Annotated in this window: 44 protein-coding genes and 2 tRNA genes (2 of these 46 cut by a window edge); 24 read left to right on the top strand and 22 right to left on the bottom strand. The window is 70.9% G+C overall.

Features of this window, described 5'->3' with window-relative positions:
* The 5 genes from IE262_RS09710 to IE262_RS09690 form a co-directional block, all read right to left on the bottom strand.
* Positions 1-1,230: the 5' portion of a hypothetical protein gene (locus IE262_RS09710; protein ID WP_134041750.1), read on the bottom strand. The gene continues 108 nt to the left of window position 1, outside the view; the window shows 1,230 of its 1,338 coding nt (coding positions 1-1,230); it begins with the start codon at positions 1,228-1,230; the stop codon falls past the left edge of the window.
* 219 nt (positions 1,231-1,449) lie between these two features.
* Complete coding sequence (locus IE262_RS09705; protein ID WP_229877175.1) at positions 1,450-2,478, bottom strand: glutamate ABC transporter substrate-binding protein; 1,029 nt, start codon at positions 2,476-2,478, stop codon at positions 1,450-1,452.
* 29 nt (positions 2,479-2,507) lie between these two features.
* On the bottom strand, positions 2,508-3,947 hold the full coding sequence (locus tag IE262_RS09700; protein WP_189872737.1) for a GlnX family signal transduction membrane protein: 1,440 nt from the start codon (positions 3,945-3,947) through the stop codon (positions 2,508-2,510).
* A gap of 260 nt (positions 3,948-4,207) precedes the next feature.
* Complete coding sequence (locus IE262_RS09695) at positions 4,208-4,897, bottom strand: scabin-related ADP-ribosyltransferase (protein WP_189872735.1); 690 nt, start codon at positions 4,895-4,897, stop codon at positions 4,208-4,210.
* Between the two features lie 280 nt (positions 4,898-5,177).
* Positions 5,178-5,714 (bottom strand): HNH endonuclease, encoded by a 537-nt coding sequence (locus IE262_RS09690; RefSeq protein WP_030237121.1) that lies wholly within the window; start codon positions 5,712-5,714, stop codon positions 5,178-5,180.
* Positions 5,715-6,099: 385 nt separating this feature from the next.
* Here IE262_RS09690 and IE262_RS09685 point away from each other — a divergent pair, with 385 nt between their 5' ends.
* A complete protein-coding gene (locus IE262_RS09685; RefSeq protein WP_229877174.1) occupies positions 6,100-7,164 on the top strand; it encodes a mechanosensitive ion channel family protein in 1,065 nt (354 codons plus the stop codon).
* 222 nt (positions 7,165-7,386) lie between these two features.
* Here IE262_RS09685 and IE262_RS09680 read toward each other — a convergent pair whose 3' ends face one another.
* The 3 genes from IE262_RS09680 to IE262_RS09670 are packed head-to-tail and all read right to left on the bottom strand — an operon-like array spanning position 7,387 to position 9,976.
* Positions 7,387-8,742 (bottom strand): FtsX-like permease family protein, encoded by a 1,356-nt coding sequence (locus tag IE262_RS09680; protein WP_189872929.1) that lies wholly within the window; start codon positions 8,740-8,742, stop codon positions 7,387-7,389.
* A 5-nt stretch (positions 8,743-8,747) separates the two neighbouring features.
* A complete protein-coding gene (locus IE262_RS09675; protein WP_134041740.1) occupies positions 8,748-9,446 on the bottom strand; it encodes an ABC transporter ATP-binding protein in 699 nt (232 codons plus the stop codon).
* Positions 9,443-9,976, bottom strand: a complete 534-nt coding sequence (locus tag IE262_RS09670) for a PadR family transcriptional regulator (protein WP_134041738.1) — start codon at positions 9,974-9,976, stop codon at positions 9,443-9,445. Before IE262_RS09670 ends, IE262_RS09675 begins: the two co-directional genes overlap by 4 nt.
* A gap of 231 nt (positions 9,977-10,207) precedes the next feature.
* On the opposite strand from IE262_RS09670, the gene IE262_RS09665 reads away from it, so the two are divergent.
* The 4 genes from IE262_RS09665 to IE262_RS09650 all read left to right on the top strand — a co-directional run bounded on the left by IE262_RS09665 (position 10,208) and on the right by IE262_RS09650 (position 14,702).
* Complete coding sequence (locus tag IE262_RS09665; RefSeq protein WP_134041736.1) at positions 10,208-10,453, top strand: hypothetical protein; 246 nt, start codon at positions 10,208-10,210, stop codon at positions 10,451-10,453.
* A gap of 174 nt (positions 10,454-10,627) precedes the next feature.
* Positions 10,628-12,682 (top strand): 4-alpha-glucanotransferase, encoded by a 2,055-nt coding sequence (malQ, locus tag IE262_RS09660; protein ID WP_229877173.1) that lies wholly within the window; start codon positions 10,628-10,630, stop codon positions 12,680-12,682.
* A 78-nt stretch (positions 12,683-12,760) separates the two neighbouring features.
* Entirely contained in the window at positions 12,761-13,042 is a 282-nt protein-coding gene (locus IE262_RS09655) for a hypothetical protein (protein WP_134041732.1), read from the top strand.
* A gap of 157 nt (positions 13,043-13,199) precedes the next feature.
* The gene (locus tag IE262_RS09650) at positions 13,200-14,702 is read left to right on the top strand and encodes an FAD-dependent monooxygenase (protein WP_229877172.1); all 1,503 of its coding nucleotides are present in this window, start codon (positions 13,200-13,202) and stop codon (positions 14,700-14,702) included.
* A 55-nt stretch (positions 14,703-14,757) separates the two neighbouring features.
* Here the strand turns inward: IE262_RS09650 and pepN (IE262_RS09645) are convergent, their stop codons facing one another.
* Positions 14,758-17,346, bottom strand: a complete 2,589-nt coding sequence (gene pepN, locus IE262_RS09645; protein ID WP_189872728.1) for an aminopeptidase N — start codon at positions 17,344-17,346, stop codon at positions 14,758-14,760.
* 113 nt (positions 17,347-17,459) lie between these two features.
* On the opposite strand from pepN (IE262_RS09645), the gene IE262_RS09640 reads away from it, so the two are divergent.
* A complete protein-coding gene (locus IE262_RS09640) occupies positions 17,460-17,951 on the top strand; it encodes a DUF1203 domain-containing protein (RefSeq protein WP_189872726.1) in 492 nt (163 codons plus the stop codon).
* Positions 17,952-18,032: 81 nt separating this feature from the next.
* Here the strand turns inward: IE262_RS09640 and IE262_RS09635 are convergent, their stop codons facing one another.
* On the bottom strand, positions 18,033-19,064 hold the full coding sequence (locus IE262_RS09635; RefSeq protein ID WP_189872724.1) for an aspartate-semialdehyde dehydrogenase: 1,032 nt from the start codon (positions 19,062-19,064) through the stop codon (positions 18,033-18,035).
* Positions 19,065-19,457: 393 nt separating this feature from the next.
* Between IE262_RS09635 and IE262_RS09630 the strand changes: the two genes are divergently transcribed.
* Entirely contained in the window at positions 19,458-20,039 is a 582-nt protein-coding gene (locus IE262_RS09630) for an RNA polymerase sigma factor (RefSeq protein ID WP_373305002.1), read from the top strand.
* 1 nt (position 20,040) lies between these two features.
* Positions 20,041-20,982 carry a hypothetical protein gene (locus tag IE262_RS09625; protein ID WP_229877171.1) on the top strand — a complete coding sequence of 314 codons (942 nt, stop codon included), beginning with the start codon at positions 20,041-20,043 and terminating at the stop codon, positions 20,980-20,982.
* Positions 20,983-21,044: 62 nt separating this feature from the next.
* On the opposite strand, the gene IE262_RS09620 is transcribed toward IE262_RS09625, so the two are convergent.
* Positions 21,045-24,365: a S8 family serine peptidase gene (locus IE262_RS09620; protein WP_189872722.1), complete on the bottom strand. Its 3,321-nt coding sequence runs from the start codon at positions 24,363-24,365 to the stop codon at positions 21,045-21,047.
* Positions 24,366-24,597: 232 nt separating this feature from the next.
* Between IE262_RS09620 and IE262_RS09615 the strand changes: the two genes are divergently transcribed.
* The 3 genes from IE262_RS09615 (at position 24,598) to IE262_RS09605 (ending at position 28,334) form a co-directional block, all read left to right on the top strand.
* Positions 24,598-25,071 (top strand): NUDIX hydrolase, encoded by a 474-nt coding sequence (locus tag IE262_RS09615; protein WP_134041718.1) that lies wholly within the window; start codon positions 24,598-24,600, stop codon positions 25,069-25,071.
* Positions 25,072-25,333: 262 nt separating this feature from the next.
* On the top strand, positions 25,334-27,097 hold the full coding sequence (locus IE262_RS09610; RefSeq protein WP_189872720.1) for a TIGR03767 family metallophosphoesterase: 1,764 nt from the start codon (positions 25,334-25,336) through the stop codon (positions 27,095-27,097).
* A 94-nt stretch (positions 27,098-27,191) separates the two neighbouring features.
* Positions 27,192-28,334, top strand: coding sequence for a serine hydrolase domain-containing protein (locus IE262_RS09605; RefSeq protein WP_189872718.1), 1,143 nt, complete (start codon positions 27,192-27,194; stop codon positions 28,332-28,334).
* 28 nt (positions 28,335-28,362) lie between these two features.
* On the opposite strand, the gene IE262_RS09600 is transcribed toward IE262_RS09605, so the two are convergent.
* From IE262_RS09600 to pepN (IE262_RS09585), 4 genes are all read right to left on the bottom strand, one after another.
* Positions 28,363-29,388, bottom strand: coding sequence for a PP2C family protein-serine/threonine phosphatase (locus IE262_RS09600; RefSeq protein ID WP_134041834.1), 1,026 nt, complete (start codon positions 29,386-29,388; stop codon positions 28,363-28,365).
* A gap of 250 nt (positions 29,389-29,638) precedes the next feature.
* The gene (locus tag IE262_RS09595; RefSeq protein ID WP_134041712.1) at positions 29,639-30,400 is read right to left on the bottom strand and encodes an IclR family transcriptional regulator; all 762 of its coding nucleotides are present in this window, start codon (positions 30,398-30,400) and stop codon (positions 29,639-29,641) included.
* Between the two features lie 148 nt (positions 30,401-30,548).
* On the bottom strand, positions 30,549-31,589 hold the full coding sequence (locus IE262_RS09590; protein ID WP_134041710.1) for a PDDEXK family nuclease: 1,041 nt from the start codon (positions 31,587-31,589) through the stop codon (positions 30,549-30,551).
* 221 nt (positions 31,590-31,810) lie between these two features.
* Positions 31,811-34,387, bottom strand: a complete 2,577-nt coding sequence (gene pepN, locus IE262_RS09585; RefSeq protein ID WP_189872714.1) for an aminopeptidase N — start codon at positions 34,385-34,387, stop codon at positions 31,811-31,813.
* Between the two features lie 180 nt (positions 34,388-34,567).
* On the opposite strand from pepN (IE262_RS09585), the gene IE262_RS09580 reads away from it, so the two are divergent.
* On the top strand, positions 34,568-35,242 hold the full coding sequence (locus IE262_RS09580) for a mycothiol-dependent nitroreductase Rv2466c family protein (RefSeq protein WP_189872712.1): 675 nt from the start codon (positions 34,568-34,570) through the stop codon (positions 35,240-35,242).
* 72 nt (positions 35,243-35,314) lie between these two features.
* On the opposite strand, the gene IE262_RS09575 is transcribed toward IE262_RS09580, so the two are convergent.
* Entirely contained in the window at positions 35,315-36,709 is a 1,395-nt protein-coding gene (locus tag IE262_RS09575; RefSeq protein WP_189872709.1) for an amino acid permease, read from the bottom strand.
* A gap of 354 nt (positions 36,710-37,063) precedes the next feature.
* On the opposite strand from IE262_RS09575, the gene IE262_RS09570 reads away from it, so the two are divergent.
* On the top strand, positions 37,064-37,657 hold the full coding sequence (locus tag IE262_RS09570) for a biotin transporter BioY (protein WP_189872707.1): 594 nt from the start codon (positions 37,064-37,066) through the stop codon (positions 37,655-37,657).
* Positions 37,658-37,979: 322 nt separating this feature from the next.
* Here IE262_RS09570 and IE262_RS09565 read toward each other — a convergent pair whose 3' ends face one another.
* Entirely contained in the window at positions 37,980-39,395 is a 1,416-nt protein-coding gene (locus tag IE262_RS09565) for an amino acid permease (RefSeq protein ID WP_134041699.1), read from the bottom strand.
* A 128-nt stretch (positions 39,396-39,523) separates the two neighbouring features.
* On the opposite strand from IE262_RS09565, the gene IE262_RS09560 reads away from it, so the two are divergent.
* The gene (locus IE262_RS09560; protein WP_189872705.1) at positions 39,524-40,009 is read left to right on the top strand and encodes a ribose-5-phosphate isomerase; all 486 of its coding nucleotides are present in this window, start codon (positions 39,524-39,526) and stop codon (positions 40,007-40,009) included.
* Between the two features lie 259 nt (positions 40,010-40,268).
* On the top strand, positions 40,269-41,087 hold the full coding sequence (locus IE262_RS09555) for an Fpg/Nei family DNA glycosylase (protein ID WP_189872703.1): 819 nt from the start codon (positions 40,269-40,271) through the stop codon (positions 41,085-41,087).
* A 97-nt stretch (positions 41,088-41,184) separates the two neighbouring features.
* Here IE262_RS09555 and IE262_RS09550 read toward each other — a convergent pair whose 3' ends face one another.
* Positions 41,185-42,414 (bottom strand): GNAT family N-acetyltransferase, encoded by a 1,230-nt coding sequence (locus IE262_RS09550; protein ID WP_189872700.1) that lies wholly within the window; start codon positions 42,412-42,414, stop codon positions 41,185-41,187.
* 189 nt (positions 42,415-42,603) lie between these two features.
* Between IE262_RS09550 and IE262_RS09545 the strand changes: the two genes are divergently transcribed.
* Entirely contained in the window at positions 42,604-43,776 is a 1,173-nt protein-coding gene (locus IE262_RS09545; protein WP_134040513.1) for a PP2C family protein-serine/threonine phosphatase, read from the top strand.
* 321 nt (positions 43,777-44,097) lie between these two features.
* Here the strand turns inward: IE262_RS09545 and IE262_RS09540 are convergent, their stop codons facing one another.
* Together IE262_RS09540 and IE262_RS09535 are read right to left on the bottom strand one after the other, a co-directional pair.
* Positions 44,098-45,264 carry a cation:proton antiporter gene (locus IE262_RS09540; protein WP_189872698.1) on the bottom strand — a complete coding sequence of 389 codons (1,167 nt, stop codon included), beginning with the start codon at positions 45,262-45,264 and terminating at the stop codon, positions 44,098-44,100.
* Positions 45,265-45,506: 242 nt separating this feature from the next.
* Positions 45,507-46,736, bottom strand: a complete 1,230-nt coding sequence (locus IE262_RS09535) for an acyltransferase family protein (RefSeq protein ID WP_229877170.1) — start codon at positions 46,734-46,736, stop codon at positions 45,507-45,509.
* A gap of 569 nt (positions 46,737-47,305) precedes the next feature.
* Here IE262_RS09535 and IE262_RS09530 point away from each other — a divergent pair.
* A complete protein-coding gene (locus IE262_RS09530) occupies positions 47,306-47,500 on the top strand; it encodes a hypothetical protein (protein WP_134040510.1) in 195 nt (64 codons plus the stop codon).
* A gap of 184 nt (positions 47,501-47,684) precedes the next feature.
* On the opposite strand, the gene IE262_RS09525 is transcribed toward IE262_RS09530, so the two are convergent.
* A tRNA-Gly gene (locus IE262_RS09525) sits at positions 47,685-47,758 on the bottom strand.
* 165 nt (positions 47,759-47,923) lie between these two features.
* Between IE262_RS09525 and IE262_RS09520 the strand changes: the two genes are divergently transcribed.
* The 5 genes from IE262_RS09520 to clpX all read left to right on the top strand — a co-directional run bounded on the left by IE262_RS09520 (position 47,924) and on the right by clpX (position 53,506).
* Positions 47,924-48,000 (top strand) — tRNA-Pro (locus IE262_RS09520).
* A 212-nt stretch (positions 48,001-48,212) separates the two neighbouring features.
* Positions 48,213-49,607: a trigger factor gene (gene tig / locus IE262_RS09515; protein ID WP_189872694.1), complete on the top strand. Its 1,395-nt coding sequence runs from the start codon at positions 48,213-48,215 to the stop codon at positions 49,605-49,607.
* 764 nt (positions 49,608-50,371) lie between these two features.
* Complete coding sequence (locus IE262_RS09510; protein WP_166681758.1) at positions 50,372-50,992, top strand: ATP-dependent Clp protease proteolytic subunit; 621 nt, start codon at positions 50,372-50,374, stop codon at positions 50,990-50,992.
* A 373-nt stretch (positions 50,993-51,365) separates the two neighbouring features.
* Positions 51,366-52,046 (top strand): ATP-dependent Clp protease proteolytic subunit, encoded by a 681-nt coding sequence (locus IE262_RS09505; protein WP_134040507.1) that lies wholly within the window; start codon positions 51,366-51,368, stop codon positions 52,044-52,046.
* A gap of 173 nt (positions 52,047-52,219) precedes the next feature.
* Positions 52,220-53,506 carry an ATP-dependent Clp protease ATP-binding subunit ClpX gene (gene clpX, locus IE262_RS09500; protein ID WP_131570807.1) on the top strand — a complete coding sequence of 429 codons (1,287 nt, stop codon included), beginning with the start codon at positions 52,220-52,222 and terminating at the stop codon, positions 53,504-53,506.
* A 127-nt stretch (positions 53,507-53,633) separates the two neighbouring features.
* Here the strand turns inward: clpX and IE262_RS09495 are convergent, their stop codons facing one another.
* Complete coding sequence (locus IE262_RS09495) at positions 53,634-54,659, bottom strand: hypothetical protein (protein ID WP_189872692.1); 1,026 nt, start codon at positions 54,657-54,659, stop codon at positions 53,634-53,636.
* Positions 54,660-54,794: 135 nt separating this feature from the next.
* Here IE262_RS09495 and IE262_RS09490 point away from each other — a divergent pair, with 135 nt between their 5' ends.
* Together IE262_RS09490 and folC are read left to right on the top strand one after the other, a co-directional pair.
* Complete coding sequence (locus tag IE262_RS09490) at positions 54,795-57,419, top strand: valine--tRNA ligase (RefSeq protein ID WP_189872690.1); 2,625 nt, start codon at positions 54,795-54,797, stop codon at positions 57,417-57,419.
* 139 nt (positions 57,420-57,558) lie between these two features.
* Positions 57,559-57,671, top strand: the beginning of a protein-coding gene (gene folC / locus IE262_RS09485) for a bifunctional tetrahydrofolate synthase/dihydrofolate synthase (protein ID WP_134040504.1). It continues 1,408 nt past the right edge of the window; only the first 113 of its 1,521 coding nucleotides appear in the window; its start codon is at positions 57,559-57,561; its stop codon lies beyond the right edge, outside the window.

Below are 57,671 nucleotides of genomic sequence, written 5' to 3'. Positions count from 1 at the left end.
TTCGGCGACCCGCAGGTCGCAGGGCGCGCTCCACAGCATGCGGCGGGCCGCGTCGTACCGCTCGATGAGGAAGGGGTCCTCCGCGAGGCCGTGCCGGGCGACCTTCGCCTTGTACGCGTCGAGGCGGCCGCGCAGTTCGGCGCGGACCGCCAGGGGAGCGGTCACCGCGGTCAACGACTCCCGGGCCCGCAGCAGTTCGTCCTCCGCCTTCCGCTCCAGGGACTCCAGGAGCGGGGAGAGGCGGTGCCACTGGGCGTGCCTGCGGTACTCGGCGGCCAGGGCGAGCTGCTCCTGCAGCACGGTCGGCGGGCCGCTGACCACGGGCACCTCCGTCGCGGCGATCTTCGCGAGCACCTCACCGCGCGCGCTGCGTGCCTCGGCGAGCGTACGGTCCGCACGGCTGAGCACGTCGCGGAGCCTCACCAACCGCGCCTCCGCGTCCTGACGGACTGTCAGTACGGCGTCGATCTCACGCCGTACGTCCTCCAGGGCGCGGGCCTCACGGTCGTACGTCGAGGTGTCCGGACGGCCTCCCCCGGGCGCCGAGCTCCTGCCCTGCGCGGGCACCCAGTACGCCAGCGGGTCGGACACCACCTGCTCGCGCAGCGAGGCCAGGGTGTGGGTGATCCGCTCCAGGTCGTCGCCCGCCGGGTGCTCTCCGGGGCGTACGCCGACGGAGTGCGCCAGCTGGCGGGTGCGCTGCAACTCGGCGGCCAGTAAGTCGATCCGGGCGGGCAGCGCCGACCAGACCGCGTCGGCGGCGACCACCATGTCCAGCGAGGTCGCGTACAGCTCGTTCATCCGCTCCACGAGCTCGGCCAGCGTGAACTGCTCGCTCAGCCTGCCCCCGCCGACCCGTGCCGGTACGTTGGCCGTCGCCGTGGCGCTGCCCGGGACCGTGACACTCTGGCCGCGCAGCAGCTCGGTCAGCGCCACCAGGTCCTCACGGCTCGACCAGTGGCGCCGCGAGCGGATCTCACGGGCGGAGCGCAGCGCGCCTGCGTACGCGTCGAAGTACGCCCACAGCAGCGTGATCGACGCCTCCGCGGCCGTCCAGCGTTCCCTGGTGAGGCCCGTGAGCTCGGCGCCTTCGAGGAGTCTGCGGCCCGCGTGGTCCTGCAGGGCGAGGAGCGAGGTCTCGATCGCCTCGTGCTCCGCGCCGAGCCGCGCCAGCGCACGGTCCACCTCGTCCCGGTCCATCACCGGCCCGGTGGATCCCGCGACGCCCATCGATCACCTCTCGCTCTTGTCGTGCCCCGCGCCCACGGCGGTCGGGCAACTCTCCAGTCGTACCAGGTCGGTTGTTGCGCTCAGCGTTCTGGTCTTTTCGAAACTCACTGTTCGTGGCCGGTCAGTTCGTGCTCGTTCTGCTCTTACTGGCGCTCTGCTCCTACCGGCGCCCTGCTCCTACCGGCGCTGTTCCTGCCGGTCTTTCGCGCCGGGTGCCGGTCACCTGTAGTCGGGTGTCGGCGGGCGCGACTTCGCCGCGTCGTCCCCGAGGGTGGGGGCGAGCCACTTGTCGTACGACTGCTGCCAGCCGCTGTCGCGGTAGTCCTCAAGGACCTGGTTGACCCGGCGCACCAGATCCTCCGCGTCCTTCCTCATCGCCACGCCGTAGTACTCGGTAGTGAAGGGGCTGCCCTTGAGCTCGACCGTTGGATCCTGGGCGGCCTGGCTCGCGGCGAGCGCGCCGTCCGTGACGACGGCGGTGACCTCGCCGAGTTGGAGCCGCACCAGGCAGTCGAGCTGGTTGGGGACGGTGGTGGATATGTCGGCGGAGGCGGGCAGGTCCCCCTTCTCCTGGTCTTCCCTCAGCGTTTCGAGCGCGGTGGAGCCGGTCGCCGTGCAGATCTTGTTCCTCGCCAGCGAGTCGTAGCCGTCGATCGGCGAGGACCTGGGGGCGAGGACCTGCTGGCCGGTCGTGAAATAGGGCGCGGAGAACGCGACGTCCTTCAGGCGCGTGCAGCTGATCGTCATGGTGCGGACCACCATGTCCACCTGCCCACTCTGGATCGCCGGAATGCGCTGGTTCGTGGGAACGGCCTTGAAGCGGATGTTGTCCTTCACGTCGCCGCCGACGATCTCGTCCGCGATGCGGTGCGCGAGGTCGATGTCGAAGCCCTCCAGGTCGGCGCTGTCGCTCTCGCTGTTCGGATCGCGATAGCCCCAGCGGTAGCTGTTCTGGTCGACGCCGACGGTGAGGTAGCCCTTCTCCTTGATGGCCGCGATCGTCCTGCCGCTCTCGTCGGAGGACGGCTTGAGGCTCTGCTTCCAGGCGTCGGCGTCCTCGCAGTCGTCCGCGTTGGCGTACGTGACCCGGGTGGGACCCTGACCGCCGGTGGCCGCGCTGCCCTGGACGAGGGGCGCCTCACGCAGTGGCAGCAGCGTGAAGACCGCGGTGAGGGCGCAGGCGACCCCCATCGCGCCCACGCCGCCCCAGCCCTTCAGGCCGGCCCTCAGGCGTCGTGCCGCACTCATCACCGCGCCCCCTTCCGCCACCGGCCTCATCACCGGTACTCCGACAGCCTGCGTCCGATGCCGAGCACGGCGCCCGACGCGCCCAGCACGGCGAGGACGGCGGCGCCCACGGGGAGCCCGGTCATCGCGTTCCTGCCGTCCCGGGCCGCCAGCTTGAACTGGGTCTGCTCGTGTCCGAGTGCCTCCTCCAGGTTCCGCACGACGCTGTCGAAGCACTCACCCGTCGGCTTGTCGTCCGCGGAGCCGATGACTTTGCTCAGGGCGGCCTGGTAGTCGCCGCCGGTGTCGTACTCGCGGGCCTTCTTGTGGCGCTCCAGCCACTCCCTCGTGTTGCTGATGGCCGCTTTCACGGGCTGCCGGCCCGCCTGGTCGTCGGCCATGTGCCCGGCGATCCCCAGGCTCGACGAGAGGTCGCTCATATCGCCCCTGAAGTCGCTGTCGAACTTGTCGGCGCCGGTGCTGGTGGTCTCCGAACCCCGGCTGACCAGCGTCAGGTTCTCGTTGCCGCGTGCCTTCAGGGAGGCGATCCGGGCGTCGTTCAGCACGTTCACCGAGACCACGCCGTTGTCGTACGAGTCGAGGAGTGCCGAGCGGGCGACGGTGTGGCCGACGACGAGCCACAGCAGGACGGCCGTGGTGGCGGCGGAGGCGGTGACCAGGCCGTGGTTCAGCACCCGGTTCGTGCGGTGGTAGGTGCGGCGCTGGGCCCACGCGAGGGCGCCGAGAGCGAGGACGCCGAGGCTGATCGCGGCCCAGGGGTAGGCGACCGCGCTGTCGTAGTCGTCGCTCAGGCGCCCGTTCTCGTTCTTGTAGAGGCGCTCGGCTCTGGGGAGCATCTCCTCCTGCATCTTCTCGTTCGCGTACCGCAGGTAGGCGCCGCCCAGCGGGTAGCCCTGCCGGTTGTTCGCGCGGGCCCGCTCGACGAGGCCCTTGTACTCGGGCAGCAGCTTGTTGAGCTGGGCGATGGTCCGGGCGGAGGAGGAGCCCGGATCGGAGGCGGTCGCGGCGTCCGCCAGACCGTCGGCGGCCGCTCTGATGTCCTTCTCGTACCGGGTGCGGGACTCGGGGGTCTCCTGGCCGCCGGCCAGGAAACCGCTGGAGGCCGCCGTGTTGGCGTCGGCCAGGGCGCGGTAGACGTCGGCCGCGGCGGCGCTCAGGGGCTGGCTGCTGTGGAGCACGTCGTCGGCGGCGGCCGAGCGGTCCGACATCTCCCACGCGGCGACGGCACCGAAGGCGACGACCAGGAGCGCGAGGGCCGCCCCGATGATCCGCAGCCGGCCCGGCTCGGTCGCCGCGGCCGCGCGCAGTTCGTCGACGCCCTCCATGAACGCCGTACGGCGCGGTGGGCCGACGTCCGGCGCGCCGGACGCCGCGGGCGGAGCCGACCGCGTGGCCTGCGCCGGCACGGCCGGGGCCGCGGCCGCCGCCTGGGCCGGTGGTGCCGCGCTCCCCTTCGACGTGTCCGTCACGTGACCTCCCCCATGGTCATCCGCCGGTCACTTCCGCCCGGTGAACCACACCGTGAACGGAGGTGCCCGGCCGCAAGTATCGCCGCCGGGACTGACATCCGAACAGATCCTGACTGGATCTTGTTCGGATTGCGGTCCCGCCGTTGACTGCCCGCACCGCGAGAGGCTTCCCACACCACCCCCCGCTCATGAATACGCCCTCGGCTTCGGTTCGGTTCCCGCCGAGTTCACCCACTTTCGGGGGACGTTGGCCGAGGGTCTCAGTTGGGGTTGAAGTGGGTGTTCGTCCGGCAGCCGAGGAGCCGGTAGATGTTGGGTTCCCCCGGGGGCGGCTGGATCCACTGGTACTGGCAGGCACCCTCGATGAACCTGCCCTGGATGCCGCCGGGGAAGTCGATCTCCCTGTTCCACAGGAAGGTCGACTGGATGCCGGTCTGCCGCGCGGTGGCGTTGATGTCGATGCCGCCGGGGGCCTGGATCGCGTACACCCAGCCGATGTGGTTCGGATTACCGGCGCCCGACGTGGCGAAGCCCTGCGCCACCCACCGCTCGCAACTGGTGCTGACGTGCGCGGTGTTCTGCCCGCCGCCCCCGGTGATCCACACCGGCAGCGGGTTGAGATCGGAACCCTTCGGGGTGAAGCCGCTCCGGAAGATCGGCTCCGGGTCGGGGCGGGTGTCCCCCCGCCACAGCGTGTTGTCGTCGTGACGCCAGTACCAGGCCTCGCGCACCGCGGCCATGTCCACCTGCCGCTGGATGCCGAGATCCGTCGTGGTCTGTGCCCAGTTCCTCTTCTTGTACCCACCGGTCGGGCCGCAGGGCGCGGTGCTGCGGATCTGCTCCGGGGTTCCCGGGTACGGGTCCGCCGAGGCGTCGGCGGGTGACGTGAACGCCAGCGAGGCGGCGATCAGTGTGGCAGCGGAAATGATCCGCAGTGCGGTTTTCAGCATGGTCGGGACAGCCCATCACTCGGCTCGCAGGACGCATGGTCCATAGCCGGAAACACGGGCGGATCCGACAGGCGCACGCGGCAGTCACCCGCAGGCACCACCAGATCCACTCGCCCGGTGGAGCCCCGTCCCCCTGACCGGCGCAGGTACACGGAACCCAGCGGTCCGGCCTACGCGCACACCGAGGGGCCCCGGAGCGCGTGCGTCTCCAGGGCCCGGTGGGGCGCCCGGCGGCCGACAGGACTCAGCGGCGCGCCGGGTCATGCAAAAGCCCGGATCATCAGGCGGAAATGCCGTCGATCCGGGCCAACGCGTCGTCCGCGCCGTACGGCTGCAAGTAGGGCAGCCAGCGCGGGTCCCTATGGCCGGTCCCGATGATGCGCCAGGCCAGGCCGGTGGGTGGGGCGGGTTTGTGGCGGAGCCGCCAGCCGATCTCGACGAGATGACGGTCGGCCTTGACGTGGTTGCAGCGACGGCAGGACGCCACCACGTTGTCCCACACGTGCTTGCCCCCGCGACTGCGCGGGATGACGTGGTCGACGCTGGTTGCGACGCCACCGCAGTACATGCACCGGCCCCCGTCCCGGGCGAACAGCGCCCGCCGGGTCAGTGGGACGGGCCCCCGGTAAGGGACCCGAACGAACCTCTTGAGCCGGACCACGCTGGGTGCGGGGACTGTGACGGTCGCGCTGTGCAGATAGGCGCCGGACTCCTCAAGGCAGACGGCCTTGTTCTCAAGGACGAGGACGAGCGCGCGGCGGAGCGGTACGACGCCGAGTGGCTCGTACGACGCGTTGAGGACCAGGACATGCGGCACGGATGCCTCCTTGTGCGTCGGCGGCGCGTGGCTCGCGCCGGGACGTTCGGTAGCCAGTGTCCCCTCATGCCTGGTGAAAGCGCCACCATGTCCCGGTAACGGGCTGGGAGTGTTTTCGACCACACACTGATCCATCCCCCGGATCACGGCCGGTCCACCCCGCCTGTTCCTGCCTGGAGCGAGCCCCGTGGTGAGAGTTGTCTCTCCCTCGAACATCACGACGATCCACACACGATGCCCCGATAGTGTGGTGGTTCTGCCCGACAGTCCCACGTCTGTCCACGGCCCGGTCGCGGCTCGTTCATGTTCATGACGAGTCTGCGGCGGTCCTTGGCCGTGTCCCCCCTGTCTGTCGGCAGACCCGCTACACCTGGAGGTACCTGCCGTGTCCTTGTCCGTCCTGCTGTCGGCCGCCGACCCCGGTGGGGCACCGACGGCCCCTACGCTCCAGGACGCCCAGGAGAGCGCGACCAACGCCGCGAGCTGGGTCGAGGAGAACTGGTCCACCTGGCTCGCCATCGGTCTGCGGGTGCTGCTGATCCTGGTGATCGCGGCCGTCCTCAGAGTGGCGATCCGCCGGGCCATCACCAAGCTCATAGACCGCATGAACCGTACGGCCTCGGCGGTCGACGGCACGGCCCTCGGCGGGCTGCTCGTCAACGTGGAGCGGCGGCGCCAGCGCTCCCAGGCCATCGGCTCGGTGCTGCGCTCGGTCGCCTCGTTCCTGATCATGGGCACCGCCGCGCTGATGGTCCTCGCCACGTTCGAGATCAACCTGGCGCCGCTGCTGGCGTCCGCCGGTGTCGCGGGCGTGGCCATCGGTTTCGGCGCCCGCAACCTGGTCACGGACTTCCTCTCCGGAGTCTTCATGATCCTTGAGGACCAGTACGGCGTCGGGGACACCGTCGACGCGGGCGTCGCCTCGGGCGAGGTGATCGAGGTGGGACTGCGCGTGACCAAGCTGCGCGGCGACAACGGCGAGATCTGGTACGTCCGCAACGGCGAGGTCAAGCGCATCGGCAACCTCTCCCAGGGGTGGGCCACGGCCGGCGTCGACGTCACCGTCCGCCCCGACGAGGACCTGGAGAAGGTCCGCCGCACCCTGCTGGCCGTCGGCGAGGAGATGAGCAAGGACGAGCCCTGGAACGAGCGGCTGTGGGGCCCCATCGAGGTCCTGGGCCTCGACAGCGTCCAGCTCGACTCGATGGTGGTCCGCGTCTCCGCGAAGACGATGCCCGGTAAGGCCCTCTCCGTGGAGCGGGAGCTGCGCTGGCGGATCAAGCTGGCCTTCGACGCGGCCGACATCCCCATCGTGGGCGGCATCCCGGCCCAACTGGAGGCCGAGCAGGAGACGGACCCCACGGCGGGCATCGCACCCCCGTCGGCGTACTCCTCCTCGTCGTCGCCCCAGTCCGAGCGGGCGGCTCCCATCGCGCCACCGGTGAAGTAGGTCCGGCCGACGAAGCAGGCGGTGCGTCGTACGGCGAAGCAAGCAGTGCGTCGTACTACGAAGCAAGCAGTGCGCCGTACGACGAAGGGGCGGCGCCCGAAGCATTCCGGGCGCCGCCCCTTCTCGTGCGCACCTCCACGCACCCCCAGCAGTGCGCCCCCGTACCCTCGCGGCGCCCGGAAGGTCCCCCGTGCCTCCCGGGCGCCGCTTTCGGCACAGGGCCTAGGCGTACCGCAGCTCCGCCGGGCGCAGGGTGCGGCGCAGGAGCGGCAGCGAGGTGGCCGCCGCCAGCATGCTGAGGACGTACACCGCCACCGGGACCAGGAGCGCCTCGTACGGCACGCTCCAGTCGGCGCCCCCGACGACGACCCCGTACCAGACGCCGATCGTCATGCCGCCGACGCCCGCCAGCAGCACGGCAGGGGCCAGCGGCAGCGCGGTCTCCAGCAGCAGCGCCCTGCTCAGCACTGTGCGCGGCACGCCCGCGGCGGCCTGTGCGGCCAGGCCCCGGCGGCGGGTGGCCAGGGACTCGGCTGCGCCGACCGCGAGGCCGGAGAGGGTGATCGCGAGCGCGACGAGGACAGCGGCGCCGGCGAGGTCGATGCCGGTGGTGTAGTAGGTCATGTCCGCGGCCGGCATCCTGGGCTCGCGTTCGTTCAGATCCCTGAGAAGCGCGTGCCGGACGCCCATGAAGCCGGTGCCGACCACGGTCACCAGGAGCACCGCCGCATGGGTGCGCGCCGCCGCCCACGGGTCCTCGCGCAGCCGTTCCGCGGCGATCAGCACGTCCGGGCGCCCGGTGCGGGCGGTCAGCAGCCTGGCGCTCAGCCGGGAGGCGGCGCCGGTCAGCCACACCGCGCCCACGCAGGTCAGTACCACCACGACGAACACGGTCACCGAGGCAGTGGCATACCCGCCGAACGGGTCCCGCGTCATGAGCAGCCCCGCCAGCAGCAGGACCAGCGCCGCCACGAGGAACCAGGCGCCCGGACCCCGCCGGGCGGCCGGCCGCACCCGCCGCACCCAGCCGAGCGGAGACGCCACCACCCGGCGCAGCGCCAGAGCGCTCACCAGTGCGCCCAGCACCGGGACAGCGACCGCCACCAGCGCGATCCCGGCCCAGACGAACCCGGGCGGGTCCTCTGTCAGGTCCCGCAGGAACAGCACGAACAGCACCGTGGCGACCGCCGAGCCCACCAGGCACGCCAGCCCCGACTCCAGCGCGGCGATCCGCCGTACCTGCCCGGCCGTCGCCCCCGCGAGCCGCAGCCCCGCGAGGCGCCGGTCGCGGTGCACGGCACCGATCCGGGCGCACTGGCTGAGGAAGCCCAGCACCGGCACCAGCAGGAGCGTCAGCCCCAGCATCACACCGGAGCGCGTGCCCGGCTCGTCCAGCAGTCCGGCGGCGAGCGGAACGCGGTACCGCCCCGATGTCGAGGCCAGGACCGTGGCGCCGAGCCCGAAGCCCGTCGCCAGTCCGGCCCCCACCGCCGTCAGCGCCACCCGCGACCACTCCCGCCGGTCGGACCCGCGGGTGAGCAGCCAGGCTGTGCGCAGATCGGATGTCGCGAAGGTCATGGGACTCACGCCGCCACCCCCAGCGGGACCACGGCACCGTCGCGCAGCTGCACCTCGCGGTCCGCGTACGCCGCCACCTGCGCGTCGTGCGTGATCAGCAGCACCGCCGTACGGGCCTCCCGGGCCGTGTGGACCAGTGCCGACATGACCTGCTCGCCGGAGAGCGAGTCCAGCGCCCCCGTCGGCTCGTCCGCGAAGACGACCTTCGGGCCGGTCACCAGCGCCCGCGCCAGCGACACCCGCTGTGCCTGCCCGCCGCTCATCTCACCGGGCCGCAGCTCCTTCTGCCCGAGCACGCCGAACCGTTCCAGCCACTCGCCCGCCCGCCTGTGCGCCTCCCCCCGTGAGGCGCCCGCCAGCAGCAGCGGCAGCGCGACGTTGTCCAGGGCCGTCAGCTCGGGGATCAGCTGCCCGAACTGGAACACCACCCCGAAGTCCGTACGGCGCAACTCGCTGAGCCGTTTCTCGGGGAGTCGGTCCAGGCGCGTGCCGCCGTAGACCACGGACCCCTCGTCGGGCCGGACGATGCCCGCCAGGCAGTGCAGCAGCGTGGACTTGCCGCTGCCGCTCGCGCCCGTGACGGCGAGGATCTCGCCCGCGTGCAGCTCGACCGAGGCGCCGCGCAGCGCCGGGGTCCTCCCGTGGGTCTTGGTCAGTCCACGGGCTGCCAGGAGGGGCGCCGACTTCTCGCTGTGGGTGCTCATGAGGCATCGACCTCCGCGGTCAGAGTCGTGAGCCGGGCCGCGGTGGTGTTCATCCACCGCAGGTCGGCGTCGAGGTGGTTGAGGGCGTAGTCCGCCGAGAGCACCGTCGCGAGATCGGTGTTCGGGGCGGTCTTCACCGAGGTGAGCTCGCGCATGCGCGCCATGTGCGCGGCGCGCTGCTCCCGGAGGTAGGCGGCCGGGTCGCCGCCGGAGAGGATCGAGACGACGACCTTGGCGAAGATCTCGTTCGTCACGAACGGTGCGGGCGGGGCGATCTCGGCGGCCCACCCGGCGAGTTCGCGCGCGCCGTCGTCCGTCGAGCGGTACATCGTCCGCTCCGGGCCGCCGTCGGAGTCGGTCCCCTCGACCTCGGCCAGTCCGTCGCGGACCAGCCGCTGCAGGGTCGTGTAGACCTGCCCGTAGGCCAGTGGCCGGGCTTGTGGGAAGCGTTCGTCGTGCCGTCGCTTGAGGTCGTAGCCATGGCTCGGCCCTCCGGCGAGCAGCCCCAACAGAATGTGGCGGGTGCTCATGCCGATCATTATGCACTCGGTATATGTACTGAGTGAATAGAGCTGGGTCCGCCGGCCCCATAGGGCGGGCCGATGTGCCAGAATTTGACCAGGTCCGCACGCTCTGTGACGGGGCTCAAACGGAGCGCGTGTGACCGACGCCACGTTGTCCGACCGGATACGTCTGCGGAGACGCCCACTGGGTAGGGCCCCCGTAACCCGTTACTGCCGTACGACGACAAGGAGGCCACCGTGGCCGCACATCTTCTGTTCCCGGCCCCTTCCAAACCCAGGGCGGAGCAGTCCGCCGACATCGAGCACCTGTGCGTGTTCAGCGCGGAGGGCGCCTGCGCCGAGCCGCCCCTCACCAGCGAGCCCCCGCTGCCGGACGCCGAGCCCCTCACCAGTGAACCGCCCCTCGCCGACACCGCCCCCCTGACCAGCGAACCCACACCCACCGGCGCCGCCTACTCGGGCCTCGATCCCCTGGGGGTCTAGATGGCACCACCGGCCGACCCAGCGGCGGAGCCCGGCCCCGCCGAGGACCCCGGCTCCTCCGAGAGACCGGAGAGACCGGAGAGACGGGAAAGGCGGCAGAGACCGGAGAGTCCGGAGAGTCCGGGAAGCTCCGAACACTCCGAGGGCGGCACCCCCCTGGCCCGGCTCGCCGCGTTGCACGGGGTCGCCACCTCCTACCGCCCGTCCCCGGACCGCACCGTCACGGCCTCGGACACCGCGATCGCCGCGGCCCTCGCGGCACTGGACATCGACGCGAGCACCCCTCAGGCCGTGCGCGCGGCCCTCGCCGCACGGGAACAGGAGCTGCGGGAGCGCCTGTTACCGCCGACCGTGGTGTGCTGGGGCGGACAGACCCCCGGCGCACTGGCCGGACTCCCCGAAGGCACCCGCCTGCGCATCGAGACCGAGCAGGGCGAACTCCGCTCCACCGCCGAGCAGTTGCCGCACGGCGTGCACGCCCTGCGCGCCACCGCACCCGACGGCCGCACCGCCGACGCCCACCTCGTCGTGGCCCCGCCCCGGCTGCCCGCCCCGCCCGGACGCACCTACGGACTCCTGGTCCAGCTCTACTCCCTGCTCTCCCGCCGCAGTTGGGGCATGGGCGACCTCGGCGACCTGGCCGAGCTGACCGCCTGGGCCGGACGCGCGCTCGGCGCCGGATTCGTGCAGGTCAACCCCCTCCACGCGGCCGTCCCCGGCCACCCGACCGACCCCTCCCCGTACCGCCCCTCCTCACGCCGCTACCCCGACCCCGTGCACCTGCGGGTCGAGGACATCCCCGAGTTCCCGTACGCCTCGTGCGCCGAAGCCCACGACCGGGTCCGCGCTCTGCTGGACCGGGGCGCCCGGCTGCGCGCATCCGTGCTCGACAAGGGCGAGTTGATCGACCGCGACGCCGTGTGGGAGGCCAAGCGGGACGCGCTGGAGCTGGTGCGCGCCGTACCGCTCGGGCCCGGCCGCAGGGCCGCGTACTGCGACTTCCTCGCCGAGGAGGGCGAGGAGCTGGAGGACCACGCCACCTGGTGCGCGCTCGCGGAGGTGTACGGCTCCGACTGGCACCGGTGGCCCGCCGGTCTGCGCGACCCCCGCTCGCCCGCGACCGCCCGCGCCCGCGCCGAGCTGATGGACCGCGTCGACTTCCACAGCCGCCTGGCCTGGCTCACGGACGCCCAGCTCGCCGCCGCGCAACGCTCCGCACTCGACGCCGGGATGCCGATCGGGCTCGTGCACGACCTGGCGGTCGGCGTCCACCCCGGCGGCGCCGACGCATGGGCGCAGCAGGAGTACGTCGCCGCCGGCATGTCGGTCGGCGCGCCCCCGGACGCCTTCAACGCCCGCGGCCAGGACTGGGGCCTGCCGCCCTGGCGCCCCGACCGTCTCGCCGCCTCCGGCTATGCCCCGTACCGCCGTCTCCTGCGGGCCCTGCTCCGCCACGCGGGCGCCCTGCGCATCGACCACGTCATGGGGCTCTTCCGGCTGTGGTGGGTGCCGCTGGGGCAGGCGCCGACGGAGGGAACGTACGTCCGCTACGACGCCGAGGCGATGCTCGCGATCCTGGTGCTGGAGGCATCCCGGGCCGGGGCGCTGGTGATCGGCGAGGACCTCGGGACGGTCGAGCCGGGCGTGCGCGAGACGCTGCACGAGCGTGGCGTGCTGGGCACTTCGGTGCTGTGGTTCGAACGCGACTGGGACGGCACCGGACTGCCGCTGCCGCCCGAGCGCTGGCGCGCGGACTGCCTGGCCACCGCCACCACCCATGACCTGCCGCCCACCGCCTCCCGGCTGACCGGCGACCACGTCCGGCTCCGTGACCGCCTCGGCCTGCTGACCCGCCCCCTGGACGAGGAACGCGCCGAGGCCGCCGCCGACACGAGCGAGTGGCTGGCCCTGCTGTCCCGGCTGGGCCTGCTCCGGGGCGCGAGCGGCGGTATCTCGCCCCCCTCGGAGGAGGCCGAGATCCAGGCCGTCCACCGTTTCCTGTTGCGCACCCCCGCCCGCATGATCGGCCTCTGGCTGCCGGACGCGGTCGGCGACCGCCGTCCGCAGAACCTCCCCGGCACCTGGGACCAGTACCCGAACTGGCGCCTTCCCGTCGCCGACGCGGACGGCCGCCCGGTGACCCTGGAGGACCTGGCCTCCTCGCCCCGGCTGCACGCGCTGGTGGACGTGCTGCGGCGGCGCGGGAACCAGGACCGCGGGGGACCCTGAGCCCGCCGAGCCCGGGGCGCCCGCTCCGTACGGCACCCCGGGCGCACGGCCCTTTCAGCCGTTCGCTACGTTTGCACCGTGGACAAGAAGAACGCCCTGCGCGTCGGCGCCCTGGCCGCCGGTACGACGCTGATGATGCTGCTCATGTCGTCCCCCGCGCTCGCGCTGACGCGCGACGACGGTGACGACCCGGGTCCCGGCCTTTCGGTGGTCGAGACGCTGGGCCTGTTCGTCGTGGCGCCGATCGCGCTGTTCCTGCTGATCGCGGGCCTGACCTGGGTTCTCGACCGGTCCACGGACCGCGAGCCGAAGACCAAGGCGAAGGCCAAGGTCACGGCGAAGGCCGACGCCAAGGCCTGACGGCCGGCCGCCAGTCGTCCACAGCCGCAGCTTTCCGCCCTCCACCGAGGGCAGCACGAGGGCACCCACCGCACGTGTGCGTGGTGGGTGCCCTCGGCGTGTTCCGCGTTTGCCCACGCACGCCGGCCGACAGATGCTGACCCGGAAGGGGGTCACCATGACCGGCACCGCAGACCCGACGCGCACCACCAGCACCCCAAGCCCCACCACCGGGCTCCGCGACGTCATCGTCGTCGGCGCCGGCCCCACCGGTCTGCTGCTGGCCGGCGACCTTGCCGCCGCGGGCGTCCCGGTCACGCTCGTCGAGAAGCGCCCGCACCGCATCAGCAACCTGTCCCGCGCCTTCGCCGTGCACGCCCGCACCCTGGAGCAGCTCGACGCGCGCGGCCTCGCCGACGAACTGGAGGCCAGGGGTCAAACGCTCGACCGGATCCGGCTCTTCGGGCGGCTCACCGTACGCCTGGACACGCTGCCGTCACGGTTCAACCACGTGCTCGTGATCCCGCAGTACGAGGTGGAGAAGGTGCTGGAGCGACGGGCGGTCGAGGCCGGGGCGCGGTTCCGGTACGAGACCGAGGTCACCGACATCCGGCAGAGCGGTGACACGGTGACCGTCGAGGTCCGCGGCCCGCGCGGCGAGGGCGAGCCGGAGGAGCTCACCGCCGCCTACGTCGTCGGAGCCGACGGGCACCGTAGCACCGTACGCGAGGCGATCGGCCTGCCGTTCCCCGGCAGGTCGGTCATCCGGTCCGTCGTCCTCGCGGACGTACGGCTCGACGAGGAACCCGGGACGCTGCTCACCGGCGGCGCCGTCGGTGACGCGTTCGCCTTCCTGGCGCCCTTCGGCGACGGCTACCACCGCGTCGTCGGCTGGCTCCGCGGCCGCGACGTCCCCGACAGCGAGCCGCTCGAACTCGACGAGGTCAGGGAGATCACCCGGCTCGCCCTCGGCCGCGACTACGGCATGCGCGACGCCCGCTGGATGTCCCGCTTCCACAGCGACGAGCGCCAGGCACCCGCCTACCGGGTCGGCCGGGTCTTCCTCGCCGGGGACGCCGCGCACGTCCACAGCCCGGCCGGGGGGCAGGGCATGAACACCGGACTCCAGGACGCCGCGAACCTCGGCTGGAAGCTCGCCGCGGTCCTCGGCGGCCACGCGGACCCCGCCCTGCTGGACACCTACCAGGCCGAACGGCACCCGGTCGGCAGGTCCGTACTCCGCAGCAGCGGCGGCATCGTCCGGCTCGCCATGGCCAAGTACCCCTGGACGCTGGCGTTCCGGTCGGCGCTCACCACGTTCCTGGACCGTGTCGGCCCCGTCCGCACCCGTGTGATCGGCCAGGTCACGGGCATCGGATACACGTACGGCGCTCCCCGTGGCGCCCACCGGCTCGTCGGCACCCGCGTCCCGGACGTCGCCCTCAGGAGCGGGCGCCTGCACGAGGCCCTGCGCGGCGGCCGGTTCGTCCTCATCGCCCCCGGCTCCTCCCGCCTGCACACCGCCGGTGACCGCACGGACCGCCTCACCGTGGAGCAGTGGGCGAGCGACCGCCGTACGACCGTGCTGGTACGGCCCGACGGATATGTGGCCTGGGCCGCCGATGACGCGGACGGCCCGGCTGTCGAAGCCGCCCTGACCGCCGCCGTCGGCGCCCCGTGAGCCGGCTCACGGGGCGCCGACGGCATCGTCCGAGGGACTGCTCCTCCACCTGTACCTACGCGTGCGCCGCCGCCGCGTCCGCCGCCTGGGCCTTCAGGGCGCGCTCGACGCCCGAACGGGACTCCGAGACGAGCCGGCGCAGCGCCGCGTTCGGCTCGGCGTCGGTCAGCCAGGAGTCCGTGCGGTCCAGCGTGGCCTGCGACACCTGGAGGGACGGGTACAGACCGACGGCGATCTGCTGGGCCATCTCGTGCGAGCGCGACTCCCAGATGTCCTTGACGACCTCGAAGTACTTCTCCGCGTACGGAGCGAGCAGCTCGCGCTGGTCGGTCTGGACGAAGCCCGCGATGACCGCCTCCTGCACGGCGTTCGGGAGCTTGTCGGACTCGACGACCGAGGCCCAGGCCTCCGCCTTGGCCTCCTCCGACGGACGTGCGGCCCGCGCCGAGGCCGCGTGGCGCTCGCCCGCGGCGGTCTTGTCGCGCTCGTACTCGCCCGCGATCTCCGTCTCGTCGAAGCGCCCCACCGCCGCGAGCCGGTGCACGAACGCCCAGCGCAGCTCGGTGTCGACGGCCAGCCCCTCGATCGTCTGCGTGCCCTCCAGCAGCGCGTCCAGCAGGTCCAGCTGCTCCGGCGTGCGGGCGGTCGCCGCGAAGGCGCGGGCCCAGGCCAGCTGGTGGTCGCTGCCCGGTTCGGCCGCGCGCAGATGGGCCAGCGTGGCGTCCGTCCAGCGGGTCAGCAGCGCCTCGCGGGCCGTCGGGTCGGCGTACAGGTCGATCGCCAGCTTCACCTGGCGGTGCAGCGACTGCACGACACCGATGTCCGACTCCTTGGCGATGCCGGACAGGACGAGCGACAGGTAGTCGCGGGTCGCGAGCTCCGCGTCGCGGGTCATGTCCCAGGCGGAGGCCCAGCACAGGGCGCGCGGCAGGGACGCCGCGAAGTCACCGAGGTGCTCGGTCACGAAGGCGAGGGACTGCTCGTCGAGGCGCACCTTGGCGTACGACAGGTCGTCGTCGTTGAGCAGGACCACGGCCGGGCGGTGCTTGCCCACCAGCTGCGGTACGGCGGTCAGCTCGCCGTCGACGTCCAGCTCGACGCGGTCGTCCCGCACCAGCTTGCCGGTCTCGTCGAGTTCGTACAGGCCGACGGCGATGCGGTGCGGGCGCAGGGTCGGCTCGCCCTTGGCGCCCGGGGGCAGGGCCGGGGCCTCCTGCCGGATGGCGAAGGAGGTGATGACGCCCTGCTCGTCGGTCTCGATCTCCGGCCGCAGCACATTGATCCCGGCCGTCTCCAGCCATTTCTTCGACCACGTCGTCAGATCCCGCCCGGAGGTCTCCTCCAGGGCGCCCAGCAAATCGCTGAGTCGCGTGTTGCCGTACGCGTGCGCCTTGAAGTACGCCTGCACGCCCCGGAAGAACTCGTCCATGCCGACATAGGCGACGAGCTGCTTCAGCACGGACGCGCCCTTGGCGTAGGTGATCCCGTCGAAGTTGACCAGGACATCGTCCAGGTCGCGGATCTCGGCCATGATCGGGTGGGTGGACGGCAGCTGGTCCTGCCGGTACGCCCACGTCTTCATCTGGTTGGCGAAGGTGGTCCAGGAGTGCGGCCACCGGCTCTCCGGCGCGTACGCCAGGCAGGCGATCGACGTGTACGTGGCGAACGACTCGTTCAGCCACAGGTCGTTCCACCACTCCATCGTCACGAGGTCGCCGAACCACATGTGGGCCAGCTCGTGCAGGATGGTCTCGGCGCGCACCTCGTACGCCGCGTCCGTCACCTTCGACCGGAAGACGTACTGGTCACGAATGGTGACCGCACCCGCGTTCTCCATCGCGCCCGCGTTGAACTCCGGCACGAAGAGCTGGTCGTACTTCTTGAACGGGTACGCGTAGTCGAACTTCTCCTGGAACCAGTCGAAGCCCTGCCGGGTCACCTCGAAGATGGCGTCCGAGTCGAGGAACTCGGCGAGCGAGGGCCGGCAGTAGATGCCGAGCGGCACACTCTGCCCGTCCTTCTCGTACACGCTGTGCACCGAGTGGTACGGGCCCACGATGAGCGCCGTGATGTACGTGGAGATACGGGGCGTCGGCTCGAAGACCCAGACGTCGTCCTTGGGTTCGGGCGTCGGCGAGTTGGAGATCACCGTCCAGCCGGAGGGTGCCTTCACGGTGAACTGGAAGGTGGCCTTCAGGTCCGGCTGCTCGAAGGAGGCGAACACGCGGCGGGCATCCGGCACCTCGAACTGCGTGTAGAGATAGGCCTGGTTGTCGACGGGGTCGACGAACCGGTGGAGCCCCTCGCCGGTGTTGGTGTACGCGCAGTCGGCCACGACCCGCAGGATGTTCCGCCCCTGAAGCAGCCCCGGCAGGGCGATCCGGGAGTCCTTGAACACCTCGGCGGGGTCAAGGGCGTCCCCGTTCAGGGTCACCTCGTGGACGGTCGGCGCCACCAGATCGATAAAGGACTCCGCGCCGTTCTCGGCCCCGTTCTCCGCGACGTCGAAGCGCACCGTGGTCACGGACCGGTAGGTGCCGCCCTCCTGCGCGCCGGAGAGGTCGAGATCGATCTCGTACGAGTCAACGGTGAGCAGCTTCGCCCGCGCTTGCGCCTCTTCGCGGGTCAGGTTTGTGCCAGGCACGCGGTCATCTCCTCGGTGTGTGCGGTCCCGGCCATCCTTCCACGGGAGCCACGGGGAACGCGATGTCCGTTTCCTGCCGGTGAACAGGGCGTACGGGAGCGAGCCTGGCCTTCATGACGACATACGTTTCACGCCCCATCACCCATGAGGTCCTGAAGCAGTTGCGCTCCGCCGACGACGCGGGGCGCCGGATGGTTCCCGTGCTCGACGAGGAGGGCGGCGCTCCTCTCCGCTGCTGCCTGCGCCACAGCGAGCGCGGGGAGCGCATCGCCCTCGTCTCGTACGCTCCGTTGCGGCGCTGGGCGGCCGAGACGGGGGCGGACCCCGGCGCGTACGACGAACAGGGACCGGTCTTCATCCATGCGGAGGAGTGCGGGGGCCCCGCCGGGCAGGGCCATCCGTTCACGGGGGCACACCGTACGGTCCGCCGGTACTCCGCGGACGGTCACATCCTGGGAGGCCGGCTCGTGGACGTGGCGAGCACCACGGGCGCCACCGCGTTCGACCAGGCCTTCGAGGAGGCGTTCGCCGATCCTGAGGTGGCGCTGGTGCATGTCAGGGCGGTGGAGTACGGGTGCTTTCTGTATGAGGTGCGCAGGAGGTAGGTGGGGGCGGGTGAGTGAGGGATTTCGCCCCCACCGGGGGCCGGGCGGGCCCCTCCACCCGGCCCCCGCCGCCCTACGGCGTCAGCCCTTCAGTTCCGCCGCCACCAGCTCCGCGATCTGGACGGCGTTCAGCGCGGCACCCTTGCGCAGGTTGTCGTTGGAGACGAACAGCGCCAGGCCGTTCTCCACCGTCTCGTCGACGCGGATGCGGCCCACGTACGAGGGGTCCTTGCCCGCCGCCTGGAGCGGGGTCGGGATGTCGGAGAGGGCCACGCCGGGCGCACCCGCGAGCAGCTCCGTCGCACGCTCGACCGTGATCGGGCGGGCGAAACGGGCGTTGACCTGGAGGGAGTGGCCGGAGAAGACCGGGACGCGCACACAGGTGCCGGAGACCTTGAGGCCGGGGATCTCCAGGATCTTGCGGGACTCGTTGCGGAGCTTCTGCTCCTCGTCGGTCTCGTTCAGGCCGTCGTCCACGATCGAGCCGGCCAGCGGGACCACGTTGAAGGCGATGGGGCGCTGGTAGACCTGCGGCTCGGGGAAGTCGAGCGCCTCCCCGTCATGCGTCAGCTTGTCCGCGTCGGCGATCACCTTCTGGGCCTGCCCGTGCAGCTCCGCGACGCCCGCGAGACCGGAACCCGACACTGCCTGGTACGTGGCGACGACCAGCGCCTCCAGACCGGCCTCCTCGTGCAGCGGCTTCAACACCGGCATCGCGGCCATCGTCGTGCAGTTCGGGTTGGCGATGATGCCCTTGGGGCGGTCCGCGATCGCGTGCGGGTTCACCTCGGACACCACCAGGGGTACGTCCGGGTCCCTGCGCCAGGCGGAGGAGTTGTCGATCACGACCGCGCCCTGGGAGGCGACCTTCTCGGCCAGCGCCTTCGAGGTCGCGCCGCCCGCGGAGAACAGGACGATGTCGAGGCCCGTGTAGTCGGCCGTCGCCGCGTCCTCCACGGTCACACCGTCCAGCACCGTCCCGGCCGAACGGGCCGAGGCGAACAGACGCAGCTCGTCGACCGGGCTGTGTTCATTCAGCGGGGCCCGCTCGACGAGGATCCTGCGCATGACCGTGCCGACCTGACCGGTGGCTCCGACGATTCCGACCCTCACGGCGACTCCTTCTCTGCGTGCGTCTCGCGTGCGTATCACGTGGCCTGGAGCTTCCATCATGCGGTGGTCCCCGGCCCGCGTGTCCAATTCTTTGCGTGCGCGGCCCGAAGCGTGGGACGCACGGGGAAGGCGCAGGTCGGGGCGGGGACATCCCGGCCGACGGAGGCTCGTCGGCATCCGGCCTCCCGCACCGCAGATTTCCGCCTGCCACCCGCCGCGCACGGGAAGCCGTACGGGCTCCGCCTCCCGGGTCCCGCCTGCCCCCATCCCTCCGCGCCAAGCGTGCCCTCCGTCACACACGTACACCGCCGCCACGAAAAGGGAGCTCACCCGGCCGAACGTTTCCCCCGCCCCCGGCGTCCTAGAGGAAACGCGGCGAGGGGAGGGGTGGCTGTGCTGCGCAGAAAGACCCGGCGGGCCGAGGGGGTGGACAACCCCCTGGACGTGGCCCGGGGGGCGGACGACCCCCTGGGCATGACCCAGGGCGTCGACGATCCCCTGGACGCGGCCCAGGAGCGCCGGGTGCGGGCGGTGCTCGCGCTCGGCGGGGTACCGCAGTCGGACCTGCCGGACGGGGTGCAGCAGGTACGGCTGCGGCTCCTGGAACGGGCCGCGAGCGGCCGCGAGGCCCCCCGCGACGTGTCCGCGTGGGCGGCGGTCGTCGCCTCCAACCTGGCCATGGACTGGCACCGGGCCAAACGCCGCCAGGAGCGCATCGGCGAGCGCCTGGCCTCGCTCCGGCAGCTGGAGCACCCCTCCGGTGAGGACTCCAGCGTGCTCTCGCTCGCCGTCGCCCGAGGTCTGGACGCGCTGCCCGACGCCCTGCGCCAGGTCGTCGTGCTGCGCTTCTACGCCGACCTGCCGGTACGCGGGATCGCCGAGGAGCTCGGCATTCCCGAGGGCACGGTCAAGAGCAGGCTCCACTCGGCGGTCCGCGCCCTGCGCGCCCGCCTGCACGAGGACGAGGTGGTGTGACGTGGCCGCCAGGAACGAAGACCGGAACCAGGACCGGCACGACGCCCCGTACGACGCGCGTGACGCGTACGACGGCATGGACGCGCTGATGGCCGCGATCACCGACGAACCGCTGCCCGAAGGGGCCCTGGACGACGCCGCGTTCGCGGCGGAGCACGGGGCCGCCCTGGCCGACGTGGCGCTGCTGCGCGAACAGTTGGGGCTGATCGGCCACGCGCTGGCGGGGGACCCTCTCACCGCGCCCGGGACGGAGGCGGAAGCCGTGGACCCGGCGGGGCGACCCATGGCCGCGCGGCCCGCACCCGGCACCCAGGGCACGTCGCGGCCCGCACAGGAAACCGGACCCGAGACGGAACCCACGTCGGCGTCCACCCCGCCGGTGAAGCCCCGCGCGGCTTCCGCCCGCTCGGCGCGCCCCGCCCGTACCCGTCCGCGAAGGCGCCGTCCCGCGGCGCTCGCGCTCGCCTTCGGGACCCTCGCCGCCGCCGTGACCGCCTCCGCGGTCGTCGGACTGGGATGGCTGATCTCGCAGGGCGGTGCCGGGGTCAGCGCCGGCAGCGACAGCGCGAGCAGTTCGGAGAAGCACGCCAGCAAGGCGGAGGACGCGGCCGGGACGCAGGACGGCCTGGCGTACGTGGCCTGCGCCCGCCTCATCGTGGAGGGCACCGTCGCGGGCCTCGAACCGGCCCCCGGTACCGGCCTGTCCCGGGTCACGCTGGACGTCGAGCGTTACTACAAGCCGGACAAGGGTGACGACGAGGTCGTGTTCCCCGTGGAGGATGCGGAGGCCTCCCGCCTGCGCGAGGGCGAGCCCGTCCTGATCGGCGTCCACCGCGACGAGGCGACGCCCGACCTGCTGGTCACCGGCGAGAAGAGGATCGCCCAGGAACGTTCCCGGATCGAGAGGGCGGTGCCCGGGGCCGAGTCCATGCAGTGCGAGTGACCGCATGAGGAAGGGCGGGTGCCCGGATCCGGACGCCCGCCCCACACCCCAAGCGCACGCCCCTACGGCGTGACCTTCTCGATTCGTACGCTCCCGACGCCCGCGGCCGTCCCGCGCGCGTTCACCAGCTGGACCTGGCCGAAGAACTCACGTCCCGCCGGTGCCTCGGCCTGCGCGACGACAGAACCGGAGAACGTCGCCGAGTCGCCCGTGCCGAGCTTCACCGCCGTACCGTCCACCGTGATCTCGCCGAGCGCGGGGGAGAAGTACACGTCGCGGTAGTCGTACGCCGTGGAGCCGGACGGAACCGCGTAGCCCACGACGACCACGGTGTACGTACCGGGGGCCGGCGAGCGCACGGAGACCGACTCCTCCGAGTCGCCGTCGGCGGAGCTGCCCGCCTCGTCGCCCTGCGGGTCGAGGACCACCAGGTCGAGGTCGGCGGCCGGGTCCGAGACGTTGCCGATGGCGACGTCCAGGGACTTGGCGCCCTCGGGGACGTCGACCGTGGTGACCTGCTCGGCGCCCTGCGCGATGGTCGGACGCGCCGACTTGGAGGAGCCGAGCGGGCCGCCCACCAGCTTGCCCTCGACCGGGGCGAGCTCGTTCGTCACCTTCCAGGAGACGGCGGTCGGCGTACCGGCCTTGGCCTCGGGGATCGTCACGACCTCCGGGTCGAAGGCCGCGCCGAGGACGGAGACCTCCAGCGTGTACGGGTTGTCGAGCAGCGGCGACGTACGGCGCGACTCGACCTCGATCTCCCACACACCGGGCTGCGGGTCCGCGTACGCACGCACGTCGGGCTTGCAGCCGTTGCCGCCCACGTAGTTGTTGTAGCAGTACGGGGTGCCGGTGCTGTCCACCGGAACGCCGTACGGGTGGATGGCGATGAAACGGGTCTGGCTCTTGTCCTTCAGCCCGCCGATCGCCACCTCCAGCGTCTTCGCGCCCTCGGGGACGGTCACGAAGTAGGAGTTCGAGCTGTTGCGCTGGACCTCGCCCGACGCCGAGAAGCCGTACTTCAGCGGGGCCGAGACCACGACCGTGTTCAGGACCTGCTTGTCGACGCCCGCGGTCCTCGGGTCGTCGACCTCCAGGATCGCGCTGCGCAGGCCGGAGTACTTCGGCTTGGCGGAGATCTTCACGGTCACCGGCTTGTTCAGCGGCAACGAGACCTCGTCGTCGCCGACGATCCCGAAGGTGTCGCCGCTGTTGTTCTTCAGCCGCAGCTCGTGGCGGATCGCCCGGTCGGCACCCGACGTACGGGTGATCGTGACGTCGTAGGTCTTCTTCTGGCCGACCTTCAGGCCGCCCTCACGGTCGTAGAGGCCCGTGCCGAAGCCCGGGGTCTTCAGGGCGTAGTCGATCGCCGTGTCGACGGGGGCCTTGACGGTGTAGTCGGCCGCCGCGGGGCCCTTCTGGATGACCTTCCACGCGTCGACGACGTCGATCAGGCCCGCGCCCTCCGCGTACGCCTGGACACCGCTGATGTGGCCGGCGGTCGAGGTGAGCGCGGTGCGCAGCTTCGCCGGGGTGAGGGTGATGTTCTTCTGCTGGGCGGCGGAGAGCAGGAGCGCCGAGGCGCCGGCCGCCTGCGGGGACGCCATCGACGTGCCCTGGAGCATCGCGTAGCCGGGCGGCAGCGCGTAGCCCGCCTCGGCGACCGGGGCACCCGACAGCCAGGTCTGGACGGTGTTGATCGCGGCACCGGGCGCGGTCAGCGTCGGCGTGAAGCCGCCGTCCTCACGCGGGCCGCGCGAGGAGAAGGGCATCATCGCGTACTTCTTCTCCACGGCCGAGCCGTAGTTGGCGGCCCAGGTCTCCTTGGAGATGGACGCGCCGACCGAAATGACCTTGTCGGCGAGACCCGGGTCGCCGATCGTGTTGGCGCCGGGGCCGGAGTTGCCGGCCGAGATGACGAGCTGCACGCCGTACGTGTCGATCAGCCGCGTGTACAGCTCGGCCCGCGCGTTGTTGCCGTCGTTGAGGGCGGGCAGTCCGCCGATGGACATGTTGACGATGTCGACGCCGCGGTTGGCGACGAGGTCGATCATGCCTTCGGTGAGCGCGATGTTGGTGCAGCCGGGGCCGAACTGGCAGGCCCGGGAGGAGACGAGCTTCGCGCCGGGGGCGGCGCCGTTCATCCTGCCGCCGAACAGGCCGTTCGCGGCGGTGATGCCGGCGACGTGTGTGCCGTGCTCGCTCGCTATGAGGCCGATGTTCACGAAGTCGGCCTTCTTGCCGACCCAGTCGCCGCCCTTCGGGTCGGTCGGCACGTCCTTGCGGATCTCGACGACGAACGGCTGGCGCTCGGCGACCGCGGTCGCCGGGTCGTCGGTGCCGAAGTACCCGATCTGGTAGCCGTCCTTGTACGGCTTCATCGGCTTGTCGTCGGTGAAGTCGTTGTTGCCGTTCACATCGACGGTGACCGTGCCGGCCGCCGCGTCGTACAGCACGCCCCAGGTGTCGGTGGTGTCGCCGTCGCGGTTCACGTCGCCCGCCGCGTCACCGCCCGCCGTGACGGACTCCCGGAACAGGTTGATCTTGTACGAGCCCGGGGGCGCCGTCCATGTCCTGCTGCCGTAGGTGAAGGTGGGTCCGGAGACGGAGTCCGTCATCATGCGCCAGCTGCCGTCGCCGTCCACGATCGGGTCGGTCGCGGTCACCCAGTCGACGATCTTCCGCTCACCGGTGGTCGTCTTCTGCAGCGCGGGGTGCGCGAGGTCCACACCGGAGTCGAGGATGCCGATGGTGATGCCCCGGCCGTCCGCCTTCGGGTTGTCCTTCACGAACTCGACGGCGCCCGTCTCGAAGGACGGGTTGTACGGGTTCTCGGCGGGCGTGTTCCTGTCGGGCGCCGGATAACTCCCGGCCGTGAGCTGCTCCTTGGCGGCCGCGGCGCCCTTCGCGGTGTCGGCACCCGGCGTCGGGTCGTCGAGCGGGATCTCCTGCCGCAGATCGATGCCGTGCACGGAGGAGAGCTTCGCGGCGGCCGCGATGGCCGAGTCCGCGTACTTCGTGGGCACCGTGGCCCGGACGTAGCCGAGCTTGTCGTAGACACGGCCCACCGAGCCGCCCTTGACGGCGTCCAGCTGCCCGGCTACCTCCTCGGTCCTGCCGGGCGCCGTGGCGATCATCATGGTGACGTTCTTGTCGCCGTCCGCCTTGGCCTCGGCGAGCAGGTCGGCGTCGGACGAACCGAGCTTGTCGTCGGCGGACTTGACGCCACCGTCGGTCGGTACGGCGGTGCCGGGGGCGTCCGCGGAGAAGGCCGCGGGTATCGGGCCGGCCGCGGAGAGCGCGGCCACCAGTCCCGCGGCCACCGCGATACGGGCCACGCGTCTCGCACCCGATATCGGGGCGCGCTGTGGGGTGTGGGTCATCTGCATCCCTTGTGCGTAAAGGTGTGCGTAAAGGAACGATCGAGGGTCCGAATGATCGCTCAGCCTTGCGCATGAGGGGCCTGTTTGGGGAGAGTCCGGCGGCGGTGCAGGGGGAATCATGGGGAAATCCCCGCACACGCCCCGGAGTTGAAGACGGTTGATAGTGGGATATGTCCGTCAACTTTCCCTGATTCGATCGTCTGCCCGTTGGTTCTGTAGGTAACGTCTCTGCATGCGCGAGGAGTTGAGAGTGGCGGCGTACGCCGTGTGTGTACGGGACGGGCAGCTGCTGCTGGCCCGCTGGGTGGCCGGTGACGGCAGCAAGCGCTGGACGCTGCCCGGCGGCGGCATGGACCACGGCGAGGACCCGTACGACACGGTGATCCGCGAGGTCGAGGAGGAGACGGGCTACGCGGCCGAGCCGACCGCGCTCCTCGGCGTGGACTCCAACAGGCGCCAGTACCCGCGCCGCCTCGGCACGGTCGCCGACTTCCACGGTCTGCGCATCGTCTACGAGGCCCGCGTCACCGGCGGCGACCTCCGCCACGAGACGAACGGCTCCACCGACATGGCGGCCTGGCACCCGCTCGACACCGTGCCCTCCCTGGACCGGGTCGGCCTGGTTGACGTCGGCCTCGGCCTGTGGCGCGAACGCCCGCCCTCCGGGCACCTGGAGGGACGGGTGCCGGACGCGCCGCGAGGATAGGCGTCACGCCCTGCCGTACCCCGCCGTACCCCGCGAAGTGAACACGGAGTGACCGCCGGCCTTCCGGCTCCCTTACGTTCGGGAAGCCTTCGCGAACGCGCAGGGTGGCCCAAGATCCACGTACGGTGATCGGTGCTGCCCGTTGCCGTCCAGTTCACGTGCAGGCCATCCCCGGTGCCAACGATCCAGTGAGAGCGGACTGTTCGCCTGCCGAGCCGTCCGTGACCATCACTGACGCGTTTGCACTCGGGGAGATCGCGCCATGTCGCGCCTACGCTCTGTCGCCGCCGCTGCCACCGCTCCTGACCGTCGTGCCTTCCTCGCCGCCACCGGCGCGGTGAGCCTCTCGGCGGGCATCGGCCTCGCCCTGCGGCCCGGCTCCGAGACCCCGGCGCGTGCCACCGCCGGGGACGCGTCCGCGGTCTCCCTGTCCTCCCGCCAGGCGCCGGCCGCGCCCCTGGCGCCGTACACGCGCGGCACGACCCTCGGCTCGGTCGCGGCGCCCCGTGGCGGCTCCGGCTACCGGCGGCTCGGTGACGGCCCGGCCTGGAAGCGCGTCGTCCGCGGCGACCTGGCCACCCCCGGGTCCGGCCGTGAGAGTCGCCGTACGGCCCTCGCCGCCTTCGTCCAGTTCACCGACCTGCACGTGGTGGACGTCCAGCACCCGCTGCGGTACGAGTACCTGCGCGCCCAGACGTCGAGCGCCTGGCGTCCCCAGGAGGCGCTGTCGGTGGCGGGCGCGGTCTCGCTCGTCGAGCGGGTCAACGCGCTGCGGGGAGCACCCGTCACCGGCTCCCCGCTCCACTTCGTGATGACGACCGGCGACAACACCGACAACAACTCCCGCACCGAGCTGGACTGGTTCCTGAAGGTGATGAGCGGTGGCCGCATCGCCCCCAACTCCGGTGACCCGCGCCGCTACGAGGGCGTCCAGGACAGCGGTCTGAAGCTGTACTGGCAGCCGGACGCGGCCCTGCGCGACGCCGACAAGCAGCTCGGGTTCCCGCACATCGAGGGCTTCCTCGCGGCCGCGATCCGCGAGGTGAACAGCCCCGGCCTGAACCTGCCCTGGTACTCGACGGTCGGCAACCACGACTCCCTGCCCGGCGGCTGCTACGCCCCCGGCGACTCCTTCTTCGCGGAGTTCGCGGTCGGCGGCCGGAAGCTGATGACGCTGGACGAGCAGGCCGGCAAGGCGATCTGGGACAACGTCAGGACGGGCGGCGACCCCCGGGGCGCCGACTGGAAGGCCATGCTCACGTCCCAAACCCGGCAGATGCGTGCGGTCACACCGGACGAGAACCGCGCCCCCTTCACCCCGCTGGAATACCTCAAGGCCCACCTGGACCCGGCCCACACCGGCCCCGGACCGGTCGGCCACGGCTACTCGCAGGCGAACGTGGACGCCGGCACCCAGTACTACACCTTCCGCATCGCCGACGACGTCATCGGCATCAGCCTCGACTCCACCGACCCCGGCGGCCACTACGAGGGCTCGCTGGGCACGGCCCAGCTGAAGTGGCTGGAGCGCACGCTGAAGGAACACGGCAAGGACGGCTCGTACGCGATCGTCTTCAGCCATCACACCAGCCGCACGATGCGCAACCTCCGCGAGGACCCCGCCCACCCGGGCGAGGCCCGCCACGGCGGCGAGGAGGTCCTCTCCCTCCTCGGCCGCCACCCGGGCGTCCTGGCCTGGGTGAACGGCCACAGCCACCGCAACCGGATCACCCCGCACTCGTACCCGGACGGCGGCTCCTTCTGGGAGATCTCGACGGCCTCCCACATCGACTTCCCCCAGCTCGCCCGCGTCATCGAGCTGGTGGACAACGAGGACGGCACGCTCTCCCTGTTCACCACGCTCGTCGAGTCGGCGGCCCCGCACACCACGGACTTCGCCGACCTCTCCCAGACCGGCCTCGCGTCCCTGTACCGCGAACTGTCCTTCAACGCCCCCGGCTCCCGCACGGACCTCTCCGGCACGCCGGAGGACCGGAACGTGGAACTGGTGTTGCGCAAGGGCTGAAAGCAGCTCAACCATCGCATGCCGGTCAACCCTCGCCCGGCGCTCCGGGGTCCCCCTTCCCGACCGAACTCATCGGAACAAGGGGGAACCAGTCATGTCAGTACGTACGGGACTCGTCGCCGCGACCGCGCTCGCGGCAGCCGTGGCCATGGCCGTTCCGGCGGCCGCGGCGCCCGCCGGGGTCGAGAGGGCTGGCCACAGCGCGACCCAGGAGGCCATGGACGCGGCCGTGAGGGACGGCGTCCCGGGCGTGACGGCCCGCGCGAAGGACGCCCGCGGCGTCTGGAAGGCCACGTCGGGCGTGGGCGACCTCAGGACGGGCAAGCCGCGTTCGGCCGAGGACCGCTACCGGGTGGGCAGCGTCACCAAGACGTTCGTGGCGACGGTACTGCTCCAGCTGGAGGCGGAGGGAGAGCTGTCGCTGGACGACAAGGTCGAGAAGTGGCTGCCGGGCGTGGTCCGCGGCAACGGCCACGACGGCAGGAAGGTCACGCTCCGCCAGCTCCTCAACCACACCAGCGGGATCTTCAACGTCACCAAGGACGAGACCTTCATCGAGAGGTACTTCGCGAAGGACGGCTTCTTCAACCACCGCTACGACACGCTGACCCCGGAGGACCTCCTGGGGTACGCCATGAAGCACAAGCCCGACTTCGCTCCCGGCACGTCCTGGAACTACTCGAACACGAACTACGTCCTGGCCGGCATGGTGATCGAGAAGGTCACGGGCCACTGGTTCGGCGACGAGATCGACGCCCGCGTCATCAAGCCCCTCGGCCTGGGAGCCACGAGCGTCCCCCGCACCGACCCCACGATGCCCCGCCCCAGCAGCCGGGCGTACGGCAAACTCGCCCGCACCACCACCGGCCCGACGTACGACGTCACCGAGTGGAACCCCACGCTCGCCTACGCGTCGGGCAGCATGATCTCCAACTCGGCGGACCTCAGCCGCTTCTACACGGCACTCGTGCGCGGGCGCCTGCTCCCGGAGAAGCAGCAGAAGGAGCTGACGACCACGGTCGACACCGACGACCCGAAGCGGCACTACGGCCTGGGCCTCACCGACGTCGAGCTGAGCTGCGGAATCCACGTCTGGGGCCACGGCGGCGAGGCCTACGGCACCCAGGCGGTCGCGGTGACGACGGCCGACGGCCGCCACTCCCTCGCCTTCAACTTCAACGGGGACTGGTCGGGCGACAGTGGGGCGGTGATGGAGGCGGAGTTCTGCGGCGAGTAGAGCCGGGGCGCGCGGCGCCCGCGCTTGCTCAGGACACCGCCGGTTCCGGCACGGGCGGCTTGCGGAGCAGGAGCAGCGCCGCGTCGTCGTGCAGCCGGCCGCCCACGTGCTCCAGCAGTTCGTCGTGGAGTGCGGTGAGGGTGCGTGCCGGCTCGTCGGACACGTGGCGCGCCAGCCCTTCGGCGAGCGGGTAGAACTCGCCGCCGTGGTCGCGGGCCTCGGTGACCCCGTCGGTGTAGAGCAGCAGCTGGTCCCCTCGGCCGAAGGGCAGCACCTGGAGGCTGGGGGTCTCGCTCGTGAGGGCGCGCAGCCCGAGGGGCGGAGCCGGATGGGTGGGCTCCGCCGCCACGACGCTGCCGGACGCGCGGACCAGCAGCGGGGGCGCGTGTCCGCAGTTGACCAGCTCCAGCTGGCCTGCCTGCGGGTATCCGGCGACCACGGCGGTGACGAAGTCGTCGCCGTCGAGGTTGCGTGTCAGGCTCCGCTCGATCCTGCCGACGACGGCGAGGAGATCGGGCTCGTCGTAGGCGGCCTCCCGGAAGACGCCGAGCACGAGTGCGGCGGTCTCCACGGCCGGCAGCCCCTTGCCGCGCACATCGCCGACGATCAGCCTGACCCCGTGCGGGGTGGGCACCAGTGCGTAGAGATCCCCGCCGATACGGGCCTCCGCCGCCGCGGCGCTGTAACGGACGGCCACCTGGAACGGGCCGACCCGCTCCGGTACGGGTTTGAGCAGCGCGTGCTGGGCGGCCTCGGCGACCGAGCGGACGGCCGCGAGGACCCGTTCGCGACGCCTGAGCACCGCGCTGGACATGCTGCTCGCCAGGGTGACGACCGTCAGCGCGGAGAGCACGGCGGCCAGCTCGCGGTTCGGAGCGCTGTCGTGGATGCCGAGCGTCGTGCCCAGCCCGGTGGCGAGGAGACCGACGCAGAGGACTCCGTGCGGCCCGCAGGTGGTGGCGGCCAGCGCGGGACCGGCCGCGAGCAGGGGCAGCAGTATCCTCCCGCCTCCGCCGAGGAGGCCGACGAGCACGACGACGGAGACGATCAGCACGGGCAGGACGGGCGTGCCGGCGGCCACTCGTGCGGCGGCGCGTTTACGGGCCGACGCCCCGGGGTCTGTTCCCCGCTGTCCCCGCTTCCGGAACGGCCGTGCCGTCCGGCGGCCGGCGCCGGCATGGTCTCGGGCCTGGCTCATGCTGTGCCGCAGTCCTCACCTGTTGCGTGGTACGCGAAACGCGCTTCCGAAATGTCTGCTTCCTCCAGGAAAATGCTTCGGGCGGGAAGGTGCAAGGAGGAGATTTTCAGATAGTGAACGAAAGTCCCCTGGTCACGCGACACGCGGTCGGGATCAGCCGGGCCCGGATCTCCTCGATCTGGGGGCGGCGCTCCGCCCGCAGGGAGACGCCGAGCGAGCCGAGCGTGTCCCCGCTGTAGACGGGCACGGCGATGCAGACCGTGCCGAGAATGTACTCCTCCAGATCCGTGACGGCCGGTGCCACGGGTGAGGAGTCGAGACGCCGGAGCAGTTCCGGAGGGCTGGTGATGGTCCGCGGGGTGAGGTCGACGAGGGGGTGCCGGGAGAGGTAGTCCCTGCGGGAGTCGTCGTCGAGTTCCCGGAGTACGGACTTGCCCAGCGCGGTGGCGTGCCCGGCCTCCTCGAAGCCCACCCAGATGTCGACCCGTGGCGCCTTGGGGCCGTCGACGATCTCGGCGACCCGGATCTCGCCCTCCTCGTAGAAGGTGAGGTAGGCGGCGGTCATCAGCTCGTCCCGCAGAGCGGCGAGCGTGGGACGGACCCGGCCGAGCAGCTCCTGCCCGCGGCCCGTGGTGTGCAGGGTCCGCAGCCGGTCGCCCAGGACGAAACCGCCGTCGTCCAGCTTGCGCACGTATCCGTCGTGGAGCAGCGTCCGCAGCAGGTGGTAGGCGGTGGCCAGGGGCAGCCCCGTGTCACGCGCCAGCTGCTTCGCCGGCGCACCGTTCTCGTGCGCGCCCACCGCCTCCAGCAGACGGAAGGCCCGCTGCACGGACGTGATGAGCGTGGGGCCGTCTCGTGGAGCACCCATAGGACCAGCGTGCGCCGGGCGCACGACGCAGGCAAGGCCCGCACTCCGCGAACGCCCCAGCTCATGCGGAGGGGCCGCCGAAGTGGATCCGGCGGCCCCTCCGCTCCCCTCCTGATGCCCGCGCCCGATGCCCCGCGCCCGTGGGCGCTCAGCGGGGGAGCACCACGACGTACGCCGCCGGCTCGCGGTCCGCCGAGGCCATCAGGGCCGTGCGGACGATCGCGGCCTGCTGCTCCGGGGACTCACGGAGCTTCCTCGGGGTGATGTGGACGACCGTGATGCCCAGGCGCTCCAGGGTCTCGCGCTTACGGGCGTACTCCGACCAGAGGGCGTCCTCGTCGTGGCGGGGCCCCCGGGTGTCCAGTTCCACGGCCACCGCGTGCTCCGGCCAGTACGCGTCGAGGCCGCCCAGGTGGGGGCCGCCGGGCAATCGCAGGTCCACGTTCCAGACGGGGTCGGGGAGGCCGTGGTCCGCGACCATGCGGAGCAGCCGGTCCTCGGCGAGCGCCCGGCCCTCGGCCAGGAGGGAGTCGACCGCGCCCACCACGTGCGGGCGGTTCAGCAGCCGGGCCCGCGACAGCTCCCGGACCACCGCGGACGGTTCGGTGTGGCCGCCGCGCACCGCCTCCGTCAGCAGACGGCGAACGGCATCCGCGTCGGCCAGGCCCGCCACCGCGTCGGCCAGGGCCCGCGGAACCGGCGCGACCGGAAGACCGTCGATGGAGACCGGGGTGGGGAGCTCGGGCGTGCGCAGGACGCGGGCGCAGCCCGTGGAGCGCAGTCGGCGCAGACGCGGGACGAGGACGTCGACGTGGTCCAGGGAGAGCAGTGAGGGACCCGAGGTGAACCCGTGCAGGGCGAGGGCGGCCAGGCCCGTGATCACCGCGTCCGGGACGGGGCCGTGCGGCGTGCCGGCGCCCGGCTGCGCGGGCACCCCGGCCGCGTCCCGGGAGCGGCCCGCGTACAGCAGGACCGCGTGGAGGCGCTCCTGAGGCGTGGCCGGGCCCGGGTGCAGCAGGTACACGCCCGGCAGGATCTGCTGCCAGGGCCCGCCGGGGCGGCACTGCTCGCTCGTCTCGGCCGGAGTGACACCGAGTCCGCGCAGCTGAGCGGTGGTCCGCACGCGGCCCCGGATGCCGGTGAGGCGGTGCAGCGGGTGGGAGTGGGGGGAGAGCGGCGTGTTGTTCATGACCCGCAGATTCCCGTGTGCGCTCCGCCCTTGAACCGTTGTTACACGCTCGTCGTCATATGCGGACAAGGCGGCGCTAAAGTACGCACGTTCGAGTGCCGAGAGTGGCTGGTCCGGATGGGGAACGGTAAAGGTTACGGCTCCGAATACCTGAATTTCGTAACCGCCCGCGGGGGCACCCGCGTCAACCTGCCGTGCCCCCGCGGGCGGCTCACCGACGGCTACGTCGCGGCCGCCGCGTCACACGCCTGGCCCCGCAGTGCCCGCGCCAGGTCGTCCCGTGCCTCCAGGACCAGCCTCCGCAGCGCCGGCGGCGCGTCCTCGTGCGCCGACAGCCAGGCGTCGGTGGCGTCCAGGGTGGCCGGGGAGTCCTGGAGCGACGGGAACAGCCCGCTCACCACGTGCATGCCGATCTGGATCGACCGCTGGGCCCAGACCCGCTCGATCGCCGCGAAGTACTTCTCCGCGTACGGCGCCGTCAGCTCCCGCTGGGACGGCCGGGAAAAGCCCGCGATCGTCGCCTCGACCAGGGCGTTGGACAGCGCCTCCGACTCCACCACCGACGCCCACGCCTGCGCCTTCACCGCGGCCGAGGGGCGGGCGGCCAGGCAGCGGACCTGGTGCCGCTTGCCGGACGCCGTGTCGTCGCGGGCCAGTTCGGCCGCGAGCACCGACGCGTCGGCCACCCCGTGTGCCGCCAGCGGCTCCAGGAACGCCCAGCGCAGCTCCTGGTCCACCTCCAGCCCGTCGATCTTGGCCGTACCCTCCAGCAGGCCCCGCAAGAGCTGGAGTTCCGGCTCCCCCGACGCCACGGTGGCGACGAAGCGCGCCCAGGCGAGCTGGTGCTGGCTGCCGGGCTCGGCCAGCTTCAGCTCCCGTACGGCTCCGTCCGCGAGCAGCCGGCCGCCCTCCTCACGCCACTCGGGCGCCGCGTAGTGGGTGAGCGCGGCACCGGCCCAGGCGTGCAGCATCTGCAGCACGCCGATGTCGGACTCCCGGCCCGCGAACCGCAGCACCAGGTCGACGAAGTCCCGCGCCGGCAGGATCGCGTCCCGCGTCAGGTTCCACAGCGCCGACCAGCACAGCGCCCGCGCCAGCGGGTCGGTCACCTCCCCCAGGCGGGCGCGGAGCGTCGCCAGCGAGGTGTCGTCGAAGCGGATCTTGCAGTACGTGAGGTCCTCGTCGTTGACCAGCACCAGCTCCGGCGCCTGGGCCCCCGCCAGCTCGCCGACGACCGTGCGCGGCCCGTCGACGTCCACCTCGGCGCGCGCGTACCGCTCCACGGCACCCCCGGCCACCCGCCGGTACAGGCCCACGGCCACCCGGTGCGGCCGCAGCCCGGGGTGCGACCGCGGGGCCTCCTGCACGATCGCCAGCTCACCGACGCGGCCCTCGGCGTCCAGCACCACCCGCGGCGTGAGCGAGTTGACCCCGGCGGTCTGTAGCCACGCCCGCGACCAGGCGGCCATGTCCCGCCCGGACGTCTCCTCCAGCACCGACAGCAGGTCACCCAGGCGCGTGTTGCCGTACGCGTTCCGCTTGAAGTACCGCCGGGCGCCCTCCAGGAAGGCGTCCCGTCCGGCGTACGCGACGAGCTGCTTCAGCACCGAGGCGCCCTTGGCGTAGGTGATGCCGTCGAAGTTGAGCTTCGCGTCCTGAAGGTCACGGATGTCGGCCGTGACGGGGTGCGTGGAGGGCAGCTGGTCGGCGCGGTACGCCCAGGACTTGCGGTTGTTGGCGAAGGTGATCCAGCCGTCGGTGAACCGGGTCGCCTCGACCATCGAGAAGGTGCCCATGAAGTCAGCGAAGGACTCCTTCAGCCACAGGTCGTCCCACCACACCATGGTCACCAGGTCGCCGAACCACATGTGCGCCATCTCGTGCAGCACGACGTTCGCCCGCCGCTCGTACGACGCCTGCGTCACCTTGCCCCGGAAGATGAACTCCTCGCGGAACGTGACGAGCCCCGGGTTCTCCATCGCGCCGAGGTTGTACTCCGGCACGAAGGCCTGGTCGTACTTCCCGAAGGGGTACGGGTAGTCGAAGTGGTCGTGGAAGAAGTCCAGGCCCTGCCGGGTGACGAGGAAGACGTCGTCGGCGTCGAAGTACGGGGCGAGACCCTTGCGGCACATCGCGCCGAGGGGGATCTCCAGCCGCGTACCGTCCTCGAAGGTCCGCTCGTAGGTGTCCGTCACATAGTGGTACGGCCCCGCCACGACCGCTGTGATGTACGTCGAGATCGGCTTGGTCTCCGCGAACCGCCACACCCCGTCCTGCTGCTCGCCGGTCCCGTTGCTCCAGACCGTCCAGCCCTCCGGCGCCCGCACCTCGAAGCGGAAGGGCGCCTTCAGGTCCGGCTGCTCGAAGTTCGCGAAGACGCGGCGGGAGTCGGCCGGCTCGTACTGGGTGTAGAGGTAGACCTCGCCGTCCTCGGGGTCGACGAAGCGGTGCAGCCCCTCGCCGGTGCGCGAGTAGGCGCACTGGGCGTCGACGACGAGCTCGTTGTCGGCCGCCAGGTCCTCCAGGACGATCCGCGCACCGTCGAAGACCTCGCTCGGATCCAGGTCCCTGCCGTTGAGGGAGACCGCCGTCACGCTCGGCGCGACCAGGTCGGCGAAGCTGGTGGCGCCCGGGTCGGCGCAGCGGAAGCGGATCGTGGTGACCGAACGGAACGTGCGCGGTTCGCCCCCCGTGTCGCCCACGGCGGAGCGCACGTCGAGCGATACCTCGTACCCGTCGACGGACAGCAGTGCGGCCCGCTCCTGGGCCTCGTCGCGGGACAGATTCTCACCGGGCACGGGCGGCACTCCCTAGGGGTGGTGTTCGGCATACGGACAGGCCGATCCTGCCATGCGCCCCCGGGACCGGACAGCGGGGCGCAGTGCGCGGCGCGCACGGCGAGGGCGCGGGCCCGGGGCGGGAATGGTGCGGGCGTGCGCCGGTGTTGCCACGGAAAACGACCACTTACTAGGAGAGCCATGTCCGAGCAGTCCTCCGCGCAGTCCACCGGGGCGGCCTCCGGCAAGACCCCCGTCGACTTCTGGTTCGACCCGCTGTGCCCCTGGGCCTGGATGACCTCGCGGTGGGTCCTGGAGGTGGAGAAGGTCCGGGACATCAAGGTCCGCTGGCATCTGATGAGCCTCGCGGTCCTGAACGAGAACAAGCTGGACGAACTGCCCGAGGAATACCGCGAGATGCTCGAAACCAAGGCGTGGGGTCCCGTACGGGTGGTCATCGCCGCCCGGCAGGAGCACGGCGCCGAGGTGCTCGGCGACCTCTACACCGCGCTCGGCACCCGCATCCACAACCAGGGCGAGGGCATTGGGAAGGACGTCGTCGCCCGCGCGCTGAAGGACGTCGGCCTGCCCGAGTCCCTGATGGACCACTGGGACTCCACCCCGTACGAGCCCGAACTGCGGGCCTCCCACAACGAGGGCATCGAGAAGGTCGGCCAGGAGGTCGGCACCCCGGTCATCGCGGTCCCCGGCTCCGACGGCGAGCAGATCGCCTTCTTCGGCCCGGTCGTCACCCCGGCCCCCAAGGGCGAGGAGGCCGCCAAGCTCTGGGACGGCACCCTGATGGTCGCCTCGGTCCCGGGCTTCTACGAGATCAAGCGCACCCGTACCAAGGGCCCGGACTTCAGCAACCTCTGACCGGGCTCCCGCCTGGGTGGGCCCCCGCGTCACGCTCGACCGTCACAGTCTCGCGGGGGCCCACCTCGGCGGTCAGCTCCTGGCGCGAGCCCTCTGCCGCGCGTACCCGAGCGCTGCCAGAACCAGCGTCATCCCGCCCGTCGCGTACAGCTGCACCCGGGTGCCCGGCTCCCGCGCCATCAGGACGAAGATCGCCGCCATGCCCGCGAGCGCGACCCACGTCAGCGCCGGGAACGCCCACATCCGCACGACCAGCTTCTTCGGGGCCTCCCGCTCCAGCCTGCGGCGCAGCCGCAGCTGCGAGACGGCGATGAACACCCAGACGACCAGGATCACGGCGCCGATCATGTTCAGCAGCCAGGGAAAGACGTCGTCCGGCCGCCAGTAGCTCAGCACCACACAGACGAATCCCGACGCACAGGAGGCCAGGACCGCGAACCGCGGCACCCCGCCGGAGACCCGCGCCAGCACCTTCGGGCCCTGCCCCCGTGACACCAGCGAGTACGCGATGCGCGAGGAACCGTAGATGTTGGCGTTCATGGCCGACAGCAGGGCCACGAGGACGACCACGTTCATCAGCTGGGCGGCGCCCGGGATGCCGATGTGTTCGAGGGCGGCGACGTACGGGCCCTTGTCGACGACGGCTTCGGCGTTCCACGGCACGAGGGTGACGACGACCGCCATCGAGCCGATGTAGAAGAGCGCGATGCGCCACATCGCCGTACGGACCGCGCGCGCGACACCACGGACCGGGTCCTCCGACTCGGCCGCCGCGATGGTGACCGTCTCCAAACCCCCGTACGCGAAGACCGAGGCGAGCAGTCCGATGACGAGGCCCTCACTGCCGTTCGGCAGGAAGCCGCCCTCGCCGGTGAGGCGGGAGAGGCCGGGGGAGTCCGTGCCCGGCAGGACCCCGGCGACCGCGAGCACGCCGAGGACCAGGAACAGCGTGATCGCGCCGACCTTGAGCGCGGCGAACCAGAACTCGAACTCGCCGAAGTTCTTCACGGCGGCCAGGTTCGTGACGAGGAACACCACCATGAACAGCGCCACCCAGCCCCACTCGGGCGTGTCGGGCAGCCAGCCGGTCACGATCTTCGCGGCGCCGATGCCCTCCAGGCCGACGGCCGTGCAGAGCAGGACCCAGAAGGCCCAGCCGGCGGTGAAGCCCGCCCACGGGCCGAATGCGCGCTCCGCGTGCGCCGAGAAGGAGCCGGACGACGGATACGCGGCCGACATCTCGCCGAGCATCCGCATCACCAGCATGACGAGCAGACCGGAGAGCGCGTACGCGACGACGATCGACGGCCCGGCGGCGGCGATGCCCGCGCCGGACCCGACGAACAGGCCCGCGCCGATCACCCCGCCCAGCGCGATCATCGACAGGTGACGCTGTTTGAGGCCGTGGGAGAGAGAAGCGTCCGCGGCCGGGGTCTCCGGCGCGGAGTCGAGAGTGCTGCGGGACATGGGTGTTGTGGTCCCCCGGGTGCGAATGGGCAAAACGCCCACAGTCTGGGCGCCCACCGCGCGATACGAGACGGCTGCCCACCATGCGGACATCCCGGACACGGAACGCGACGACTCCCTCACGCCGACGGTTTGGAGGAACCCCACAGTCCTCGCCCGCTCAGCTTTCTCTCCGGCCCTCTCCACCTCAGTGACCGGCGTCACCCCGGAGCACGTGTAACGCACCTCCTTTGTGGGGAGCACATCAAGCGCGCGCTCCTTGCTTTGTCGAGCGCTGACGGTGATCGCGTCCAGGCCCCTGGGATAGCGTCACCGTGTCCCCGACCGTCTCCATCGCCGGAGTGAGCCCCCGCCATGAGCATTGCCGCCGCCACATCCGCCCGCCGCCCCGGCGAAGTCCTCGCCGACCTGCTGCCCGCGTCCCGCGTCCGGGACGTCGCGCTCGTGCTCGGCGGCGCCGCACTCACCGGACTCGCCGCCCAGATCGCGGTGCCGGTACCGGGCTCCCCGGTGCCGGTGACCGGTCAGACCTTCGCGGCGCTGCTGGTGGGTACGGCACTGGGCGCGGGCCGCGGGTTCCTGTCGCTCGCCCTGTACGCGCTGGTCGGTATGGCCGGGGTGCCGTGGTTCGCGGAAGGCGGTTCGGGCTACGCCGCGCCGTCCTTCGGCTACGTCCTCGGCATGCTGCTGGCCGCGACCGTCGTGGGCGCGCTGGCCCGGCGCGGCGGCGACCGCTCGGTCCTGCGCATGGCGGGCACCATGGCCATCGGCGAGTTGATCATCTACGCGGTCGGTGTGCCGTACCTGGCGCTCGCCGCCGACATGTCGCTGACCGCCGCCATCGCGGCCGGCCTCACCCCGTTCCTGATCGGCGACGTGCTGAAGGCCGCGCTGGCGATGGGCGTGCTGCCCACGGCGTGGAAGCTCGCCGACCGCGACCGCACCTGAGTGATCCGCCCCGTCGGTCTGCTCCGTCGACCTTGCTCCGTCGACCTGCTCCGTCGGCCGCAAGGGCCCTGCCGCACCGCGCGGCAGGGCCCTTCGGCGTTCTCAGGCCCGTTCCCGGGCCGGCGCGATCGTGTAGTTCCGCCGGAACATGCCACGGGTCGTACCTCGCCTTCAAAGCACGAGGAACCACCCTTGCCGGTGGCGAAGACCATGTCGTCCTGCAAGGTCACGGGCATGTCCTTCGGTTCTCGTGGGCTGCTCGGTGGGGACGATGTTCGCTGGATTTCCTGACATCCACCGTCAGCCTTACCGCCTTACCGCCTTATCGCGGCCGGCGTACGAGCGAGACCCCGACCACGACCGCCGCGACCAGCAGCGACAGCAGCAGGATGTCGCGGTTGCCGTGCTCGGTGTCGGTCAGCATGTAACCCAGGACGAACAGGATCAGCGCGATGGTCGCCCAGGTCAGGTACGGGTACAGCCACATCCGGACGACCAGCTTCTCCGGCTCCTCACGCTCGATGACCCTCCGCAGCCGCAGCTGGGAGAAACAGATCACCAGCCAGACGAACAGGGCCACGGCGCCGGAGGAGTTGACGAGGAAGAGGAAGACGGAGTCCGGGTAGGCGTAGTTGAAGAAGACCGCCACGAACCCGAAGACGACCGAGGAGAGGATCGCCGCCATCGGCACCCCGCGCGCGTTCGTCCGCGCGAACGCCTTCGGCGCGTCACCGCGTGCGCCGAGCGAGAACGCCATCCGGGAGGCCGTGTAGAGACCGGAGTTGAGGCAGGACAGCACGGACGTCAGCACGATGAAGTTCATGATCTGGCCGGCGTGTGCGATGCCGAGCGAGTCCAGGGCGGCGACGTACGAGCCCTTCTCCTTGATGGACGGGTCGTTCCACGGCAGCAGCGTCACCACGACGAAGATCGAGCCGAGGTAGAAGACGCCGATGCGCCAGATGATGCTGTTGGTGGCCTTGGTGACCGCCCTCCGCGGATCCTCCGACTCACCTGCCGCCAGGGTGGCGATCTCGGTGCCCATGAAGGAGAAGACGACGAGCAGTACGCCGATCAGGATCGCGCCCGGACCGTGCGGCAGGAAGCCGCTGTGGTCGGTGAGATTGGACAACCCGGCCTTCCCGGCGTCGACACCCGGCAGCACCCCGAAGACCGCGAGCCCGCCGACGACGATGAACGCGGCGATCGCGACGACCTTGATCCCCGCGAACCAGAACTCGAACTCGCCGTACGAGCCGACCGAGACCAGGTTGGTGGCGGTCAGCACCACCATCACCATGAGCGCCCACCCCCACTGCGGTACGCCGGGCACCCACCCTTCGAGGATCTCGGCCCCGGCGGTGGCCTCCACGGCGAGCACGACGACCCAGAAGAACCAGTACAGCCAGCCGATCGAGAACCCGGCCCAGCGTCCGAGCGCGCGGTCGGCGTGCGCGGAGAAGGACCCGGACGTCGGGTTGGCGGCCGACATCTCACCGAGCATCCGCATCACGAGGACGACCATCGTCCCCACGAGGGCGTACGACAGGAGGATGCCGGGGCCGGCGGTGGCGATACCGGAACTGGACCCCACGAAGAGGCCGGCGCCGATGACGCCACCTATGGCGATCATGGACAGATGACGGTTCTTGAGCCCGGCCTGGAGGCCGCCGCCGGGCTCTCCGGGGCCGCCTGGGCCGCTTTCGGCCTTCGTCGTGGTGGTCGGCTGCGAAGTCATGGGGGATGCCTACCGTGACCTGACCGAGGCCAACCGCCCGCGCCGCCGTGCCGACAGGCGTGGTGTTGCTCGTTTCCGCTGTCGGGCCCCGGCGGGTCATGGCGAAACCGGCGTGTCACACTCGGATCATGCGCGTCTACCTCGGCTCGGATCACGCCGGCTACGAACTGAAGAATCACCTCGTCGAGTGGCTCAAGGCCGCCGGCCACGAGCCCGTCGACTGCGGGCCCCACATCTACGACGCCCAGGACGACTACCCGCCGTTCTGCCTCCGTGCCGCCGAGAAGACGGCCGCCGACGCCGGTTCCCTCGGCATCGTGATCGGCGGCTCCGGGAACGGGGAGCAGATCGCGGCGAACAAGGTGAAGGGCGTCCGTGCGGCCCTCGCCTGGAGCGTGGAGACCGCTTCGCTGGGCCGCGAGCACAACGATGCCAACGTCATCGCGGTGGGTGCGCGCATGCACACCGAGGAGGAGGCGACGAAGTTCGTCGAGACCTTCCTCAACACGCCTTTCTCCGGTGACGCACGCCACGTCCGCCGCATCGACATGCTGTCGGCGTACGAGACGACGGGCGACCTCCCCCCGATCCCGCCCCACCACCCGCAGCAGTAGCGGCCACCGCCGGCCTCCCTCCGCCTGCGCCGCTCGCAGTCCCAGCCGAGGCCAGGCACCCCCAGCCCGTCCGGCGTCTGAGGACGAGGCCGACCCCCAGCCTGTCCGGCGTTTGAGGACGAGGCCGTTCAGGCCGACAGCGGGGGTCTGGGGGCGGCAGCCCCCAGGAAGGGATGGGACGGGTAGGGGCGGCGGGGGCGAGAAAAACCCCAGGCCTGCCCCACCCCCCGCAAGCAACCACACCCGGAGACACCCCCCCATGCCCGAAGGGCACACCATCCACCGCCTGGCCCAGGACTACGCCGCGGCCTTCACCGGCGGAGCCACCCGCGTCACCAGCCCCCAGGGCAAGTTCACCGACGCCGCAGCCCTCCTCGACGGCACGGAACTCACCACCGCCGAAGCCCACGGCAAGCACCTCTTCCTCCGCTTCGGCCCGGAGACCATCGGGGACTGGATCCACATCCACCTCGGCCTCTTCGGCAAGGTCGCCTTCGGCCCCGCCCCCGCACCCCCGCCCACCGACACGGTCCGCCTCCGCCTCGCGAACGACACGACGTACGTGGACCTCCGCGGCCCCACCACCTGCGCACTGATCACCGACGCCGAGAAGCAGGCCGTACACGACCGCCTCGGCCCGGACCCCCTCCGAACGGACGCCGACCCGTCGGCCGCGTACCGCCGCATCTCCCGCAGCCGTACGACGATCGCCGCCCTCCTCATGGACCAGAAGGTCATCGCGGGCGTCGGCAACGTCTACCGCGCCGAGGTCCTCTTCCGGCACACCATCGACCCGTACCGCCCCGGAAGGGACATCACCCCGGGCGAATGGGAAGCGATGTGGGCCGACCTGGTCGAGCTCATGCGCGAGGGCGTGCGCAACAACCGCATCGACACCGTCCGCCCGGAACACACCCCGGAAGCCATGGGCCGACCGCCCCGCGTCGACGACCATGGCGGCGAGGTGTACGTGTACCGCAGGGCCACGCTGCCCTGCCACATCTGTGGCGGCGAGATCCGCACCGCCGGTCTCGCCGCCCGCAACCTCTTCTGGTGCCCGACCTGCCAACAGAACTGACGGCCGACAGCACTGACCGCCGACAGGACTGACAAGCGGCAGGACTGACAAGCGGCAGGCCCGAACTCAAGGCGGGCGTAGCAGGAACCGCGGCCCCTCAGAACCCGTGCGGCAGCCAGGGCGCCACAGCCGAAGAGAAACCCACCGACGCCTCCGCCAGCGCGCCCTGCCGCAGCTCCCGCACCCGCCCGGCCGCCCCCAGCGACGCCAGGCTCACCCCGCCCAGATACGCCGCCCCCAACTCCCGTACGGACAGGGCGAGATCAGCGGCATCGTCCGTCCGCACACAGCTCGCACCCTTCGCGTCACCGATGAGCCGCCAACGCCCCTCGTTCCAGGGGCAGAACGCGTCCTCGACCTCGAACACCACGTCCACCGGCGCCTGGTACGCCCGCGCCTGAAGCGCCGCGCCCACGTCCACGAGCCGCAGGTACAGCCCGTCCCGCATCCGCACCTGACAGCGCCGGATGTCGGACACCATGTGCAGCCACGGCTCGTCGACCGGCCGTCCGTACGCGACCACCTTCGACGTCAGGTCGATGTCGAAGAGGAACCGCCACAGGGCCGCGTGCGCGGCCGGGTCGAGGGCCTCCAAGTCCCGCAGGTGCACGACGTTCCGGGCACCTGACTCGTCCCAGTCGCTCTTGATACGGAAGCGGGTGTAGCCCACGACCTCCCGGCCCCGCTCGGCCACCACGCACTGCAGCGACGACTGCCCGTCCCGGTCGCTCTCCGGATCCAGCAAGCCCAACCGCTCCCAGCCGGGCTGCCGCGCCAGCATGCCGGGCCGCTCCGGCACCCGCCGCGCGTACACCGCCTCACAGGCGTCGACCACCTCGGCCGGCGCCGCGTACCGCAGGCGCACCTCGTCGGTGCCGGGCGGCACGAACAGCCGTACGCGGGTGGTGTCCACCTCGACGCTGAACTGGTGCGTCGCGGCCTCGTAGCCGAACCGGCCGTAGATCACGGGCTCCGAGGCGGTCAGCACGGCCAGGGGCTCACCCCAGGAGCGTATGTCGTCCAACTGCCGCCGCATCATGGCCCGTAGCAGTCCGCGCCGCCGGTGGGTGGCCGCCACGCTCACCATCGTGATGCCCGCGGCCGGCACCGAGGCGCCGCCCGGGACCGTGATCCGGAAGGTGAACGCGCCCGCCGTGCCCACGCATTGGTCACCGTCCCAGGCGCCGATCGCGCGGTCGTGTTCCGCGAGGCCGTTCCACAGCTCACGCTCCTCGGCCGACTCGGGCACACCGCCGAAGGCACGCACGAAATTGTCGTACCAGGCGTTCCAGTCGGCCTTCCGCAGCACCCGCAAGTCAGTCGCCATACGCCATGCCTACCAGGACGATCCGGGCCGGGCGAACCATTTTGGCCAGGTGTGGGGGCACCATGCCCCGGCCCCTGGCACCCCCTCGTGTGGGATCTGTGTGAGATTCGTCGTGAACCGGCCCTCGGAAGGGGGACAAGTAGGACCTCCTGTGCACAAGAGCTGGTCCGATCGATAGGGTCCCCAGCAATGGCAGCAGGACGAGAGCGGCGCGCGGAGGCCGAGACATTCACGGCCCGGTTGAGGAAACTGGCTCACCGGGTCCGCACCGGCGTGCGTAAATCCGCCGTCGACTACTTCCGGGGGGACGGCTCCGACTGGGTCGCGCTCGCCGGTCTGATGCTGACGATCCCCCTGATCGCCGCGTGCACGATGGCCAACTCGGTATGGGTGTCCCCGGCGGTCCTCGTCCTCCCGATCGTCGCGGGCGGCCTGCTGCTGCGCCCGGCCAGCCTGCTGGCGCTGTACGCGGCTGCCGCGACCGCGCTGATAGTCGAGTCCGTGCAGCTCGGCCCGTATACGGAGGGCCCGTCCCGGGTGACCCCGGGCATCGTGCTCGTCGTCGCGGCCTGCGGCTTCTTCGGCCTCCTCATCGCCCAGTTCCGCAGCCGGGTCGGTGTGCCCTGGCGGCGGGGCGGCACGATGCTCTTCGACCTGCGGGAACGGATCCGGGTGCAGAGCAAGCTGCCGCAGCTGCCGGTGGGCTGGCACCGCGAGATGGCGCTGCGGCCCGCGGGAGGGCAGTCCTTCTCGGGCGACTTCGTGGTGGCGGCCCGTACGAACGGCGGCCGCACCCTGGAGGTCGTCCTCACGGACGTCTCGGGCAAGGGCATGGACGCGGGCTCACGCGCGCTGCTCCTGTCCGGCGCCTTCGGCGGCCTCCTGGGATCGCTCCCACCCCACGCCTTCCTCCCCGCGGCGAACGGCTACCTCCTCCGCCAGGACTGGGACGAGGGCTTCGCGACCTCGATCCACCTCGTCCTGGACCTGGACTCGGGCGACTACGAACTCTTCTCCGCCGGGCACCCTCCGGGGCTCCAACTCAGCGCGGGCAGCGGCCGCTGGGAGGAGAAGGTCGCGGAGGGCCCCCTCCTCGGGGTGTACGACGGCGCGCAGTTCGACCCCGTCAAGGGTTCTCTCCGCCCCGGCGACGTCCTGATGCTCTTCACGGACGGCCTCGTCGAGACCTCCGAACGCGACATCGTCGAAGGCATCGACCGACTCACGGGCGAGGCCGACCGCTATGTCGCCGGCGGTTTCCACGGCGCCGCCTGGCACCTCATCGAAGCGGTGGCCAGAGACGTGAACGACGACCGGGCCCTGCTCCTGATCTCCCGAGAGGGTTCCACGGCCCCCCGCTGACCCGCAGCCCGGAAGAGGGACCGAGGAATGAGCCCCGAAGCGCGGGTCCGGGGGCGCGGACCCGCGCTTCGGGTGCAGGGGGCAGCCCCGGACCCGGGGCGCAGGGGAAGGCAAGCCTCGGTGTCGGGGTGCAGGGGCAGCGCTGGCCAGGGCCGAGCCCCCTGGACCGGGGTCGAAGGGGCGGAGCCCCTGGGCAAGGGACGGGAAGGGGCGGCGGGGGCGAGAAAATCCCCGGGAAACCCGGCAACGAAAACCCCGCGCCCTCGCACCCCCAACCCCCCTCCCTGACGCCCTCGCACCCTCGCACCCCAAGCCCGCCCCCTACCCCACCAACTCGGACACCCTGGTCTCCCGACGCCCTGGGAGAACCCGCGCCAACCAGTGCGACCGGACCGCGGTCAGCGGCCCCAGGACGGCCAGCAGGAGCACATAGCCGGCGATGAAGGGCGACAACCGGGCATCCAGCCCCGCGGCAGCCGCCATCGTCGCGAGGATCAGCGCGAACTCCCCCCGCGCCAGCAACGTCGTGGAGATGTTCGCCGCGGGCCCCGCCCCGAAGGCGTACAGACGCGCCGCCCCCAGCCCCGCCAGCACATTCATCGCCAGCGTCACGGCCACCGCCGCGAGAACGGGCCACAACACCGTCGGAAGATCACCGGGATCGATCGACAGACCGAACGCGAAGAAGAAGATCGCCCCGAAAGCGTCCCGCAGCGGATGCACGAGCCTGCGGATACGCGCCCCCGACGCCGTACTCCCCAGCATCAGGCCCACCATGAAGGCCCCGATCGCGTCCGCCACCCCGAACCACTCCGACACCCCGGCCACGAACACCGCCGCCCCGAGGAAGGAGATCACCAGCAGCTCGTCGTCCCGCGTGGAGAAGAGGCGCCCGATCACACGCGTACCGAAACGCGCCACCAGCGCGAGGAGCAGCAGGAACCCGAACGCCTTGCCCGCGTCCAGCACCGCCGACGACAGCGAGTCCGCCCCGGACAGGATCGGCTGCAAGGCCGCGAGGTACAGGGCGAGGAAGATGTCCTCGACGACGATGATCCCGAGAATCGGCTTCGTCTCCTGGTTGCCGAGCCTCCCCGTGTCCACCAGCACCTTGGTGACGATCGCGGACGACGAGATGCCGAGCACCCCGGCGAGGACGAGCGCCTCGGAGGTGCCCCATCCGAGGGCGAACCCGAAGGCCAGGCCCGCGCCCACGTTCAGCGCGAGATACGTGCCCCCGGCGAGCGCCATCCGGCGTCCGCCCGCCTTGAGGTCGTCCAGGTGGAACTCCAGACCCAGGTAGAAGAGGAGCAGTACCAGGCCGAGCGCGGAGAGCATCTCCATGTCGTGCGGGTCCGAGACGAGCACGACGCCGGGCGTGTGCGGGCCGAGCAGGATCCCGGCCAGGATGAAGAGGGGAATGGTGGGCAGTCCGATGCGCCCGCCGAGGCGTGCGAGGACAGCGGCGGCGAGGAATGCGCCGCCCATGGCGATGAGGGTGTCTGCGTGTCCGATGGGCTCGTCCTCCAGTTCGACCAGTCGGGCTGGTATGGCAAATGCAGCAAAGGAAGCGTCAAGAACGCGTCAATAGTTACTTTACCAAAGTATTCGGAGCGAGCGGAGTTATCCACAGGCGGAGTCGCCCACAGCCCGCAGACCCCTGGACGCACACAGACGAAAGCCTCCTCGGCCTGACGGCCGAGGAGGCAAAGGGTGAAGGAGGCCGAACGTCAGCTCTTGGAGCCGGTCCCGTCGGCCTTGGCGGACCCGCCGGTCCCGGCGGAGTTGCCGGACTTGCCGCGCTCGCGCGCCAGCTCTGTCGCGTCCCGCCGGAACGCCCACTCCATCCTGGGCTCCATCGCGAACCGGAACATCCGCTGTACCGGCGGGGTGCAGAGCACGGTGATGATCGCGGCCGCGAGCAGCGTGACGAAGATCTCACCGACCGGCTGGTAGACCCAGTCGTAGGTGTCGTACCAGTCCCAGAAGCGGGACCCCTTCGCGAGGAAGCCGTGCAGCAGGTAGCCGTACAGCGTGCCCGCGCCGAGCACCGTGAACCACATCTTGCGGCGCGGCACCCAGGCGAAGAAGCAGGCCGTGAGCACCAGCGAGCATCCGAAGAGCGCGAGCGTCATGACCACGCCGGCCCACCACGGGGCACCCAGCTCCTGCGCGCTGTCACGGTGGTAGAACCACGCCGAGTTCATGCGCGGCGCCGCCCAGTACGCCACCACCACCGCGGCCGCGAACACCGGCACCGCCAGAATCCGCACCTCGCGGCGCCGCATCAGCTGGAAGTGCTCGGGCTTCATGACCAGGCCCACGACGAAGAACGGCAGGAACTGCAGGACGCGTTGGAGGTCCAGGTCGTCGCCGATGTCGGGCGACACGGAGGCGAGTACGGCGATGGCGAGCGCGAGCGGCACGGGCCAGCGCACGACCTTCCACAGCGGGGTCGTCATCCGCCACACGAACAGCGCGATCAGGAACCAGGTGAGGTACCACGGGTCGAGCAGGCTGATCGGGTGGCCCGGGTCGTCGTCGGCCCAGCGCTTGAAGAAGGAGTACGCGACCTCGAAGATCACATACGGGACGGCGACTCCGGTGACCAGGCGCCGGAGCCGGTCGGGGCGCATGTCGAAACTGCGCGAGAAGTAACCGGAGATGAGGATGAACGCCGGCATGTGGAACGTGTAGACGACCATGTAGAGCGCCTCGGCGGCGCGGCTGTGGCCGGTGAGGGGCTGCCAGGCATGACCCATCGCGACGAGCACGATGGCCAGGTACTTGGCGTTGTCGAAGAACGCGTCGCGCTGTTTGACCGGTCTGGCGTCCGGCGCGGCGGCACTGGCGTCCGGCCGCGCGGTCTCGGGGGAACGCGGGCTCGGCGTGTCGTTCGTCGACTGCTGAGCCGGGGGGAGTGGCGCCCTGGGGCCGTGCGGTCGCAGCGAGTTCGTCACAGACCCTCCCGCCGGGAAGTCCGGGGGGAGGTCCGGGCACTCGCTGCGCATGCGGGGGTCGAGGCAGCGGTGAACATCTGAGGCACCCTAGCGTTGTCCGTGCGATTTAGTAAAACCCTCGACGTGAATCCTGTATTACCCCCGCCGACACCCGGGATTTGAGGAAGGGTTACCCGCCGATTGTCGGCCCGCCAACCTACCGCTTGCTGCCCTTCTGTCCTCATTCTTCCGGACTAAATGGTGCATAACGTTCGCGGGCGACTCTGGTGAAATGTCCGCTTCCTCAGGCTCTTTGGTGTGCCTGTGGCAACAATTCGAATTAACTGCGAACAGGATGTGTGTGCATCGAAACGATCATCTCGGAATTCGACTGCTGATGCCTCCTCGAATTGGCGTGCGGCGCGTGGCCGTTGGGGTCGATGATGCGCAGGCCCGGCACCACGACCGGTCAACCTTGGCTCACCAGCCGCATAGGTAAGCCGGGTTGGTGGCACGATGGTTCCGACGGGGGTGTGCGGGGCGGGCACTCCCGGGCCGGGTGAGCGGACCGACCGAGGGTGTGATGAGTTGTGGCCATTTCGCTGTCAGTGGTGCTGCTGTTGGCGATCATCCTTGTGGTGTTGATGCGAGGAGGGAACCTCAAGGCCGGACCCGCGGTCGTCGCCATACTCTTCGGCTTCTTCCTCGCCTCGACCGGCATGGCCGACGACATCCAGCGGTTCCTCAACTCGATAGCCGAGACCATCAACTCGATTCGGTTCTAGACGCCACGGGGACGGCGCCCGTCGGGGGCGGGCGGCCACCGCATCAGGCCGCCGTCTCTCGACCGGGGCCGTCCAGGTCGCGAGGAAGCTCCCCCAGCTCCCCTGGGCAACGGGTCGACCAGGCTCAACGCACGAAACGAGGCCCCGGCGGAGTATTCGATCTCCGGCCGGGGCCTCGTTCCCGTGGAGCGGGCGACGGGAATCGAACCCGCGTAGCTAGTTTGGAAGACTAGGGCTCTACCATTGAGCTACGCCCGCACTGGTCGCGCCGCAGGTCAGGTGACCGCGGCACAGGAGGCATCGTAGCGGGTCCGGTGCCCTCACCGCACACCCCGTTTCCCGGTCGCGCCGGCGCGCAACCGGTGCTCGGGAAATGCGGCAGCCGCGCTGCCTGCGGGCATGTACCCTACGTGTCGCACCAGACGGGGTGTGGCGCAGCTTGGTAGCGCGTCCGCTTTGGGAGCGGAAGGCCGTGGGTTCAAATCCCGCCACCCCGACCACCAGCCGGAACCCGCCATGGGGGAGCCCGGAGCGTACAGCTCTCCTTTTGGGGCGCGTACCGCCTGCGGTTACTATGCAAGCTGCGCGCCCGTGTGTCTGCACCGTTACGTCTCTCAAGGGCCCGCGAATCCGCTGAGGCTCCGTCCGGTCGTCCGTACCGGCAGCAGCGCGCAGCAGAAACCCAAGAAGTCAGCCACAAGGAGACCGAACCGTGAAGAGCGCCGTGGAGACCCTGAACCCGACCCGGGTTCGGCTCACTGTCGAGGTGCCCTTCGAGGAGCTCAAGGACAGCCTCGACGCGGCGTACAAGAAGATCAACCAGCAGGTCACGGTGAAGGGCTTCCGCAAGGGCAAGATCCCGGCCCGCGTCATCGACCAGCGGTTCGGTCGTGGCGCCGTGCTGGAGGAGGCCGTCAACGACGCGCTTCCGAAGCTCTACACCGAGGCGGTCAACGAGGCCGAGCTGAACGTCCTCGGCCAGCCCGAGGTCGACATCACGGAGCTGAAGGACGGCGAGACGCTGAACTTCACCGCCGAGGTCGACGTCCGCCCGACCATCGAGATCCCGGACTACTCCGGCATCGAGGTCGAGGTCGACGCCGTCGAGGTCACGGAGGAGGACATCGACCAGTCGGTCGAGCAGCTCCGTGAGCGCTTCGCCTCGACGTCCCCCGTCGAGCGCGCCGCCGAGGACGGCGACGTCCTGACGATCGACCTGGAGGCCAAGGTCGACGGCGAGGTGCTGGAGGACGGCGTCGCGAACGGCGTCTCCTACACCATCGGCTCCGGTGAGCTGCTCGACGGCATCGACGACGCCGTGAAGGGCCTGGAGGCCGGTGGCGAGGCCACCTTCACCTCCGAGCTCAAGGGCGGCTCGGCGGCCGGCCGTGAGGCCGAGGTGACGGTCAAGGTCACCCAGGTCGCCGCCCGGGAGCTGCCCGAGCTGGACGACGAGTTCGCGCAGCTCGCGTCCGAGTTCGACACGCTGGAGGAGCTGCGGGCGGACAGCCGCAAGCGCCTGGAGAACATGAAGCAGTACGACCAGGCCACGCAGGCCCAGGAGCGCGTCCTGGAGAAGCTGCTGGAGCTGGTCGAGGTGCCCGTCCCCGAGAAGCTGCTTGAGGACGAGATCAACACCCGCAAGCACAACCTGGAGCACCACCAGCTCGGCCAGATGGGCCTCACCCTCGACAAGTACCTGGAGCTCCAGGGCAAGACGGCCGAGGAGTTCGAGGAGGAGACGCGCGAGGCCGCGGTCAAGGGCATCAAGACCCAGTTCGTCCTCGACGAGCTGGTCTCCCGGGAGAAGCTCAACGTCAACCAGGAGGAGCTGACGGAGCACCTGATGCGCCGTGCCGCCTCCTCCGGCATGTCCCCCGACCAGTTCGCCCAGGCGGTCGTCGAGGGCGGCCAGGTTCCGCTCCTCGTCGGCGAGGTCGCCCGCGGCAAGGCCCTGGCCCTGGTCGTCGAGGCCACCACGGTCAAGGACACCAACGGCGAGATCGTGGACCTGGACGACGAGGACGAGGAGGAGACGGACGCCTCCGCGGAGGCCTCCGCCGAGACCCCGGCCGAGGACAAGCCGGAGACCAAGCCGGAGGCCTGACCTCCGCGGCCCCCGTGACGCATCCCTGACGGGCCCCGAGACGGCGACAGCGCCCTTCGGGGCCCGTCGGCGTTCGTATCGGCGTTCCTATAGGCCGGTGTCACGCGGGTCCGCCGGCGTCTCGTACGGCCGGTGGCGGCGCGGGTGCGTGCGCGGCTCTCCCGCCGTGGTGGCTTGGGCGCCTACGCGCTTGTTCGTGGGTCGGGGGCGCGCCGGGAGGTCTCCGTCCTCGGTCCGGCGGTGCTGTGGGTGTGCGAGGTGCCCGGTGGCGGACGCCGGCCGCTGCGGGCGGACACCTCCCGGCACACCCCCTGCGGCGCGTACGCGGCTGCCGGTGAGTGGTGGGTGCGGTGGCGGGCTCGGGTACGCCCGCGGTTTCAAGGGGCGCGGGGCTGTGTCAACATGCGGCTCCGCCGCGTGGGCGCGACCAGCCACGACGGACCCGCAACCCGATCGCAGACAGGAACCCGGCAGACGAGACCGCGGCCCGGGGCCCGGGGCGGAGCCCCGTGACGGTGCCGGACGGCAAAGGGCAACTCACACCCCGGGCGAACCCGACGAACCACGAGCCCAGCGGAGCGCATGCGCTGACAGCGAACAGTTCCCTCTGCGGGATTCCCCGGAGGGACCCGCGCGTTAGGGTCCATGAATACGAGGGCAGGGAAGTCCCCGGAGCAGCCCCGGCAGGGGCACGCACGGGGTCCCAGGCCCCAGCAGAAGACGTGAGACGGCCCGGCGCCGTCGTAAGACGAGCAGGTGGATACGTGACGAATCTGATGCCCTCCGCCGCCGGCGAGCCTTCCATCGGTGGTGGCCTCGGCGACCAGGTCTACAACCGGCTGCTCGGCGAGCGGATCATTTTCCTCGGCCAGCCGGTCGACGACGACATCGCGAACAAGATCACCGCACAGCTGCTGCTCCTTGCCGCTGACCCCGACAAGGACATCAACCTGTACATCAACAGCCCCGGCGGCTCGATCACGGCCGGTATGGCGATCTACGACACCATGCAGTTCATCAAGAACGACGTGGTGACCATCGCCATGGGCCTCGCCGCCTCCATGGGCCAGTTCCTGCTCAGCGCGGGCACGCCGGGCAAGCGCTTCGCGCTGCCGAACGCCGAGATCCTGATCCACCAGCCCTCCGCCGGCCTCGCCGGCTCGGCCTCCGACATCAAGATCCACGCCGAGCGGCTGCTGCACACCAAGAAGCGCATGGCCGAGCTCACGGCGCACCACACCGGTCAGTCGGTCGAGCAGATCACCCGCGACTCCGACCGTGACCGCTGGTTCGACGCCTACGAGGCCAAGGACTACGGCCTCATCGACGACGTCATCACCCACGCCGCCAGCTTGCCGGGCGGCGGCGGCACCGGGGCCGCGTAACCGGCGCACGCCGGGCGCGTGCCGGAGTCACCGCACACCGGCGCACGTCTCCGCGCACCCGTACGGACCGTACGGACCGCACAGGCGGTACGAGCCGTACGACGGAACCGCACCCCACGCGACCAGGCACGACGTCGGACGACGGATCGTGACAGCGGATCGGTACAGCGGATCGGATGACGGGGCAACCCGGCTCCGGCCCCGGCCCCGATGTCACCGATGCCGATCAGCCGGCCGACGTACGACGATGGAAGCGAGGGGACGCGGCCCCGTACGACGGCGCGCGGCCGACGTGCCAGCCCCCGGCGACCCGCAGGCCCCAGACACCCCCAGCCGACCGCCTCAGCCCCTCTCAGGCTCCCAGGAGACCACAGTGAACGACTTCCCCGGCAGCGGCCTCTACGACCGTGTGCGCGCCGAGTACAGCGGCCCCACGGCCGAGTCCCGCTATGTCATCCCGCGCTTCGTCGAGCGCACCTCGCAGGGCGTGCGTGAGTACGACCCGTACGCGAAGCTCTTCGAGGAGCGCGTGATCTTCCTCGGCGTGCAGATCGACGACGCCTCCGCCAACGACGTCATGGCACAGCTGCTGTGCCTGGAGTCGATGGACCCCGACCGCGACATCTCGGTCTACATCAACAGCCCGGGCGGCTCCTTCACCGCGCTCACGGCCATCTACGACACGATGCAGTTCGTGAAGCCGGACATCCAGACGGTCTGCATGGGCCAGGCGGCCTCCGCCGCCGCCATCCTGCTGGCCGCCGGTACGCCCGGCAAGCGCATGGCGCTGCCGAACGCCCGCGTGCTGATCCACCAGCCGTACAGCGAGACCGGCCGCGGCCAGGTCTCCGACCTGGAGATCGCCGCCAACGAGATCCTCCGGATGCGCTCGCAGCTGGAGGAGATGCTGGCCAAGCACTCCACCACGCCGATCGAGAAGATCCGCGAGGACATCGAGCGCGACAAGATCCTCACGGCCGAGGACGCGCTGTCGTACGGCCTGATCGATCAGATCATCTCGACCCGCAAGATGAACAACGCGTCCGTCGTCTAGGACGGGTGGGGAGTATCGTCTGCCGCCCCTTGGCACGGTTTGGCACGGTGCACGTCAAAGTGAACCGTGCCAAGGGGGGCCCGAACGGGGGGCCCGGCAAGGTACCGTCGGACATAAGGCAGCACCAGGAGCCGCTGGATCTAGGCGTCTCCCAGGCGAAGGGGAAGCACACCGTGGCACGCATCGGTGACGGCGGCGATCTGCTCAAGTGCTCGTTCTGCGGCAAGAGCCAGAAGCAGGTCAAGAAGCTCATCGCAGGCCCCGGTGTGTACATCTGCGACGAGTGCATCGATCTCTGCAACGAGATCATCGAGGAGGAGCTCGCGGAGACCAGCGAGGTCCGCTGGGAGGAGCTCCCGAAGCCCCGCGAGATCTACGAGTTCCTGGAGGGGTACGTCGTCGGCCAGGAGGCCGCGAAGAAGGCCCTCTCGGTCGCGGTGTACAACCACTACAAACGCGTTCAGGCCGGCGAGAACGGCGGGGCGAACGGCCGTGACGACGCCATCGAACTGGCGAAGTCCAACATCCTGTTGCTCGGCCCCACGGGCTCCGGCAAGACCCTGCTGGCCCAGACCCTCGCCCGGATGCTCAACGTCCCGTTCGCCATCGCCGACGCGACGGCGCTCACGGAGGCGGGCTACGTGGGCGAGGACGTCGAGAACATCCTGCTGAAGCTCATCCAGGCCGCCGACTACGATGTCAAGAAGGCCGAGACCGGGATCATCTACATCGACGAGATCGACAAGGTGGCCCGCAAGAGCGAGAACCCGTCGATCACACGGGACGTGTCGGGTGAGGGCGTCCAGCAGGCCCTCCTGAAGATCCTTGAGGGCACGACGGCCTCCGTCCCGCCCCAGGGCGGCCGCAAGCACCCGCACCAGGAGTTCATCCAGATCGACACGACGAACGTCCTGTTCATCGTGGGCGGTGCCTTCGCCGGTCTGGAGAAGATCATCGAGTCCCGGGCGGGCGCGAAGGGCATCGGCTTCGGCGCGACCATCCGCTCCAAGCGCGAGCTCGAATCCAAGGACCAGTTCGAGGACGTCATGCCCGAGGACCTGGTCAAGTTCGGCATGATCCCCGAGTTCATCGGCCGTCTGCCCGTCATCACCTCGGTCCACAACCTCGACCGCAAGGCCCTCCTCCAGATCCTGGTGGAGCCGCGCAACGCGCTGGTGAAGCAGTACCAGCGCCTCTTCGAACTCGACGGCGTGGAGCTGGACTTCGAGCGCGAGGCCCTGGAGGCCATCGCCGACCAGGCCATCCTCCGCCAGACCGGCGCCCGCGGCCTGCGCGCCATCATGGAGGAGGTCCTCCAGGCGGTCATGTACGAGGTCCCGTCCCGCAAGGACGTGGCCCGCGTGGTCATCACGGCGGACGTCGTCCTGTCGAACGTGAACCCGACGCTGATCCCGCGCGACGCCCGCGGCCGCGGCTCGGGCGAGCAGAAGACGGCGTAACCGCCGCGCGAGCGACAGCGAGGGGCCCCGGTCAACCGACCGGGGCCCCTTCGCAGTTGAACGTCGCAGCATCACAGCAACGCAGCATCCCGGCTGAACTTCTCAGGTGAACAGCCGGTCCGCGGGATCAGGCCTTGACGCGGACTTCCTTACGGAGCTTGGCGGCCGTCTCCGCCGTCTCGGCCGGGTCCGCGCTCTTGCCCGCCGCGATGTCCGAGTACTCCATGGGCATCACAAACCCGAGCGTGCTGTGGTCGGCCCAGACGCAGTAGACGATGCTCAGCTCGCTCGGCCCGCCCGCCGCACCCCCGGTCGGCGCCTGGCCCTTGGCCGTCTGGCACTTCATGACGGCGCCATCCAGCGAACTCGGCGTGTACGCCTGCGGGCTGCCCTCGAAGGTGACGCCTTCCTTCTCGGCGTCCGCCTTCTGCAGGGTGAAGAACCCGTCGACCGCCTTCTCCGGGTCCTCGATCTCGCCGTAGATGCCGCCGAAGGTGATCATCTTCCCGGCCAGCGGGTTGCCGCTGTCCTGGCCCGCCTCGTAGCTGGCGCTGACATCCTTGGGGTTCGTGATGCCCCAGCTCTCCGCCTTCTTCAGGTCGCTCGAACTCATGCCGTCGCCGCCGCTGTCGGAGGACTTCTTGTACTCGGTGAGCACGGTCTCCGGCGTCGTCAGCTTGTGCGGCCCGTCGTCCGCGATGTCCGAACCGCCACCGCCCCTGCTCCCGCCGAACGCGAAGTACGCACCCACGGCGATCGCGGCCACGACGGCCACCGCGCCGATGACGAGGCCCGTCTTCTTGTTGCCGCCACCGGGAGCCGGCGGCTGCGGAACCCCGTAGGGCTGCTGGCCGTACGGGGCCTGCTGACCGTACGCGGGCTGCTGACCGTACGGGGCCTGCTGGCCGTAGGGCGGCTGCTGCGGCGGAACACCAGGGGGTGTGCCCTGGGGGGCCTGCTGGGGGTACCCGTAGCCGGGCTGTGCGGGCGGCGCCGGTGGCGGCGCCTGCTGCGGGTAGCCGTAGCCGGGCTGTGCGGGGGGCGCCTGCGGCGGCTGGCCGTAGGGGCCCGGCTGGCCGTACGGACCCGGCTGCGGGGGCTGTCCCGGCTGCGGGGGCTGGCCGCCGTACGGGCCCGGCTGGTTGTAGCTCATTCTGGGTTCCCCTCCAGATACTTATGTTTCGCCGACATCCTCGCCCAGACCAGGAACGCGCGGTCCGCCGGGGTGCGTACCGTTACAGAACAAACGCGTTTCGGGACTGCCCCGTGACACCCCTAAACTGAGCCCGTGACCGAGAACGCTCAGCAGCAGCCCACAGCGCCCAGCACCGAACTGCCGACCCAGTACGCGCCGGCCGAGGTAGAAGGGCCGCTGTACGAGCGCTGGGTGGAGCGGGGTTACTTCGAGGCGGACGAGAAGAGCGACAAGCCGCCGTACACCGTCGTCATCCCGCCGCCGAACGTCACCGGCAGCCTGCACCTCGGGCACGCCTTCGAGCACACCCTCATCGACGCCCTCACGCGCCGCAAGCGCATGCAGGGCTACGAGACGCTGTGGCAGCCCGGCATGGACCACGCCGGCATCGCCACGCAGAACGTCGTGGAGCGTGAGCTCGGCAAGGAGGGCAAGTCCCGGCACGATCTGGGCCGCGAGGCCTTCGTCGAGCGCGTCTGGCAGTGGAAGGCCGAGTCCGGCGGGCAGATCAGCGGGCAGATGCGCCGCCTCGGCGACGGCGTCGCCTGGTCGCGCGAGCGCTTCACCATGGACGAGGGGCTGTCCCAGGCCGTCCAGACCATCTTCAAGCGGCTCTACGAAGACGAGCTGATCTACCGTGCCGAGCGCATCATCAACTGGTGCCCGCGCTGTCTGACGGCCATCTCGGACATCGAGGTCGAGTACCAGGACGACGACGGCGAGCTCGTCTCGATGAAGTACGGCGAGGGGGACGACACCATCGTCGTCGCCACCACCCGTGCCGAGACCATGCTCGGTGACACGGCCGTCGCCGTTCACCCCGAGGACGAGCGGTACAAGCACCTGGTCGGCAAGCTCATCCGGCTGCCGCTGACCGACCGCTCCATCCCGGTCGTCGCCGACGAGCACGTCGATCCCGAGTTCGGCACGGGCGCCGTCAAGGTCACCCCGGCCCACGACCCGAACGACTTCGAGATCGGCCGGCGCCACAACCTGCCGTCCCTCACCGTCATGGACGAGCACGCGGTCATCACCGCCCACGGCCCCTTCCAGGGCCTGGACCGGCTCGAAGCCCGCTCCGCCATCGTCGCCGCGCTGCGCGCCGAGGGCCGGATCGTCGCCGAGAAGCGGCCGTACGTCCACTCCGTCGGCCACTGCTCGCGCTGCAAGACCACCATCGAGCCGCGCCTGTCCCTGCAGTGGTGGGTCAAGGTCGGCCCGCTGGCGAAGGCGGCGGGTGACGCCGTCCGCGACGGACGCGTCAGGATCCATCCGCAGGAGATGGAGAAGCGGTACTTCGACTGGGTCGACAACCTCCACGACTGGTGCATTTCCCGGCAGTTGTGGTGGGGCCACCGCATCCCCGTCTGGTACGGGCCGAACGGCGAGGTCGTCTGCGTCGGACCCGACGAGGAGCCGCCGAGCGGCGAGGGCTGGCATCAGGACACCGACGTCCTCGACACCTGGTTCTCCTCCGGCCTGTGGCCCTTCTCGACCCTCGGCTGGCCCGAACAGACCGAGTCGCTCGCGAAGTTCTACCCGAACTCCGTCCTGGTCACCGGCTACGACATCCTCTTCTTCTGGGTCGCCCGGATGATGATGTTCGGGCTGTACGCGATGGACGGCACCCCGCCGTTCCACACCATCGCCCTGCACGGCATGGTCCGCGACCAGTTCGGCAAGAAGATGTCGAAGTCCTTCGGCAACGCGGTCAACCCGCTGGACTGGATGGACAAGTACGGCTCCGACGCGCTCAGGTTCACCCTCGCCCGCGGCGCCAACCCCGGTGTCGACGTGCCGATCGGCGAGGACTGGGTCCAGGGCTCCCGCAACTTCGCCAACAAGATCTGGAACGCCACGCGCTTCGCGCTGATGAACGGCGCGACGGTCGAGGGCCCGCTGCCGGACGCGGCGAGGATGTCGGCGACCGACCGCTGGATCCTCTCCCGGCTGAACTCCGTCGTCGCCGAAGTCGACGCGTTCTACGAGGACTTCCAGTTCGCCAAGCTGTCCGACGCACTGTTCCACTTCGCGTGGGACGAGGTCTTCGACTGGTACGTCGAGCTGTCCAAGACGACGTTCCAGGCGGGCGGCGAGGCCGCCGAGGTCAGCAAGCGGGTCCTGGGTGAGGTGCTGGACGTCACGCTGAAGCTGCTGCACCCGGTCGTCCCCTTCGTCACGGAAACCCTCTGGACCACACTCACGGGCGGCGAGTCCGTCGTCATCGCCGACTGGCCCAAGGACAGCGGCTTCCGGGACGCGGCGGCGGAGAAGGAGATCGAGACGCTCCAGTCCGTCATCACCGAAGTCCGCCGCTTCCGCGCCGACCAGGGCCTCCAGCCCGGCCAGCGGGTCCCGGCCCGCCTGGAGCTGGGCGGCACCGCGCTCGCCCCGCACGAGGCCGCCATCCGCCAGCTGCTCCGGCTCCAGCCGGAGGGCGAGGGCTTCTCGGCGACGGCCACACTGCCGGTGGCGGGCGCCGAGGTCGCGCTGGACCTCTCCGGAGTGATCGACGTGGCGGCGGAGCGCAAGCGGCTCGCCAAGGACCTCGCGGCCGCGCAGAAGGAGCGCCAGCAGGCCGAGGCCAAGCTGGGCAACGAGGCCTTCCTCGCGAAGGCTCCGGACCAGGTCGTGGAGAAGATCCGGACGCGGCTGGCCAAGGCCGGGGAGGACATCACACGGATCGAGAACCAGCTGGCCAAGCTGCCGGCGGGCTGATCCGCAACGGGTCTTCGCCGCCGCGGAGGCCGCCCGGACAGGGAGTGGTCGGCTCAGTCGTCTCCGCCGACGCGGAGGACCGCGGGCCCGGTGCGACACAGGCGCCGGGCCCGCAGTCACGTATACGTAGACTGGCCTCGTGAGTGACCTCCCTCCGCATGACAGCAGTGCGCAGCCCGACCCCGTCGACTCCTTCGAGGAGATCATCGCGGCTGAGACGGGTCGCGACCCCGATCTCGCGGTGATCGAGGC

This window comes from Streptomyces bluensis (assembly GCF_014650715.1).
Taxonomy (GTDB): domain Bacteria; phylum Actinomycetota; class Actinomycetes; order Streptomycetales; family Streptomycetaceae; genus Streptomyces; species Streptomyces bluensis.
Note: the sequence above shows the minus strand (reverse complement) of the source record. Positions and strands in the feature narration are given on the sequence as shown.

Coding starts and splice junctions, on each gene's coding strand:
- IE262_RS09705 (WP_229877175.1), bottom strand. CDS start 2,478: ATGAGTGCGGCACGACGCCTGAGGGCCGGCCTGAAGGGCTGGGGCGGC.
- IE262_RS09695 (WP_189872735.1), bottom strand. CDS start 4,897: ATGCTGAAAACCGCACTGCGGATCATTTCCGCTGCCACACTGATCGCC.
- IE262_RS09680 (WP_189872929.1), bottom strand. CDS start 8,742: ATGACCTTCGCGACATCCGATCTGCGCACAGCCTGGCTGCTCACCCGC.
- IE262_RS09675 (WP_134041740.1), bottom strand. CDS start 9,446: ATGAGCACCCACAGCGAGAAGTCGGCGCCCCTCCTGGCAGCCCGTGGA.
- IE262_RS09670 (WP_134041738.1), bottom strand. CDS start 9,976: ATGAGCACCCGCCACATTCTGTTGGGGCTGCTCGCCGGAGGGCCGAGC.
- IE262_RS09650 (WP_229877172.1), top strand. CDS start 13,200: ATGACCGGCACCGCAGACCCGACGCGCACCACCAGCACCCCAAGCCCC.
- IE262_RS09640 (WP_189872726.1), top strand. CDS start 17,460: ATGACGACATACGTTTCACGCCCCATCACCCATGAGGTCCTGAAGCAG.
- IE262_RS09620 (WP_189872722.1), bottom strand. CDS start 24,365: ATGACCCACACCCCACAGCGCGCCCCGATATCGGGTGCGAGACGCGTG.
- IE262_RS09615 (WP_134041718.1), top strand. CDS start 24,598: ATGCGCGAGGAGTTGAGAGTGGCGGCGTACGCCGTGTGTGTACGGGAC.
- IE262_RS09610 (WP_189872720.1), top strand. CDS start 25,334: ATGTCGCGCCTACGCTCTGTCGCCGCCGCTGCCACCGCTCCTGACCGT.
- IE262_RS09605 (WP_189872718.1), top strand. CDS start 27,192: ATGTCAGTACGTACGGGACTCGTCGCCGCGACCGCGCTCGCGGCAGCC.
- IE262_RS09595 (WP_134041712.1), bottom strand. CDS start 30,400: ATGGGTGCTCCACGAGACGGCCCCACGCTCATCACGTCCGTGCAGCGG.
- IE262_RS09590 (WP_134041710.1), bottom strand. CDS start 31,589: ATGAACAACACGCCGCTCTCCCCCCACTCCCACCCGCTGCACCGCCTC.
- IE262_RS09580 (WP_189872712.1), top strand. CDS start 34,568: ATGTCCGAGCAGTCCTCCGCGCAGTCCACCGGGGCGGCCTCCGGCAAG.
- IE262_RS09575 (WP_189872709.1), bottom strand. CDS start 36,709: ATGTCCCGCAGCACTCTCGACTCCGCGCCGGAGACCCCGGCCGCGGAC.
- IE262_RS09570 (WP_189872707.1), top strand. CDS start 37,064: ATGAGCATTGCCGCCGCCACATCCGCCCGCCGCCCCGGCGAAGTCCTC.
- IE262_RS09565 (WP_134041699.1), bottom strand. CDS start 39,395: ATGACTTCGCAGCCGACCACCACGACGAAGGCCGAAAGCGGCCCAGGC.
- IE262_RS09560 (WP_189872705.1), top strand. CDS start 39,524: ATGCGCGTCTACCTCGGCTCGGATCACGCCGGCTACGAACTGAAGAAT.
- IE262_RS09555 (WP_189872703.1), top strand. CDS start 40,269: ATGCCCGAAGGGCACACCATCCACCGCCTGGCCCAGGACTACGCCGCG.
- IE262_RS09550 (WP_189872700.1), bottom strand. CDS start 42,414: ATGGCGACTGACTTGCGGGTGCTGCGGAAGGCCGACTGGAACGCCTGG.
- IE262_RS09545 (WP_134040513.1), top strand. CDS start 42,604: ATGGCAGCAGGACGAGAGCGGCGCGCGGAGGCCGAGACATTCACGGCC.
- IE262_RS09540 (WP_189872698.1), bottom strand. CDS start 45,264: ATGGGCGGCGCATTCCTCGCCGCCGCTGTCCTCGCACGCCTCGGCGGG.
- IE262_RS09495 (WP_189872692.1), bottom strand. CDS start 54,659: ATGAGCTACAACCAGCCGGGCCCGTACGGCGGCCAGCCCCCGCAGCCG.